This is a genomic window from Alcanivorax sp. (assembly GCF_002733835.1).
Lineage (GTDB): Bacteria > Pseudomonadota > Gammaproteobacteria > Pseudomonadales > Alcanivoracaceae > Alcanivorax.
Map to the genome: position 1 here is coordinate 1 of NZ_NVWY01000040.1, position 43,897 is coordinate 43,897.

The 43,897-nt window shown below is 58.2% G+C and carries 38 protein-coding genes; 18 read left to right on the forward strand and 20 right to left on the reverse strand.

Going from position 1 to position 43,897, the window contains the following annotated elements; genetic code table 11:
• Positions 1–136: 136 nt before the first annotated feature.
• From COA55_RS14345 to COA55_RS14380, 8 genes are all read right to left on the reverse strand, one after another.
• Positions 137–1,774 (reverse strand): hypothetical protein, encoded by a 1,638-nt coding sequence (locus tag COA55_RS14345; RefSeq protein WP_290502692.1) that lies wholly within the window; start codon positions 1,772–1,774, stop codon positions 137–139.
• Positions 1,775–2,226: 452 nt separating this feature from the next.
• Positions 2,227–4,317: a thrombospondin type 3 repeat-containing protein gene (locus COA55_RS14350; protein ID WP_290502693.1), complete on the reverse strand. Its 2,091-nt coding sequence runs from the start codon at positions 4,315–4,317 to the stop codon at positions 2,227–2,229.
• Positions 4,318–4,800: 483 nt separating this feature from the next.
• Positions 4,801–6,834 carry a hypothetical protein gene (locus tag COA55_RS14355; protein ID WP_290502694.1) on the reverse strand — a complete coding sequence of 678 codons (2,034 nt, stop codon included), beginning with the start codon at positions 6,832–6,834 and terminating at the stop codon, positions 4,801–4,803.
• A 207-nt stretch (positions 6,835–7,041) separates the two neighbouring features.
• Positions 7,042–8,214, reverse strand: a complete 1,173-nt coding sequence (locus tag COA55_RS14360) for a helix-turn-helix transcriptional regulator (protein WP_063539392.1) — start codon at positions 8,212–8,214, stop codon at positions 7,042–7,044.
• 64 nt (positions 8,215–8,278) lie between these two features.
• Positions 8,279–9,202: a helix-turn-helix transcriptional regulator gene (locus COA55_RS14365; protein ID WP_290502695.1), complete on the reverse strand. Its 924-nt coding sequence runs from the start codon at positions 9,200–9,202 to the stop codon at positions 8,279–8,281.
• Between the two features lie 209 nt (positions 9,203–9,411).
• Entirely contained in the window at positions 9,412–10,503 is a 1,092-nt protein-coding gene (hemH, locus tag COA55_RS14370; RefSeq protein WP_290502696.1) for a ferrochelatase, read from the reverse strand.
• Positions 10,504–10,635: 132 nt separating this feature from the next.
• On the reverse strand, positions 10,636–11,037 hold the full coding sequence (locus COA55_RS14375; protein WP_063521602.1) for a thioesterase family protein: 402 nt from the start codon (positions 11,035–11,037) through the stop codon (positions 10,636–10,638).
• Between the two features lie 86 nt (positions 11,038–11,123).
• Positions 11,124–11,918 carry a hypothetical protein gene (locus COA55_RS14380; RefSeq protein ID WP_290502697.1) on the reverse strand — a complete coding sequence of 265 codons (795 nt, stop codon included), beginning with the start codon at positions 11,916–11,918 and terminating at the stop codon, positions 11,124–11,126.
• Between the two features lie 199 nt (positions 11,919–12,117).
• On the opposite strand from COA55_RS14380, the gene COA55_RS14385 reads away from it, so the two are divergent.
• Positions 12,118–13,707 (forward strand): ABC-F family ATPase, encoded by a 1,590-nt coding sequence (locus COA55_RS14385; protein WP_290502698.1) that lies wholly within the window; start codon positions 12,118–12,120, stop codon positions 13,705–13,707.
• A 197-nt stretch (positions 13,708–13,904) separates the two neighbouring features.
• The gene (locus tag COA55_RS14390) at positions 13,905–14,219 is read left to right on the forward strand and encodes a DUF1244 domain-containing protein (protein WP_063521213.1); all 315 of its coding nucleotides are present in this window, start codon (positions 13,905–13,907) and stop codon (positions 14,217–14,219) included.
• 120 nt (positions 14,220–14,339) lie between these two features.
• Here the strand turns inward: COA55_RS14390 and COA55_RS14395 are convergent, their stop codons facing one another.
• From COA55_RS14395 to COA55_RS14410, 4 genes are all read right to left on the reverse strand, one after another.
• Complete coding sequence (locus COA55_RS14395; RefSeq protein ID WP_290502699.1) at positions 14,340–16,268, reverse strand: choice-of-anchor I family protein; 1,929 nt, start codon at positions 16,266–16,268, stop codon at positions 14,340–14,342.
• Between the two features lie 178 nt (positions 16,269–16,446).
• On the reverse strand, positions 16,447–18,000 hold the full coding sequence (locus COA55_RS14400; protein ID WP_290502700.1) for an NAD(P)-binding domain-containing protein: 1,554 nt from the start codon (positions 17,998–18,000) through the stop codon (positions 16,447–16,449).
• Between the two features lie 73 nt (positions 18,001–18,073).
• Positions 18,074–19,000, reverse strand: coding sequence for a hypothetical protein (locus COA55_RS14405; protein ID WP_063519654.1), 927 nt, complete (start codon positions 18,998–19,000; stop codon positions 18,074–18,076).
• A gap of 55 nt (positions 19,001–19,055) precedes the next feature.
• Positions 19,056–19,889: an SDR family NAD(P)-dependent oxidoreductase gene (locus tag COA55_RS14410; RefSeq protein ID WP_290502701.1), complete on the reverse strand. Its 834-nt coding sequence runs from the start codon at positions 19,887–19,889 to the stop codon at positions 19,056–19,058.
• Between the two features lie 125 nt (positions 19,890–20,014).
• Here COA55_RS14410 and COA55_RS14415 point away from each other — a divergent pair, with 125 nt between their 5' ends.
• The 3 genes from COA55_RS14415 (at position 20,015) to COA55_RS14425 (ending at position 22,576) form a co-directional block, all read left to right on the forward strand.
• Complete coding sequence (locus COA55_RS14415; protein WP_063519652.1) at positions 20,015–20,629, forward strand: TetR/AcrR family transcriptional regulator; 615 nt, start codon at positions 20,015–20,017, stop codon at positions 20,627–20,629.
• Between the two features lie 126 nt (positions 20,630–20,755).
• A complete protein-coding gene (locus COA55_RS14420) occupies positions 20,756–21,244 on the forward strand; it encodes a DUF4282 domain-containing protein (protein ID WP_063519651.1) in 489 nt (162 codons plus the stop codon).
• A gap of 366 nt (positions 21,245–21,610) precedes the next feature.
• Positions 21,611–22,576 (forward strand): nitronate monooxygenase family protein, encoded by a 966-nt coding sequence (locus tag COA55_RS14425; RefSeq protein ID WP_290502702.1) that lies wholly within the window; start codon positions 21,611–21,613, stop codon positions 22,574–22,576.
• Positions 22,577–22,715: 139 nt separating this feature from the next.
• Here COA55_RS14425 and COA55_RS14430 read toward each other — a convergent pair whose 3' ends face one another.
• On the reverse strand, positions 22,716–24,224 hold the full coding sequence (locus COA55_RS14430) for an NAD(P)/FAD-dependent oxidoreductase (protein WP_290502703.1): 1,509 nt from the start codon (positions 24,222–24,224) through the stop codon (positions 22,716–22,718).
• Positions 24,225–24,457: 233 nt separating this feature from the next.
• Positions 24,458–24,856, reverse strand: a complete 399-nt coding sequence (locus COA55_RS14435) for a hypothetical protein (protein ID WP_290502704.1) — start codon at positions 24,854–24,856, stop codon at positions 24,458–24,460.
• A 178-nt stretch (positions 24,857–25,034) separates the two neighbouring features.
• On the opposite strand from COA55_RS14435, the gene COA55_RS14440 reads away from it, so the two are divergent.
• A complete protein-coding gene (locus COA55_RS14440; RefSeq protein ID WP_063520584.1) occupies positions 25,035–25,277 on the forward strand; it encodes a hypothetical protein in 243 nt (80 codons plus the stop codon).
• Positions 25,278–25,290: 13 nt separating this feature from the next.
• On the opposite strand, the gene COA55_RS14445 is transcribed toward COA55_RS14440, so the two are convergent.
• The 3 genes from COA55_RS14445 to nudE are packed head-to-tail and all read right to left on the reverse strand — an operon-like array spanning position 25,291 to position 27,642.
• The gene (locus COA55_RS14445) at positions 25,291–26,178 is read right to left on the reverse strand and encodes an alpha/beta hydrolase (protein WP_290502705.1); all 888 of its coding nucleotides are present in this window, start codon (positions 26,176–26,178) and stop codon (positions 25,291–25,293) included.
• 44 nt (positions 26,179–26,222) lie between these two features.
• Positions 26,223–27,035 carry a 3'(2'),5'-bisphosphate nucleotidase CysQ gene (gene cysQ / locus COA55_RS14450; protein WP_290502706.1) on the reverse strand — a complete coding sequence of 271 codons (813 nt, stop codon included), beginning with the start codon at positions 27,033–27,035 and terminating at the stop codon, positions 26,223–26,225.
• 58 nt (positions 27,036–27,093) lie between these two features.
• Positions 27,094–27,642: an ADP compounds hydrolase NudE gene (gene nudE / locus COA55_RS14455; RefSeq protein WP_290502707.1), complete on the reverse strand. Its 549-nt coding sequence runs from the start codon at positions 27,640–27,642 to the stop codon at positions 27,094–27,096.
• 56 nt (positions 27,643–27,698) lie between these two features.
• Between nudE and yrfG the strand changes: the two genes are divergently transcribed.
• From yrfG to COA55_RS14490, 7 genes are all read left to right on the forward strand, one after another.
• Entirely contained in the window at positions 27,699–28,352 is a 654-nt protein-coding gene (gene yrfG / locus COA55_RS14460; RefSeq protein WP_290502708.1) for a GMP/IMP nucleotidase, read from the forward strand.
• Between the two features lie 21 nt (positions 28,353–28,373).
• Complete coding sequence (locus tag COA55_RS14465) at positions 28,374–28,760, forward strand: S4 domain-containing protein (RefSeq protein ID WP_063521713.1); 387 nt, start codon at positions 28,374–28,376, stop codon at positions 28,758–28,760.
• A gap of 45 nt (positions 28,761–28,805) precedes the next feature.
• Entirely contained in the window at positions 28,806–29,660 is an 855-nt protein-coding gene (gene hslO / locus COA55_RS14470) for an Hsp33 family molecular chaperone HslO (RefSeq protein ID WP_290502709.1), read from the forward strand.
• Between the two features lie 380 nt (positions 29,661–30,040).
• On the forward strand, positions 30,041–31,585 hold the full coding sequence (locus tag COA55_RS14475) for a phosphoenolpyruvate carboxykinase (RefSeq protein WP_063520278.1): 1,545 nt from the start codon (positions 30,041–30,043) through the stop codon (positions 31,583–31,585).
• 216 nt (positions 31,586–31,801) lie between these two features.
• Complete coding sequence (locus tag COA55_RS14480) at positions 31,802–33,094, forward strand: NAD(P)/FAD-dependent oxidoreductase (protein ID WP_290502710.1); 1,293 nt, start codon at positions 31,802–31,804, stop codon at positions 33,092–33,094.
• A 420-nt stretch (positions 33,095–33,514) separates the two neighbouring features.
• Positions 33,515–33,928, forward strand: a complete 414-nt coding sequence (locus tag COA55_RS14485) for a 3D domain-containing protein (protein ID WP_156497004.1) — start codon at positions 33,515–33,517, stop codon at positions 33,926–33,928.
• Between the two features lie 69 nt (positions 33,929–33,997).
• Positions 33,998–34,909, forward strand: a complete 912-nt coding sequence (locus COA55_RS14490; protein ID WP_290502711.1) for a YihY/virulence factor BrkB family protein — start codon at positions 33,998–34,000, stop codon at positions 34,907–34,909.
• 18 nt (positions 34,910–34,927) lie between these two features.
• Here COA55_RS14490 and COA55_RS14495 read toward each other — a convergent pair whose 3' ends face one another.
• Both COA55_RS14495 and COA55_RS14500 read right to left on the reverse strand, forming a co-directional pair.
• On the reverse strand, positions 34,928–36,193 hold the full coding sequence (locus COA55_RS14495; protein ID WP_290502712.1) for a potassium transporter TrkG: 1,266 nt from the start codon (positions 36,191–36,193) through the stop codon (positions 34,928–34,930).
• A gap of 92 nt (positions 36,194–36,285) precedes the next feature.
• Positions 36,286–36,936 carry a TrkA family potassium uptake protein gene (locus COA55_RS14500; protein ID WP_063520460.1) on the reverse strand — a complete coding sequence of 217 codons (651 nt, stop codon included), beginning with the start codon at positions 36,934–36,936 and terminating at the stop codon, positions 36,286–36,288.
• Positions 36,937–37,122: 186 nt separating this feature from the next.
• Between COA55_RS14500 and COA55_RS14505 the strand changes: the two genes are divergently transcribed.
• Positions 37,123–38,319, forward strand: a complete 1,197-nt coding sequence (locus tag COA55_RS14505; RefSeq protein WP_290502713.1) for a lytic murein transglycosylase — start codon at positions 37,123–37,125, stop codon at positions 38,317–38,319.
• Positions 38,320–38,468: 149 nt separating this feature from the next.
• Here COA55_RS14505 and COA55_RS14510 read toward each other — a convergent pair whose 3' ends face one another.
• Positions 38,469–39,860 carry a PLP-dependent aminotransferase family protein gene (locus tag COA55_RS14510; protein WP_290502714.1) on the reverse strand — a complete coding sequence of 464 codons (1,392 nt, stop codon included), beginning with the start codon at positions 39,858–39,860 and terminating at the stop codon, positions 38,469–38,471.
• A gap of 120 nt (positions 39,861–39,980) precedes the next feature.
• On the opposite strand from COA55_RS14510, the gene COA55_RS14515 reads away from it, so the two are divergent.
• The 4 genes from COA55_RS14515 to COA55_RS14530 form a co-directional block, all read left to right on the forward strand.
• Positions 39,981–40,661: a DJ-1/PfpI family protein gene (locus COA55_RS14515; protein WP_290502715.1), complete on the forward strand. Its 681-nt coding sequence runs from the start codon at positions 39,981–39,983 to the stop codon at positions 40,659–40,661.
• Positions 40,662–40,679: 18 nt separating this feature from the next.
• Positions 40,680–41,117, forward strand: coding sequence for a carboxymuconolactone decarboxylase family protein (locus COA55_RS14520; protein ID WP_063521127.1), 438 nt, complete (start codon positions 40,680–40,682; stop codon positions 41,115–41,117).
• 63 nt (positions 41,118–41,180) lie between these two features.
• Positions 41,181–42,302, forward strand: a complete 1,122-nt coding sequence (locus COA55_RS14525) for a PQQ-dependent sugar dehydrogenase (RefSeq protein WP_290502716.1) — start codon at positions 41,181–41,183, stop codon at positions 42,300–42,302.
• Positions 42,303–42,711: 409 nt separating this feature from the next.
• The coding region (locus COA55_RS14530; RefSeq protein ID WP_290502717.1) for a CocE/NonD family hydrolase at positions 42,712–43,897 on the forward strand (1,186 nt) is incomplete at its 3' end.

Here is a 43,897-nt window from a genome sequence, read left to right on the forward strand (position 1 = left end):
CCTGAAAGACATCCTTCATCCTGAGCCTGACAGGCACAAAAAAAGCGAACCTCAAATGAGGTTCGCTTTATGAGGCTGCCAACTGTGGGACAGCAGTGGGGGCACGCCCCCCTCTTACCTGGATACAAACGAGGTGTTATTGAGGAAGAACCTCACCTTCGCCAACAGGGTTGGCCTCATCGCTGACAAAGAACCCGAGCAAGCTCTCGGTAGAGCCAGCAATATGACGGAAATCGACAATCACAGCATCCGAGCCACTGTTCTTGATCGGCGCAAGCGTCCAACTGCCGGTATTACCCGGAGTGCCTTCAGTGAACCTCAGGGTGCCGCTTGTCGTGGCTTCCCAAGGTGCATTAATCGGGTTTGATTCTCCATCGTCCACGAAGGTCATCGTGCCCGTGCCATCTTCGTTGAGATAAATATTGGCCTTGTCATTTTCGCCAACCAGGTCAATGCTGAAATCAATCTCCATCCCTTCGAAGAAGCCATCTTCTTCACGCTCGACGATAACAGTACTGGCATTCCCGGCCAGGTCTTCCAGCTCCACAGCGAAACGGCCGATACGGCTGAAACTAAAGCTGCCGTCGTCAACATGAGTAAAGGCCAGGTCGCCCCACGGTTGCTGTTCATAGGACTCAAGCGCATTAGGAGAATCTGCATCATACAGCCCCCCCGGCCCGTCCGTTTCAGCCTCAACACTGGAGATAGTGAAAGCGCCACCGCTAGTCGAATAGGTTCCCCACTCGGAAGACACCTCTATCGGAGAGGCGCCCTCATAGGATTCCTCATTGGCATTGTGCGCTATGGTGTAGTTGGAATCGTCCAGAATCGTCAGCACATTGAAAGCGCCGCCCTCTTCTGCCAGATACCAGGCACCGACAAGCGGATTTGTCGAACTTTCAATCGCCGTAAACGTCACCGTATTGTCTACGAATTGATCATCCGACAGCTCTTCCGTGACAGTAAGAACAAACTCACTATCGGCCAACTGTAATGTCACGGTTTCACCTGACAGATCAGACAACCCACCACTATTATCGGATTCACCGGACACCGTCAGGGTTAAGTCGCCAGATACGGGATCCCAGGTATAGGTTCCCCATTCGGCAGTTGCAGCCTCTTGATCACCATCATCAGCATTTGAATGAGCAATGATGTAGCGATCATAATCCAGGAAACTCAATACATTGCGGCCATAGTCGTCTACAAACAGCCAACTGCCGCGTAGATCGGCCTGCTGAGAGGCGGCGAAATGCGCTTCGGCCTCTTCTTCTGTTACCAGGGTTTCACCGATCGCCGTTTGCGCCTCGGTTTCAAAAGCGCCGGCAGGCTGATTCACCTCTACATCCTTGCCAACAAAGCTATCAAGCGTTTGCTGACTAATGGTGATGCCGTTGTCAGGATTGCCGTCATCATCCAGGGTCTGCAGCAACCGCAGTACATTGGTTACCACATCCGCATCGTTACCGTCGGCCATATCCGCCGGCGTGACACGCCCGGTTGCCGTTACGGCTGGCAGTTCGGTATCGCCAATGCTAAAGATGACGGTATCACCCTCAACATAATTGTATTCCCCCAGAGCCGTGGTCGTTCCACTCTTGTTCCCTGGGGACGTCTGATAGCTGATACCCGCGACCGCGCTATCGGTGAATACCCCTGTCTCCGTCTTTGCGGAAGGCTCTGGCGCCTTACCACCACCGGACGAGGAGCCCCCGCCCCCACAGGCAGTGAGCATTACCGCCAGCGCCAATGATCCATACTTGAATGTTTTCATGTTCCCTCCAGTGCGAATAAAACTCTTCGAGGACACTAGAAGACCACTGGCGTCCCCGGCGCGCATCCCCCAAATTGGGGATGAGCAGCAACTAACTGTTAACCCCTTGGTATTCAGGCGGGGGCTGATAGGAAAAGGAGAATCAGCCCGCGCTGGAGAGCAGAAAAGGCGTGCGGGAAGGGGGCATCTGGCGTTGTACAGACTGTACCGAGAAAGGGGGGGAGAGGCGCAGAAAATAACCTCGGCGTGACGGTAAGAGCACCGCGACATAGCAAGCCACCGTCACTCCGGAGTTATTCGCTACGCTCACCCCTTCGGGGCCAGACGTCGTCTGCTCTGCGCTTCACTTGTGCCCCGGAGTCTCCCTCAAAGCATCGTAGCCTTTTCAAACACTCTGCCAACGGAAGGAGATCCCGGGGCGAGCCCGGGATGACGGTGGGTTATTGGTTTGCTTAGTCTGCCGTAAAGTTCAGGGTGAAATGACACACGGATTTCTGGCTGTCGTTATTCCATGTCCAGGTTTCCGTTCCCGTGATCGTTCCCGTTATCTTCGGTGACTCACCCGGGTGATAGGTGGCTTCCCAGTTATAGGATTCCTGTGTATAGAAGTAATAACAGCGTTGCTGCCCGTCTGCATCACAGCCTTCGTTTTCCCAAACCACATCACCAACCTCTGACAGAGAGAGGATTCGGGTATCTTTGTCATAAGAGCCAGAATCACTGTAGCTGCCATCTTCATCGGTTCCTTCCAGCGTAAACTGGTCCAGGTCAGCCTTCAGCTTCCAGGTTTCCGAGAAACTTGAGCTATCACCGACGACCAGATCACCAATCGTGCAGCGCATACTGTCATTGTACGGAGGGTTGTTGGCCTCAATCAGCGCACCGGGTTGATAACTGGCGACGGTTTCCGTGATCGTCAAATCCAGCGTTGTCACAGAGTTGGTCGGCTCTGGATCAATGCCGTCCTCAATCCCGTCATCATCCGAGTCAGGGTCAAAATCATTCGGGTCCTGGCCGTTGGGCAGGCCGTCACCATCGATATCATCATCGGCCACGTCCCCTACGCCATCATTGTCAAAATCTTCCTGGCCAGGATTAGGGATAAGAGGGGCGTTATCCAGATCATCAATCACGCCGTCCTCATCCGTATCCTCTTCACAGGCATCACCAATGCCATTGCTGTTAGCATCGGTCTGACTGGTATTGGGGGTCAGGCGGCAGTTGTCAGAAGTGTCGGCAACGCCGTCCCCATCATCGTCGCTGTCACACACATCACCCTGGCCATCGCTGTCGGTATCCAGCTGGCTGGCATTGGGGATTGCCGGGCAATTATCTTCGGCGTCGATGATCTCATCGTTATCCGCATCCAGATCACAGGCATCGCCGATACCATCATTATCGCCATCCGCCTGGTTAAAATTCGGCGTTTCCGGGCAGTTGTCTTCATGATCCAGGATTTCATCGTTGTCCATGTCCTGGTCACAGGCATCCCCTGTACCATCGGCATCCTCATCCTCCTGGTTCGGGTTGGCGATGCCAGGACAGTTGTCTGCGCTGTCAAGGTGGCCATCCAGGTCGCTATCCGCTTCCAGATCTGGGTTTTCCACGGTTTCATCCAGATCCTCGGGGGGATCCACCTCGACTCCGGTTTGTTCTGTTTCTGATGCCAGCAAATCTTCCATGTCACTGATAAGAGTATCGGTGCCCGGCACCTTAACCACGCTCAGGTCCTGGCTCAGATCATCTACCACATTGGTACCGGAAAACCCGGAGATAGGGGCGCCATCAACTTCCCCGTCTACAATTCCATCGCTGGCGTCTTCTGCCAGCATGGCGATAACCTCATCGGAGGACGCCGGCGTACTTGTTCTACCCCCGATCCCGGTAGCTACGGCAACCAGCGCTTCATTCGCCATGCGATATTTCACGACGGAGGAGAAATCCGCCTCCTCCATGCCTTCCACATAGAGAGGCGGTGTTTCAAACAGATTCAGGGCTGGATCGATACCAAACCCCAGCGTGGTAGCGACTTGCGCCTGCGCCGCAGCAAGCTCGCTATCGAAGTTTTCTGTTGTGAGCGCTTTATTGCTCAACAGCTCTACCACCATTGTGGTCATCGGCGTCGCATAAACCGGCTGATTTCCACTCAATTGCGACTGGGTCACAATGGTTTTCAGCGTCTGCATGGCGGCACTGCCGTCATCGGTGGACAAGTCCGTGGTTTCTCCGTCGACGGTAATCACCAGCAGGAAAGGCCCCTCTACTGGCTTCAATGTCAGGCTTTCAATGGCTGCCTGCTGATTAGTGCGCGTTTCTCCGACACTCGCACCCTGCAAATTTTCCGCAGCCAAATCAATGCGATAAGCCGTGACGGGTGCATTGGCCAACGGCCCCTTCACGGCGGCCCCGGACATTTTCATCCCGGAGTTGTTCCCACCATTGTCGGCGGGCGCACTGCTGCTTCCACCACCGCCACAGGCGGACAACGCCGCCGCCACACCAATTGCCAACGCGCTTCGTATAAACCGGCTCTTTGTCGTCATTTCCCCTACCCTCATTCGAGTTTCACCAACGGCAGCGCCTGTCGCACTGCCATTCATTCACTCAAAGAAAAGTAGCCATACTGAAAAAAATCCACATCCCCCAAATGGGGGATAAGCATTTGCTCACCGGGAAACCACTTCTTGCATCATTGCATGGGAGAAAAAAAGGGAACCAACCTACGCTTGAGAGCAAGAAAAGCCCTAATCCGTGAGGTGCGCAGGCTTGACTGATCAGGGCCTTGATCGATATACCCTTGATCTGACTACGAAAACTCGGCCCACGGGAAACATTGCCTCTAACGGCAGGAGATCCCGGACCAGGTCCGGGATTAGGCGGGATACATTCAAGGAAGTCGAATACGCCTCTTCCTGGTAATTCTCTGTACGACCCCTTCGGGGGCAGTCTCTGGCCGTTCTGCGCAGAGTCTTTACCCCGAAGCCTCTTTCCGGCTATTGGGAAACTGTCAGTTTCCCTGCCAAATCTTATTCCTCAGGACAACCTGACCCTGGCTCCTCCATGATTGAAAGCGTGACCGGAATAGGATCAAAGTTATCGGCAAGGTCTACCTCTGTATCAATATACATATAGTAGGTTTTGCTGCTTTCCAGTTGCTCACTGAAAGGATCGCCATCCCACCCTCCGCTTGCCCCCATGCAACTTTCGTCGTCGCAGAGCCATGCCTGCACGTCAATCTCGCCAGCACTTGCATAACCGCAAAAAAAGCCGCTCGCTGACGGTGAAAAGGAAAAGCGATTACTCTCCCAGGTACTGTCAAAAATATAGCCTGAGACCTCACCGCCGGAGGATGGCACCGGCACGATGCTGTCTTCATCTATCCCCACATCACCAGATCCATCACCCGACCCATAATCGCCTGATGACGTATCACCATCACCACAAGGGAGAAACGCTTCACCACCGATCAAATCCAGATAATCCTGGGTGTAGTAGAAGTAGGTTTTGTCAACCTCTACGGCGCAGGAGTAGGGATAACTGGATTTTGCAGGGCACTCACCGGAACGGTAGGAGTAGCCGAAAGAATCTTCCATAGCCAATAGCTCCTGCCTTGCCGCCTCTGTAGGAAGGGTGGCTTCTGTACAGGATCCATCAACAATAATATGCGCAGGGTAATCCCCCCCGCCGGTATCCAGGATTGCCTCACTTCCCTCAACATATTTGAAGACCTGCTCTCCTCCCACGGAGACCATGACCTCAGCATAATCCAACGGAATGCCCGCCTCCTGTGCCTGGCGCTTGTCCTGGCAGCTGGCAATATTGTCGAAGCCGACCAGGCAATAATCGAAAGGATTCCCCTTGACGACACGTTCCGGGATTTGTTCGCTGCAATCAAAGGTTTCGCTGGTTTCCACGCCGGTAACATTATTGCGATAAGTTCCTTCTACCGTCACATCCCCACCAAACGCCGACAGGGTGTAATTGCCAATGGGCATATATAGCTGATTGTCCGATGAACTGTTCTCGCCACAAACGGCCAGCTCTGTGGAGCCTGGGCCGCGCGTCGCCAATCCGAATTGAAAGGCATACAGCCCTTTACTGCTCGCTCCCTTGGTATTGAACAGCAACCGGAAGGTACAGCCCTGCGCATCGGAGACCTCGATCATGCTGGCAGGGCTGGCAACCAGGCCATCATTGGATTCCACAATTTTTCCTCGGCCATAATCCCCAGTCCGCAAACCCAGTCCGGTAATACCGTTGGCCAGCCTTACGCTTGAGATCAGGTAAGCCTGACCGTTTTCATGCAGTACATCCGCAGGCTTCGTAAATTCGGGGTCTTGCGAACCTATGGCATAGGCACTGCTGTCGATAAGGAAGCTGTCGCCATTATTGAGGGACAGGGTCACGTTGAGGGGATCTGTGCTGGTGACACTCAGGTCAGCATCGGAAAAGCCCGCTGCGCAGCCTTCAAAGTAACCGTAATTGATAATTTCTATGGCATTGAAGTTCCCTGGGGCAATATCGGTGACGCGACTGCCTTGGGAGGTAAGAATCTCCATTTTCTGGAAATCCACTCTGGCAACCTCTGCCTCGGTCAGCATTTCCCCTTCACCCGCTGTATCAGCCAGCAAGCCTTGCACGTCGATCTCATTGGACCAGTCCAGGAAGGCATTGGTCGCCACCTCATTCACTGAACTGTCCAGCTGGATACCGTTATCCAGATTGCCATCGACATCAATGCTGACCAGATATTGGATCTTGAGAGTGCCTTCCGGAGAGAAGGCATCTGGAATCAGATGACTCAGCGGGGTATAGCCTGTGCCCGTCACGGTAGCCAGCAGGGTGTCACCCACAAAAAAATCGACGCTATCGCCCTGTTTGTACTGATAGCCTCCGCCAGCATCCACTTCACCTTGAATGCCAGAGCTGGTGACATAACGCAGGCCGGTTATCGGCCCCTGAATTTTGCCACTCCCCGCACTCTTTGCGGCGGCCGAGCTGCTGCCATCGCCGCCGCCCCCTCCGCCACCACAGGCCGTAATAACCAAAGCCAGCCCCATGGCCAGAATCTGCCTGACCGCTTGCACTCTATTCATGATGTCGCCCCCTTTCGCATGTATTCGATGAAACCCTTTCTTTCTCAATTCATCACAAAGAAGCAGGCTAACGGGGACAAACGATGCACACATCCCCAATATTGGGGATGGGTAATCACTTACCGTTCAGACCAGAAAATACAAAGCGTTTGAAATAAACCTGAATGAAAACTAACCCGCACTGGAAAGCAGGAAAGGAACGCGGGGCTGAGTAACCTGCTGTTGGACAGGAAGGGCTCTGACCAGTTTGGTGAGCTGGGCCTGGCTGGTGACTTCGGTTTTGATAAAAATGCTTTTAATCTGGCTACGCACCGTGTGGAGAGAAACATTGCCACTGGCGGCAATATCCGCCGGCTTTTCGCCCTGCGCAACCAGGGCCGCAACACGCGCTTCCGCCGGGGTGAGATCCAGCAAGGAGGCGAGCTTGCCAAGATCCATCTGCGACTGCTGTTCGCCATCCACCAGATAGATAGCAACGTGCGCGGGGACCGGCATCAGGCTACTGTCTGCATCCGGGTGCAGGGGAATTACCTGCATGAGCAAGGGCGTGCGCCCGCAACGCCATACCGGGACGACACCGCCAGTTACCGGGGCATGGACATTGCTGCCATCGAAGGAAGCGGCGAGCAGTCTATCCAGTAGATCTTGTGCGGCCTTGTTCTTTAGACGCAGTTTTCTGGTATGCATGCGAAGAGAGGGTTCTGCACGCAGCATTTCCCAGGCAGACTCGGAGGCGTACACCACCTCTTTGCGAACATTCAGCAACAACATGGCACCGAACCGGCCTTGTTGCTCCAGATAATCCTGCTGTTGTTTACGCTGGTGGATAATTGCTTCAAGCCGAAGAGCGCGGCGAATATGTGGCGTTAGTGCATTAAAGGCATTGGTCTCGTTACGGGTAAAATGGCCCTGCCCGCCGGTACGCTGCATAAACATCTGTATGGTCTGGCCTTCGTGCTGCCAAACCGTTCCGCTGGCACCATGGTGAATATCCAAACCACGGGCCCAATCATTGAAGAACTCGGACCGGTAGAACGTTTTCTGATCGCAGATACCATCCAGAAATGAGGAATAAAATTTACCCGGCGGCAGCGAAGCCAATCCGGGTCGCCAGGGGCAAAGGTTCACATAGTGCTCTACAAACGCCTTGTGAGCACTGGCATCGGTGTTAACCTGCACGCCGTTGAACACTTGGTCGGCATCCTTGTTCATCACCAGGATACGCGCCGAACGACTGCCAGACAGGCTCACCATCCGGTTCAGGAACTCCTGCCAGCCGGATTTTTCGTAAGGTGCGTAGTAGAGGGCGTCCAGTAAAGCATTCAGCCCTTTGCCAACAAACATAACCCGCCTCTTTCTTCCCCCTGCTCAAACAATACCACAAAGATTATCGTCCCAAGCTCATGTCTTATACCGGCAAATTCAGCACCAGCGCGGTCAGTTGTGACTGGGAATGCGCCCCGGTCTTACGGTAGATATTTTTGATGTGATGGCGGACGGTGTGCACAGAAAGGTTCAGTTGATCCGCGATTTGCCCCGGCTTTTGACCGCGCGCAATTCCATTGGCAATCCGCGACTCCGACTCGGTCAATCCCAGACACTGTCCGATCAACTCTTCTTCACTATTTTCTTCGCTCGGCTCTGCGACGATAAAGACCGCCAGCAAACCATGCGACAGGAACAACGCTTCATCGCGAGGCTGCACCGTACTGACCAGCAATCGCATAGACTCCTTCCCTGCATCGCCAATGTTCACCATCCCGGTGTATTTGCGCGTTAGGCACTCCTGCATGAGCGCATCCAGCTGCACCTGAGACTGTCGAAAGGACAGTCTCAGGCGATTCTCTTCGAGCCTCACCGAGGCTGCTCTCATCAACTGCTTCTCTGCTTCCGCAGACACGAAAACCACGTTCTGCTGACCGTCCAGAAGCAACATGGCTCCCTGTCTTTGCCGGTAGACCGCAATCTGACGATCATCCAATAGTCTGGCGGCTTCCTCCTGACGAAGGGCTCTGGCAATGTGCGGCATTAGCCCTTCAATCAATTCCTTTACAGCAGCCCCAAACTCGCCCTGCTCTGCTGGACGCTGCACAGTCAGCACCAATAGTGCATCGTCCGTATCATGCCGAACATCACACAGGGTGAGCGCGGACGCGCCACGGCTGTCGGACTTTACAAGGGCGCGGCTACTCTGATAACCGCCCAGTCGCTGGTCGTTCTCCCTATTCAGCATCAACAGTTGAGCGGATTGCCCACCGCTCAATACACTGATCCGGTCCAGGCAATCCTGCCATCCATCTCTTTGATGCGCCGCGAAATAAATCGCGTCCATAATCTCTGCCAGATCCTTGTCCCGCGACACCCCGGTTCCTCCCTATCTCTTGAGGTTCAGAGTAATCAGGCAGCGCTATCCGCGCATCCCCCAAATGGGGGACTGACAGCAAAACGCCCGCATAGGCGGGCGTTTGAGGCAAGGAAGGGCGATATGAGCGAGGGAGCCAGCCTGAAAGACTGAGTACGCAAGGAGTTATTCAAGGTTCCCTAACGGTCCGCGCCCTGTTGGCGGGCTCGCTGCTGTCGCTCTCTCAGGCCCACGGCGTCATTTTCCAACAGCTCCCAGCCCTGAAGATTATCTTCGATAAGCTGAGTCAGGGCATCCAGGTGCGCCGGCTCGGCATTCATGGCAGAGATATAGGCAAAAGACTCGCCACCGGCCGCCTCGAAGTAGCCCCGGTTCTCCTCATCGATTTCCTCTACCGTTTCCAGGCAGTCCGCAGAAAAGCCGGGGCAAAAAACCTGCACGGATTTCACGCCCTGCCCGGGCAGGGATTTCAGGGTGGCATCGGTGTAAGGCTGCAGCCATTCTTCCCGCCCGAAACGGGACTGGAACGTCGTCATCCATTGATCATCGGCAAGCCCCAGTGCCTCGGCCAGCAGCCGTGAGGTTTTGTGGCATTCGCAAAAGTACGGATCTCCCTTCAACAGGAAGCGTTTGGGCACACCGTGATAACTGAAGACCAATTTGTCTGCGGCGCCATGCTGCTTCCGGTAGGCCGCAATGTGGCCGGCCATGGCCTGAATATAAGGCGGGTAATCCGGGTAATGGCTGATAAAACGCAGGTCCGGCAACCAGCGCCGCTGCATGAAATCCCGTGCCACCGCATCGAAGGTTGAGGCGTTGGTGGACGCCGAGTACTGCGGGTACAGGGGCAGCACCAACAACTGGCGCACACCATCGTCTTGCATGGCCTGCAGCTGACTGGCGATGGATGGATTACCATAACGCATGGCAAGACGCACCACCACACCGTCACCGTATTTCTGCTGCAGACGCGCCCGGATGCCATCCGCCTGGTCCTGGCTGTGCACCAGCAGCGGCGAGCCCCTTTCCGTCCATACACCTTTATACGCCTGGGCGGAGCGACGCGGGCGAATCACCAGGATCACCATGTTAAGAATGAAGAACCAGATAACCCGGGGAATTTCCACCACCCGGGTATCGGACAAGAACTCGCGCAGGTAACGACGCAGAGCGCCGGCTTCTGGCGCATCCGGGGTGCCCAGATTGGTGATCAGCACACCGATTTTATCGGGTTGCTGATGGTCAAAGTTTTCTTGTCCCTGATAGGCCATGAAGTGATCTCACTTGGTTGCCATTCTGATAGAGGGGGAGCTCGACTCGCCCCCAGGCTACTATGCCCGTTAGTGTAGCGGCATCACGTCAAGACGCCATGGCCGCCAGGCTATCAGCACCACAGGAAAGCATTACTCCGGGAGCACGCCTTCATGGCGCGCCAGTTCCTCACGAAACGCATCCGGAACCGGTGCCGACGCCTGCTTTTCATGATCAAAATACACCTGAACCGCCCGCCCGCGAGCCACCAGGGCACCGTTCTGCCAGGCCTGCTGGGTAACCACAAAGGAGCTGTTGCCAATGCGTTCAATACCGGTACGCAGGGTCACATCACTGCCGTAGTAAATCTGGGCAACGAAATCGACTTCGACACGGGCAAGAATCAACGGCAGCGAGGCCGGATTGCGGCCGCCACCGAAAAGCTGAAACAGTGGCGCCCGGCCCGTTTCGAACCAACCCGTAACAACCGTGTTGTTCACGTGGCCGAAGGCGTCGGTTTCATAAAAGCGGGGAGTGACGGTTTGTTCAAACATGACCGGATCCGATACAGGGAAGGGGCTGCCATAATACCCATGGCGCCCCACAAATCGAACCCTTGCTCCAGACGAAAGCGGCTACCTCAACTGCCCTGCAGGTGATCCAGATCCGCCCGCAGCTTCTTGACGGTTTCCTCCCGGGTGTACTGCTCCACCTGCAACTGCTCTACCCGCGCCATCAACGCCAGGATGCTCTCACTGGCACGCTCCATGGTTTCCCCCATCTCGCTGGATTGCCCCGCGCCACCCTCCAGCGCCTGCAACTCTTGATCCTGGGTCTCCAGCTGCTGGCGCGCCCGGCGTAGCTGGTCAGAGGCGTCGCTTAACGCACGCTGCTCCTCCAGCAGCGCCCGCCGCAGCCGATCCAGCATGGATTGGTACGCATCGCTCCCCACCGCAATCTGCTGCCAGTCAGCAAAGCGCTCCCGTAACAGGGAGGCCGGCAGCCCTGCAGGAAGATCCGTAAGAGGCAGGCTGATCCGTGCCCGCGGCGGCGCCTCCTCGTCAAGCGGCTCGGTTTGCTCCCCCTCGACCCGCGCCATACCCGGCAACACAACCGACTCCCCAGCCCCGGGCCCTGCCGTCACCACCAGCTCCCGGGCATCCGCATCGGCATAGCGCACCAGTTGCAGGTCCTCCTGCAGTACCAGCCCAACCTCGAACTGGTAGGAGGTAACCACATGCCCTTTGTTGCCCTCTTTCTGGCGGTCGGTCACCGCCAGCGACTCCACCTGCCAAACGCTCAGATTGTTATCCTGCAAGGCTTGGCGAACCTGCTGTTCCAGATACTCATGGCCGCTGTCATCACTGCAGCCCGCCACAAAGAGTCCCAGTAGCCCGGCAGCTATTATCCCTATCAGGGTGGGTTTTCTTCTCATGGTCCCCTCGCTTTCCTGACGTGTCCGCCTAATACGCGCCTTTTTGCTCATTTTTTCAACCCCATACTGACCGCCGGGCGGGACTGCCTTTTGCCCGGCAAGCCGGTACAATGCCGCCTCTTTCTTCCCGCCGCCTGCCGACAACCCCCGCAGCCGGCGATGGCGCGCCCCGGCCGCCCTCTCGTTACAGGACAGTCTCTTGATTTCTACCGCGAACATCACCATGCAGTTTGGCGCCAAGCCGCTGTTTGAAAACGTCTCCGTCAAATTCGGTAACGGCAACCGCTACGGCCTGATCGGCGCCAACGGCTGCGGCAAATCCACCTTTATGAAAATCCTCGGTGGCGAACTGCAGCCCAGCAATGGTCAGGTGATGCTGGACCCCAATGATCGCCTTGGCAAACTGCGCCAGGACCAGTTCGCCTTCGAGGAACACACGGTGCTGGACACCGTGATCATGGGGCACAGCGAACTGGCAGCGGTAAAAGCCGAGCGCGACCGGATTTACAGCCTGCCGGAAATGAGCGAAGAAGACGGCATGCGCGTGGCCGAACTGGAAATGCAATTCGCGGAGATGGACGGCTACACCGCCGAAGCCCGGGCCGGTGACCTGCTGCTGGGGCTGGGCATTCCCGAAGAACAACACGCCGGCCCCATGACCGCCGTGGCGCCGGGCTGGAAATTGCGCGTACTGCTTGCCCAGGCCCTGTTCTCCGATCCGGACGTCTTGCTACTGGATGAGCCCACCAACCATCTGGATATCCACACCATCCGCTGGCTGGAAGATATTCTGGTGGCCCGCTCCAGCACCATGATTATCATTTCCCACGACCGGCACTTCCTGAACAGCGTGTGCACCCACATGGCGGATCTGGATTACGGTGAGCTGCGCCTGTTCCCGGGCAACTACGACGAGTACATGACCGCCGCCACCGCCGCCCGTGACCGTCTGTATGCGGACAACGCCAAGAAGAAAAAGGAAATCGCTGACCTGCAGAGCTTTGTCAGCCGCTTCTCGGCCAACGCCTCCAAGGCCAAACAGGCCACCAGCCGGGCAAAGCAGATCGACAAAATCCAGCTGGAAGAGGTGAAACCCTCCAGCCGGATCAGCCCTTATATTCGTTTTGAGCAGACCAAGAAACTGCACCGCCAGGCGGTGACACTGGAAGGGCTGGGCAAGCATTACGATGATCTGACTCTGTTCCAGGACCTGAGCCTGCAAGTAGAAGCTGGCGAACGGGTCGCCATTATCGGACCCAACGGCATTGGCAAAACCACCCTGTTACGCTGCCTGGCCGGTGATCTGGCTGCCGACAATGGCACGGTGAAATGGGCAGAAGCCGCCGAGCTGGGTTACTTCGCCCAGGATCACAGCCACGACTTTGAACAGGACATGATCCTGTTCGACTGGATGGCCCAGTGGACCAGCGATGGCGAACAGGCGGTGCGCGCAGCGTTGGGTCGCATGTTGTTTTCCAATGACGAAGTGCTGAAATCCGTGAAGGTGATTTCCGGTGGCGAACAGGGCCGCATGTTGTTTGGCAAGCTGACCCTGACCAAACCCAATGTGCTGTTGCTGGATGAGCCCACCAACCACCTGGACATGGAATCCATCGAAGCGCTGAACCTGGCGCTGGAGAATTATCCGGGTACGCTGTTCTTTGTCAGCCATGACCGGGAATTCGTCAGCTCGCTGGCCACCCGCATTCTGGAAATCACCCCCGAAGGCGTTCGCGACTTCACCGGCAACTACGATGATTACCTGCGCAGTATTGATGTGGACGGCTGATGTTACTGTAGGAGTTCCCTTCCAGGGGACGAATCGCGCGCAGCGCGACCATCGCCGACAGGCGATTAAAAGGCCCATTACTATTCAGCACACAGGCCAGCCTTAACGATTTCGAATATTAACAACGCCGGATTCGTCCCCTGGAAGGGAACTCTTACAGCGGCTTCGAATCTGGTGACGAGCACAAGGATAACCCCATGACCGACATCGATCAGAGCACCCGTACCGAGATGGAAGCCGCCGCGTTTCGCCGGCTCCTTCAGCATCTGGATGAACACAAGGATGTGCAGAATATCGACCTGATGATCCTGGCGGATTTCTGCCGTAACTGCCTGTCGAAATGGTTGGTGGCCGCCGCTGAAGAGCGCCAGGTAGCGCTGGATTACGAGGCCGCGCGGGAGTGGGTATATGGCATGCCGTTCGCCGACTGGAAAGCCCGTTTCCAGACGCCCGCGTCCCCGGAACAGTTAGCCGCTTTTGAGGCCAGGCAGAAGGCCCGGCAACAAGACTGAAACGCAACGATTTGCGCAAGCTCACCAAGCGCGACCACGGTGCCTATTTTCACTCGTAATGCGGCGCCGGCATAACAAGAGAGGCGGCCCGCAGGCCGCCAGCTGGACATGGATGTCTTGTTATTCTTCGCTGAACACGCTCTCGACCTGATAGACAGCGGTAGTGCCGCTGACTTCATGGCCCACCACCAGCAACGCCTCACCGCTGGGAGAATCCGTCGCAGGAATAAACACCAGCCCTTCCGGCCCCAGATCGCCCGCGATGGTACCAATCTGGCTTTCCGCGATCAGGCCATCATCGATCAGGTCTTCGATATCTTCACTATCTCCACCGCCGCCCCAGTAGTTGCGGCTGTTGAAATAGTCCTGATAGATCGGTGCCGCCGGATCGGTGATGTCATAGACCAACACGCCACCCATGCGCTCCAGCCCCAGGAACAGGAAAGTCTTGTTGCCGATGGCACCGATGGTCAGCCCTTCCGGCTCTGGCCCCTTGGCATCACTGCGGCTATCCATGGCATTGATTTCATCATGCCCGGCATTGAAGAAATCCCGGCAGGCCACATCCCGATTCTGGCTCAGCCAGCAACCATCACTGGCAAGGAACTGTTCGATCATGTCACCACTGTCGAATACCTGCTTGCCATCCTCACCCCAGATGGAGAAAGATCGGCCACCATAGCTGTACAGGGTGTCATACATAAGGCGGTTACCGTCGTCATCCTGGTCGCCCGCGTCGTTGAACAGCAGCGGCTTGCCATTGTCGTCGGTCTTGTAGCCCTGCACCCAGGTGATATTCAGGCGACCCAGCAACTCATCGTCACGGCAATCCCCTGGGTCTCCGGCGGCGGCCCCGCAATAGCCAAATACATCCGGGTCCAGCAGGGCCCCTTCCGCCAGCGCCAGCAGTTGTGGCGGCATGTCATCGCCGCAACGACGCTCAAAGCCATCGGCATGAACCAGATGCTTGACGCGGAGTTCCTCTACAAAGCCAAGAGAGGCATCACCACATTCGGTGCTGTTAACCTTAAGATCTTCATTCCAGTAACCCTCGTTGTCTTCCCCCCAAGCGCGGGCGTCCCCCTCGTTAGCGGTGACCAGATAGGTAGCGCCATTGGCCTGGTAGGCATGAATGGCATCGGGCAGATACAGGCCCATCACGCCGGCGTGGGTGGTGATATTGATAACCCCCCCGTCTTCATCGCTGAAATCCATGGCAACCACACCACGATCAATCTCGCCTAGCGGCAGAATATCCGTGACCTCTCCGGCGAGGATGTCGACCTTGGCCAGGGCGTTGTTTTCCTGCAGGGTCACCCAAGCCGTCTGGCTGTCCGCCGAAATGGCAATGTATTCCGGCTCCAGGTCTTGGGACACGGAGGCATTGGGACCATAAATTCGCACGCCCCTGTCTCGCAGGGTGGCGGCATCAAAAGCGTCAAAGCCCGCCGTGATCACGACCGGGTTGGCCGGATCACTGAAATCCACAATGCTGATGGAGCCGTCCGGGTCCGTCTGGTAATCGTCGCTGGGCTCGCCCTCATTGGCGGTGAGTACACGGGTTCCATCCGGGGTAAACGCCACCATGTCCGGCTGGGCGCCCACTTGCTGGCTACCTAACAAGGTCAGATCACTGGCCTTATAGAGGGCAACAAAACCGTTGTCCGTTTTGGGATCGGCTTCAATCGCCACGGCCACCAGACCATGGCTGGTAGCGACACTATTCACTTCGGCGCCCGCCGCAATGCCTGCGGCACTGATCGCATCAATCTTGACCGGATTCTCAGGATCGCTCAGGTCCAGTACATCCAGCTCACCCTGTTCCGCATTCACCACAAACAGGCGCTGGCTGGCCGCGTCATAGGCCGGGATCTCGGCGGCGGAAGCATCAAAGCTGCCCGTGGAATAACGGCTCACATAGGACAACCGGATACTGTCTGGCGTGCGCACCGCTTCATCGACAGCGGCATCAGACTCATTGTTGTCGCCACCACAGGCGGTCAACGCCGCCGCCAGCACCACGCTGGCCCCCAGATACAAAGTCTTCATTGAATAACCCCTGCTGTTTATTTTCCCCAAACGAATTGCTTTCAGGGTTTTACAGGTCGTTCATGAAAACGAAGAGACGGGGAGGTGAAGAAATTGTGTCTGTTCTGTTCTGGCATAAAAAAACGCGGCACCTGCCAGGCAGGGCCGCGTTCACCGGATGAAACCAGACTGATTCACATCAGGCGGTTTCGTAATCGTTCTCCTCGAAGTCGGCCATCTGCGCCGCGTACTGGGTGGCGAACCCGGGGTACATGGTAGCGTTGAAACCGTCTTCGGTGAGATACCAGCTCTTGCAACCGGAATTCCAGTTGGTTTTGGCCAACCGTTTCTGCATGGTCTTGTTGTGCTTGCGCTGCACATCCTCTTTCACATCCAGCACCTTCAGGTCTTCCTGCAGAATTTTCTGCACCCCTTTCACGGCATAATCGAGCTGGGATTCCATATACACCAGCGCGGAATTATGGCCAGGGCCAGAGTTGGGGCCAAAGGTCATGTAGAGGTTCGGATAGCCCGACACATTAATGCTCTTATAGGCTTGAGCGCCGCCTTGCCATTCATCGCCCAGGACGCGCCCCTTTCGACCCTTCACCGGAAAAGGCGTGCCCGAATGGCTGACATCGAAACCGGTAGCGAAAACAATACAATCCACCTGATGCTCAATACCTTCCACGGTACGAATGCCTTTTTCACTGAGTCGGGCAATCGGCCAGGTAATCAGCTTGGCGTTATCTTTCTGCAGCGCCGGGTAGTAATCGTTGGATACCAGCACCCGCTTGCAACCGATGGTGAAGTCCGGCGTCAGCTGACGACGCAGCCAGCGATCTTTCACTTGCCGGCGCAGATGCAAACGCGCCACGCGTTCAGCCACGCGGGTCAGCGGCGAGTTCCAGATAACGGCCAGCGCCATACTCTCATGGGTCCAGTAGAGCAGGTTGCGCATGGCTTGCTGGCTGGCTGGCAGTTTCTCGAACAGCTTTTTATTCCACTGCGGCGTGGCAAAATCCGGGCGCGGCATGACCCAGCCCGGGGTGCGCTGGAACACTTTTAAATGCTTCGCCTGTTTCACCAGCTCGGGGATGATCTGGATGCCACTGGCGCCGGTACCGATGACCGCCACTTTCTTGCCCGCAAAATCGTAATCGTGATCCCAGCGGGCACTGTGAATCTTGTGGCCCTTGAAATCTTCGATGCCCGTAATCGCCGGGAAGCTACAATTGGATAGGGGCCCCTGGGCCATCACCGCAGCACGGCCGGCAAACTTTTCGCCTTTATCGGTGGTCGCGGTCCAGACGCCCTTCTTTTCATCGAAAGACAGGTCTTCCACGTTTTTCTGGAAACGGATATGTGATTCCAGTTTGAACTCGGCCACCAGGTGATGAATATAACCGAGAATTTCCTCGCTGCCCGAAAAGCTGCGCGACCAGTTGGGGTTGGGCGCAAACGAATAGGAATACAGATTGGACGGAATATCACAGGCCGCACCGGGATATTGATTGTCGCGCCAGGTACCCCCCACCGCATTACTGCGTTCCAGAATCGCGAAATCTTCAATGCCGGCCTGTTTGAGACGGATGGCCATTCCCAGGCCGGCAAAACCCGCCCCAACGATCAACACCGATACCGGCTTTACTGCTGGGCTTTTTTTTGCCGCCGTACGCTTGGCCGAGGCAGAACGCTTACGGGGAGCCGTTTTGCGGGCGGTCTTTTTTGGGGAGGCAGAGGATGTGGTCATAACAATATCTCTTCAGCAAACATGAGAGGCTCATCACGCACACCGGGCACCTGATGAGCCGTCATCGGCAACATCAGGCGGTGGGCTGGTAGGTCAGCTCTTTTACCCAGGAAGGTACAGCAGGCAAAGCCCGGCGCGGGATCAGCCCGGTCAGCTTGACCATGCCATCCACCGGCATGTGGTAAGCACGATTGTTGCGGTCCACCACAAACTTGGCATGTTGACGGATCACCTGGAACCAGGGATTGCGGCGGCCATCTTCCGTGCGCCCACCAATTTTTTCGAACTTGGCCATGGCCGCATACAGCCGCTCTTCCGGCAGCCCCATGGTAATAATGTTGTCGCGCATCTTGTTCAACAGAGGCACGTAGGAGGCGATGCCCAGCATCAGGCGCGGGTCCAGCAGCGGCGCCAGCATTTTGGTGGCACCGATAAAGGTTTTGCCGCGCCCCTGCATCTCCATCACGCTGAAACCGACTCCCAGGTGACGCGATTCATCGTCATTGATTTTCTCAAAGGCCTGGTGACAAACCGGATCTTTCACTGTTTCCAGCAGGAAGGTGCAAAGGGCGCCATCCAGGGCGATCTCCAGCATCGGCACCACGGTGCCCAATACATAGACCGGCATCTCATCGCTATAACGGTCCAGCCATTCGATCACCAACCGCAGGTTGATGTTGGGCTCGGGAATTTCATCGCCCTCAAGCATGCCCCAGCGCTTCATCAGTGCCATCTCGGCATTGGCATGGCGCTGCTCTTCCGCATGAAAATAAGTATAAATTTCACGCAGAGTATCAGTGGGAGCTTTCTTGGCCATGGCGGCAAACGCACGGGCACCCACGTGCTCAATCCACATCAGGTCGGCCATGAAATCTTTCAGTTTCGGCCACTGTTCTTCAGTAATCAGTTCCGCGCCGGGGGCATCCCAGTCGATATCTGACAGAGCCCACTGGGTGGATTTGATTTTGGCCAGCATTTTATCAAGATCGATAGATGCCATGATGCTCTCCTGTTATCGCGATACGATGTTTAAACCGTTTTAACGTGAATGCGTTTTATGCTTTTGCAGACGCCAGGCGGCTAAGCAGCCCGGCGCCACGGGTATACGTGGCGGGCAAATAACGCTTTGCTCGCCAGATCATGCGTGCGTCCAGTTGCGGCAGCACATACAACTGCCCCCGGTCCAGCGCCTTGAGCGTGGTCAGCGCCACCCCCTCGGCAGAAACGCCCGTGAGTTCCACAATCTTGTTCATTAGCGGCGTCACCCCGGCATCAATTCGCCCGGCAGTGAAAATATTGGTGTTCACCACCGTGGGGCACAGCACCGTCACGTTAACGCCGGTGCCGGAGGTTTCCGCCGCCAGGGTTTCCGACAAGGCCAGGACCCCGGCCTTGGTTACGTTGTAGGGGCCCATCAAGGGAGCGGCCGCAAAACTGGCGGTGGAGGCCACGTTGATAATGCCGCCTCGCCCCTGGGCTTTCAGACGGGGGGCAAAAACGTGACAACCATGGATCACACCCCACAGGTTGATGCCCATGGTCCAGTGCCAGTCGTCCAGGGAAATATCGCCCACCGGCTTGCCGCCTACCCCCACGCCGGCATTGTTAATGACCAGATTCACCGGTTCCGGCAATAATGTCTCCGCTTGCTCGGCCAGCGCTTCCACGTCGGCCTGCACGCTGACATCACACTTCACCGCCCAGGCGCGACCGCCTGTACGGGTAATGCAGTCGGCGGTTTCCTGGGCGGTATCCAGATTGATATCTGCACAGACCACCGCGCTGTTGCGCCGGGCCAGCTCTTCAGCAAAGGCACGGCCAATGCCGCTGCCCGCCCCGGTCACCACAGCAGAGGCGGCATGGGTTATTTTGTTATTACTAGCGAACATGGAGCCTCACTCCCTTGCACCGTTTGCCTTGCCTGCCCCCTGTATCGCAACGCAAGGCTTTACTGTTACATTGCTCGGTGTAACAATAAATCGAATGCTTGTTCGGATTCAATTCGGAAATCATCATGGCTCGCAAACCCAAACAACAACGCTCCAAAGCCACCGTCGACGCCATCGTCGAGGCCGCCCTGATTGCCATTGCCCAGCAGGGCCCTTCTGCCACCACGGCGCGGCAAGTTGCCGACATCGCCGGCATCGGCGTGGGCTCCCTGTATGAATATTTCGAGGACAAGGACGCCATCTTCGAGGCTGCGGGTGCACGGTTCGTGGACGACACAGTGGCGATGATCAAGCCACTGATTCCAGAGCTGGTGCGGCTGAACATCCGCGATGCGGTGGCCAAGCTTCTATTTACCTTTCGGGATTTTCTCGAGGAGAACAACCAGCTTTACCTGAAATGCGCCCGTCACGCCTTCAGTTTGGACATGGTGATCTATCAGGAGCCCATCAACCGGGCGTTGATGGATCTGTTCACCCAGTATCTGATGCACCACCCGGACATGCTGCGCCTGCCCAATATCCCCGCGCTGGCCTACTTTTATATCAACGGCGGGGTTTTTACCGTGGTTCGTCACCTTTCGGAGCAACAGCCGACACAGGGATTCGATGAGCTGGTCACCGTATTTGGCGACATCCTGGCCAGTTACGCGGAACACAAACTGGGCCTTCCTGAAGCCTGACCCGTTTTTCAGTACGCGTTACCGAAGTCCAACCGGGACACCACGTTTCATGCATACACAGCCATAGCGACGGCAAGAGACACTAAAAACACAACGCTTGCCGCCAAAATAACAACAGGAGCCAACATGCAAACGCCCAACCCAGGCACGCCGCCGACCGGCGAATCGCGCATCCCCAACCTGGCGGACTGGCGCTTCAACCGCTACCTGACCATGCAGCTGATGCCGCTGTTCTATCTGCTGCTGATTATCGGGGCGCTAGTGGTCGTAGTGAGCGTCGTCGGCCTGAGCTTCTGGTTCTCCACCCTGGCCGGAATCATCGCGGCGGTGATTGCACCACTGGCGTTTTTAGTGATCGTGGCGGTGATTCGAGCCGCACTGGAATACCTGATCATGGCCCACCGCATTATGCGTATCATCGAACGAATGGATGCCCTGCCCGGCCAGGTGGCGGACCTGTCCGTGCGCGTGGACGGCATTACCGATCACGTGGATCTGCTCAATGATCACGTCAACGACATCCATGAAACCCTGATGCATGTGCGCCCCTTCCTGCGCTCGGCCGGCTTGCCCAGCCGCCTCTTGAATGCCTTCCGGGGCCACCCGGACAAGTAAGGCTTATCGCGAATAAGCCGCACTTTGCCAAACGCCCGGCGCAGGATGCCTGACGCAACCCCCCATAGCCTGAGAGGCTGTCGCTATTGCGATCTCCCCTTTTCAGGAATATTCAGGAAATCATCGGGTACTTGTGCGCAAAGAGCATGGCGGCCAGGATTTTCAGGTTTTGAATACCCGCGTCTGCCGCCGGGCATTCGGCGTCCAGCGGTGGTCAGGGCTGTCAGGCCTGTGCAATACGTCCATATCCGCGCCCGGATTGTCGTTCCCGGTACTGACATCGCCGCAGGGATATCGCACTATTGTGCCCCTGAAAGCGCCCCGCCTTTTTCCGGTGGCGCTCACCGTGTGAGTTGAGGAGTTCCCATGGCCCTACCTGCCTCCCTGCAGAACAGCCTGCAGCTGCCCGTTGTGGCATCACCCATGTTCATTGTTTCCAACCCGGACCTGGTGATTGCCCAATGCAAAGCCGGCATCGTCGGCTCTTTCCCGGCCCTGAATGCCCGCCCGGCGGAAGAACTGGAAGTGTGGCTCAAACGCATTACCGAAGAATTGGATGCCTGGAACCAGGCCAACCCGGACAGCCCTGCCGCCCCGTTCGCGGTGAACCAGATTGTGCACAAATCCAATAACCGGCTGGAGCACGATCTGGAAATGTGCGTGAAGTACAAGGTGCCCATCGTGATTACGTCACTGGGCGCCCGGGTGGATGTGAACGAAGCCATCCACAGCTACGGCGGCCTGGTGTTCCACGACATCATCAATAACTTCTTTGCCAAAAAGGCCATCGAAAAAGGCGCTGATGGCCTGATCGCCGTCGCCACCGGCGCAGGCGGCCATGCCGGCACCCTCTCCCCACTGGCCCTGATCCAGGAAATCCGCGAGTGGTTTGACGGCCCACTGTTGCTGTCCGGCGCCATTGCCACCGGCGATTCCATTCTTGCCGCCCAGGCCATGGGGGCCGACCTGGGCTACATCGGCTCCGCCTTCATCGCCACCGATGAAGCCAATGCCGACGAACGCTATAAACAGTCCATCGTAGACGGCAGCGCCAACGACATTATCTATTCCAACCTGTTCACCGGGGTGCACGGTAACTACCTGCGCAACTCCATCGAGGCGGCCGGCCTGGACCCGGACAACCTGCCAGAAAGCGATCCGTCAAAAATGGATTTCGGCGATGGCAGCTCCAAAGCCTGGAAAGACATCTGGGGCAGTGGCCAAGGTATTGGTGCGGTGAAAAAAGTCGGCCCGGCCGCCGATCTGATCGCCCGCCTGAAGCAGGAATACTCCGCCGCCCGCCAGCGCATGGAAGGCCTGCCCTGGAAATGAAATAACCGCTGCCTGCCACAAGCCGCAAAGCAATCAGGTTTGTTCTGGTTGTAAATGAAAAAGCCGCGCCCAGATTCTGGACGCGGCTTTTTCATTTACGCTCAATATCAATTCAAGCGCGCTATCGCGCGTCGCCTGCTCAGCCAGTCACAGAGCCGATCATCGACGCCACCAGCCCTTTCTTTTTGCCCTGCTGGTAATTATCGAACTCCAGAACACCATCATCGATGGCGCCGAAACGTAACTTGGGCAAATCGACCATGTAGTTCTGCACTACCATCCACGGCTGCTTGGAGCCCTGGCGCGGCAAACGGTCATTGGCGCGCTGGATGTAACCGGACTGCATGCCAAGGAAGTTTTCGTCGGTGATGCAGTTCTCCTTGTCACGCGGGATCACCGTCTGGGCACCGGTCTTTTCCATATGATTGAGCAGACGGCAGACATACTCACACACCAGGTCCGCTTTCAGGGTCCAGGATGAGTTGGTGTAACCGAACACCAGCGCCATGTTAGGCACATCGCGCAACATCATGCCTTTGTAGACCAGTGACTCACGCGGTTCCACTGGCTTGCCATCGATGGTGCCTTCTACCCCACCGAGCATCTGAATATTCAGCCCCGTGGCCGTGATAATGATATCGGCTTCCAGCTCCTTGCCGGATTTAAGCAGAATCCCGGTTTCGGTAAACCGCTCGATGTGATCGGTCACCACTTCGGCCTCACCCCGGCGCAAGGTCTTGAACAAGTCACCATTGGGCACCGCGCACAAACGCTCATCCCACGGATTGTAGCTGGGGCGGAAATGGGTCATATCCACATCATCACCCAGCTGACGCTTGGCGGCAGCCAACAGGGCACGACGAACCAGCTTGGGACGCTGCTTGGACAATTTGAAGATCAGACGCTGAAGGCCGATGTTCCGCGCCCTCGCCAACCGGTAAACCATCATCTCCGGCAGGAAACGACGCATGCCCACCGAGATCGGGTCCACTTCCGGCACCGTAGCAATATAGGTCGGCGAACGCTGCAGCATGGTGACCTGGGCGCCCTCTTTGGCCATAGCCGGCACCAGCGTCACAGCGGTAGCGCCGGAACCAATCACCACCACTTTCTTGCCTTTGTAATCCAGATTTTCCGGCCAGTGCTGCGGATGCACCACCTGGCCTTTAAAGTCTTTCTCACCGGGGAAATCCGGCTTGTAGCCTTCGTCGTAGTTATAGTAACCACTACAGGAGAACAGGAAGTTGGCGGTATAGGTTTCCTGTTCGCCGGTTTTTTCGTTGGTGGTTTCCACCGCCCAATGATTGTCAGCACTGGACCAGTTCGCCTTGATTACCTTGCGGCCAAAACGGATATGTTTTTTGACGCCGTACTCTTCCGCCGTGTCTTCCACGTACTGGCGAATAGAGTTGCCATCGGCCAGCACCTTGGGCTCGGTCCAGGGGCGAAAGCTGTAGCCCAGGGTGAACATGTCGGAATCAGAACGAATGCCCGGGTATTTGAAAAGATCCCAGGTCCCGCCGATACGTTCACGGCGTTCGAGAATCGCGTAAGTGCGATTCGGCGCCTTGCGGGTCAAATGGCAAGCGGCACCAATACCGGAAAGGCCGGCGCCAACAATCAGTACATCAACGTGTTTATTGGACATATTCTTTACCTCCAGCCATTCAGGCTGCCAGATCCTCGCAGTGCAAACATTGACATTACTCAATGGCACGGTTCAATGGATGACAGAATAGCCGTACTGGAGGGTATGAGAAAAGGCCAAAACGGGCCGTTAATTGGCTCTGGAGCCCGGAAAAACTGCCGCTACGGACGAAAGCGAGGCGCAACCGGCATAAACACTGGCGTTAGCCGCTCCGCCAAACAAGGCCACCTTGATCAGTAACGGCCAGCGTTCTGCTCCAGGCAGTCCTGTTTGAAGGCTTGAATCATGTAACTCTGGGTCCGACGCTGGGTAGCATACTCCGGGTAGGCCCACAGCCGTCGGTCGTTTTCCACCCGACGCGGCTGGTAACTGATGCCTTTACTGCGCAACAACTTGTCCGTTAGCGCATCGCGCTGATCACTGCCCAGGTTGGCAGCCAACTGGCGAACACAGGACTCATAGCCGGCAATCAAGGCAAACTGCTCGGCGGAGTAATTGAAATCATCCGCCCGTACTGTTGCAACCAGGCTCAGCAACAACGCCACCCGCCCCAACCAGCAGACCACCCCTTCGCGGCCTTGCCGCCCTGTCACTCGCCCAGGTTCATTTATCTGCATATCGACATTACTCATTGATTTTCATAGAAATCTGGTACGTCAGAACCAATGTCAAAGTGCCATTATTTTTTTGTGACCTTTAACACACTGGTTACATAACCGGGTGTGCATACTCGCTTCTGGCCTCGGGGGAGGCCACCCCGGGCACCGCCAATACGGTCCCGCCAATGACTATAATGAAACGGGTACTGGCATGTTAAACCTTGAAAACCTGTGGCATACCGCAGCAGCACACCCCTGGCTCTGGATTCCTCTTTCCTGCGCAGCCCTGATTAGCCTGGTGCTGTGGAGCGGTCGCATTCGGCAACCCAGCGCCGTTAACCTGCTGGCCATTGGCCTGGTGCTGCCCGCCATCAACCTGAGCCTGGTGGCGACCAGTGCGGTGATGGTCTCCAACCAGCTATCGCTGGATTTGGCAGCCCTTCTGCCTTTTTAAGTACCTTGAGCGTTTAGCCTTCCAGGTCCCGCAAAAACGCCAGTTGATCCGCCAGACTGATCTCCCGGGCCTCGCCCTGATAGACATCAAAATGGCCCACCGGGTAGCGCTTCACGCTGGGCCTTGCCATGGCCTCGGCCGCTTTTTCTGCGGCGCTGGCCGGCGCCACCGTATCGGTTTCGCAAATCAGGATCAGCGCCGGGCAGGTGACCCTGCTGGCCTGAGCCACCGGCCGGAATAGCGGCAACGCCAACGCGATCCGTCCCGCCACTTCATTGGGCACATTGTCCGGCATCAGCGCGGTATAGCCGTCATAGGCGTCATGGCTGGACATGGCAGCAAGCTCACCAGGCCGACCGGCTGAAGGCAGCATTTTCGGCCCCAGCCCCAACGCACTGCTGCCCACATCCCACAGACCAATGCCCGTCATTTTCAGCGCCTGCCCAATGCCGGCATAACGAATTACCTCCAGCACCGATGCCATGCCATCCATCATCGGGCACTGGGCAATAATGCCGGCCACCGATTCACGAGCGGCCACCGCTGTGACCAGGCCGCCACCGAAGGAAGTGCCCCACAGCACGATGCGTTGGTTATCCACTTCATCCAGCTTGCGCACACAGGCCAGTGCTGCCTGCCAGTCCGCCACCTCCCGGTTGGGTAGCAGTACCTGGCGCGGCATCCCCTCACTTTCGCCAAAGTGGCGATAATCGAACAGGAACACCGCATAACCGGCTTGCACAAAGGCGTCGCGAAACGGTGCCAACCCGCATTCCTTGGTGAGCCCAAAGCCGTGCCCCATAACCACCGTCAGGAAAGGCCCCTCGCCTTCCGGCAGGTAAAGATCTCCCCGGCAGGACTGCCCCTCGCTGACAAACCGCAGTTCACGCATTGCGCTCATGGAAACTCCTTGGTTTTTTGCGTCTGACGTCTGACGTCCGACATTCACCCAATCGCCGCGGCGATAAAACGCCACTCTTCAATACTCTGCCCCAACACCAGGAAGTGCGGGTTGAGAATATCTTCCTTGTTGTACTGCAGCGGCTCGAAGGCGGTGTTCACCACCACGCCACCGGCGGCGGCTACCACCGCGTGGGCGGCGGCGGTATCCCACTCGCTGGTGGGAGCCAGACGCGGGTAGATGTCCGCACTACCCTCAGCCACCAGGCACAACTTCAGTGAAGACCCCATGGAGGCCCGCTCCACCTCGCCCACTTCCTGGCGGATAAAGGCTTCCAGCTTTTCCACCGCTTCCCCGCCGTGACTCCGGCTGGCCACCATCACCACCGGCGTGGTGCGGGCCCGGCACTGGATCGGCTTGCGCTCGCCCTTTTCCTCTTTAAAGGCACCGACACCGCGGCCGCCCAAATAGGTCACCGCTGTTACCGGCACATGCACCACGCCCAGTACCGGGGTATCGCCTTCCACCAGGGCGATGTTCACGGTGAACTCGCCATTACGCTTGATGAATTCCTTGGTGCCATCCAGCGGGTCCACCAGCCAGAAACGCGGCCAGTCCTTGCGATCCGCATAGGCAATGCCGCCGGACTCTTCGGAAAACACCGGAATCTCCGGTGTCAGCGCCTGCAGGCGGGCTTCAATGATCTTGTGCGCCGCCATATCCGCCTCGGTAATGGGCGACTTGTCATCCTTGGTTTCTACCCCCAGATCATCACGCTCATAGACGTCAAGAATCGCTCGCCCCGCTTCACGGGCAATCTCTGCAAGCGGGTCCAGCAGGGTATTAAAGTCGGTCATTTCATTTTCCTGTGATTCAGATTTTGGCACCTGCAGGAGCGGCGCTCCTACAGCTCAATTATCGACGTTGTTCCAGCAACCGCTTGGTCATTAATAACGCTGCGATCACCCGCGCTTCGGTCACATCGTCCCGTTCGATCAAACGATCCAGGTCGGACAGTTTCCAGGTGAGCACTTCCAGCTCTTCCGGTTCATCCCCGGGCAGGGATTCTTCGTAGAGATCTTCAGCCAGCACTACCTTGATGTGGTGGCCCATATAACCCGGCGACAGGGTCATGTCCTTCATTAGCGTGAGACGGCGAGCGCCGTAACCGGCCTCTTCCTTCAACTCCCGGTTGGCCGCGTCGCGCCAGTCTTCACCGTGTTCGTAAGCTCCCTTGGGCAGGGTCAACTCATAACTCTCTGTCCCCGCGCCATATTCCCGAATCATCACCACGGTGTCGTCATCCAGCAACGGCACCATCATCACCGCCGCAATCGGCGGCGTACGCAGGCGCTCGTAGGTGCGCTCCACGCCGTTGGAAAAGCGCAGGTGAAGTTCTTCGATCCCGAACAGGCGGCTCTTTGCTATCAGCCGGGTGTCGAGAATCTCCGGTTTCTCATCCATAATTACCTCTGAGCCCGCTATTGCAGGCAAGACTAACCCGAACACGCAGGAAATTCATGATTGACTGGCAATCCGTCGACACTGTGCTGCTGGATATGGACGGCACCCTGCTGGACCTGCACTTTGACAACTGGTTCTGGCAACAACACGTGCCCGACTGCTACGCCCGGCAAATGGGTCTGGAGCAGGCCGAGGCCAACCGCATCATCCACGACTGGATCACCAGCCACCAAGGCACGCTGAACTGGTACTGCCTGGATTTCTGGACCGCCGAGCTGGGTCTGGAAATCGCCGGCTTGAAAAGAGCCGCTGGCGACCGCATCTCCGTGCGGCCGGGAGCCGAAGCCTTTCTGCAACATCTGCAAGACTCGGACAAACAAGTGATCATGGTGACCAATGCCCACCGCGATGCGCTGCATTTAAAGATAGAGCGCACCGGCATTGACCAGTATTTTGACGAACTGGTATCCAGCCACGACTACGGCCACCCCAAGGAGGCCCAGGCGTTCTGGCAGCACCTGCAGCGACACCTGCCCTTCGAACCGGGGCGAGCCCTGCTGGTGGACGACTCCTTGCCAGTGCTGCACAGCGCCCGGCAATACGGCATCGGCCAGCCGGTGAGTATTCTGCACCCGGATTCCAGCCTGCCCAAACGGCTTGATACGGACCCGTTCCCGGCCATTGATGATTTCCTGGCCGTGCTGCCCTGACGGCCAGGTGTGGGGAAACCGATGGAAAGCGTACGCATAGATTCCTGGCTCTGGGCCGCCCGGTTCTTCAAGACCCGCACCCTGGCCAAAACCGCCGTGGAAGGCGGCAAGATCCACATCGATGGCAACCGCACCAAGCCCAGCAAGGCGGTGCAACCCGGCCAGACGGTGACCATTACCAAGGGCACCGAACATTTCGAGGTCATCGTCCGCGATCTGAGCAGCAAGCGCGGCCCGGCCAAGGTGGCCCAGACGCTCTATGAAGAAACCCCGCAAAGCGTAGCCAAACGGGAGATGAACAGCGAACAGCGAAAACTGGCCCGGGCCGCCACCGCCGCCCCGGACCACAAACCCAGTAAAAAGGAACGCCGGGATATCCAACGCTTCAAGCGAGACAATCTCGAATAACGATTTTCACGGTGACGTCACCGCGACCAACCTCAGGACATCATCATGCAAGACCACAAGCAGCGTTTCCTTTTCCCCGACTCTGACATTCGTGGCGAACTGGTACAGGTAGAAAGCAGCGTCAGGCGTATCCTTGAAGGCCACAACTACCCGCTGGCCGTACAGGGGCTGATCGGCGAGGCGGTCGCGGCGGTGGCCCTGCTGGCCAGCACCCTCAAGTTCAAGGGTCGGCTGGCCCTGCAGGCCCAGGGCAAAGGCCCGGTATCGCTGCTATTGGCCGAATGCAGCCACGACGGTGACCTGCGCGCTCTGGCCCGCCACAGCGACGGCCAGGACTGGAGCCACGGCGACATTCAGACATTGATCGGCGAAGGCACCATGGTGATCACCATCACCCCGGATCAGGGCCGCCAGTACCAGGGCATCGTCCCGCTCAGCGGGGACACCCTGGCGGCATGCCTGCAAGGCTATTTCCAGCAGTCCGAACAGCTGCCGACCCGCCTGTGGCTGGCCAGCGGCAACAACCGCGCCGCGGGCCTGTTATTGCAACGCCTGCCCAACCAGCTTGCCACCACCGACGGCAACAACCAGATGTGGGAACACCTGGATGCACTGGCCAGCACCCTGCAAATGGAAGAACTGCTGAATCTGGATGACCAAACCATCCTCCACCGGCTGTTCCATGACACCCCGCCCCAGCTACCGGACGCCCAGCCACTGCAATTCGGCTGCACCTGCTCCCGGGATCGTAACCGCAATGCACTGATTTCCCTGGGCAATCAGGAGCTGCAGCAATTACTGGACGAAGACGGCGAGGTGACTCTGACCTGTGACTTCTGTCGTCACCAGGAGCATTTTGACGCGGTGGATCTGACGGAGATGATCCGGGAAGGCAATTAATAGTGAATAATGAATAATTAATAACTCGCGGTTTTGTTCTGTCTGACCAGGAACGCAAGAGGCCGCGCCCATAGCCTGGGTGCGGCCTCTTGCGTTCCGAGACAAGGCCTAGCGGCCCCGCGCAACTATTCATTATTCATTATTCACTATTAATTGCCCCCAGCGCCGTGACCGCACGGTCCGATGGGGAATCGCCACTGATTCTCTTTTCTGGCATAATCGCGCGCCTGTGCTGATCAGTGGCGCCACTACTGGTCCCTTATTGGTCTTGTCCGGGCTGTATCCGGGCACGAGACCGGCACTGTGTATCCGCAATGCGAACTTGAAGGTTGCACGGCCATACCCGCTGCAACCGCACGGCCACAAGCCCAGGACTAACCATGACCGATCCGATTGTTTATAACGACCTCAGCCCGGCCCAGCTGGTAGAGCTGGCTGTTCAGCGCAACGAAGGCCGCCTGGCCGATAACGGCGCCCTGGTAGTGGAAACCGGCCACCGCACCGGCCGCTCGCCCATGGACCGTTACATCGTTGACGAGCCGAGCACCAGCGAGCACATCCATTGGGGCGCCATCAACCGCCCCATCGACAGCGATAAATTTGACGCCCTGTGGGACCGCGTTACTGCGGCCGTTGCCGAAAGCGACGCCTTTATTTCCCACCTGCACGTGGGCGCAGACACCGATCATTACCTGGCCGTGAAAGTGACCGCGCAGACCGCGTGGCACAACCTGTTCGCCAACACCATGTTCATCCGCCCGGAGAAGTACAACCCGCGCAGCAAGGAAGAGTGGCAAATCCTGCATGCCCCGCACTTCCAGTGCGACCCGGAGCGTGACGGCACTAACTCCGACGGCTGCGTGATCCTCAACTTCGCCCAGCGCAAGATCCTCATTGCCGGCATGCGCTACGCCGGTGAAATGAAGAAAGCCATGTTCTCCGTGCAGAACTTCCTGCTGCCGGAAAAAGACGTGCTGCCCATGCACTGCTCCGCCAACGTGGGCGAAGACGGCGACGTGGCCCTGTTCTTCGGCCTGTCCGGCACCGGTAAAACCACCCTGTCCGCCGACCCGAACCGTTACCTGATCGGTGACGACGAGCACGGCTGGGGCAAAGATGTGGTCTTCAACATCGAAGGCGGCTGCTACGCCAAGTGCATCGACCTGAGCCAGAAGAACGAGCCGGTAATCTGGGACGCCATCAAGTTCGGCGCGGTACTGGAAAACGTCATCATCAATGACGAAACCCGCACCGCCGACTACGCCGATGTGTCTCTCACCCAGAACACCCGTGCCGCCTACCCACTGGAAAACATCGACAAAAAAGTCGAAGAAAACCGTGCCGGCGAGCCCAAGCACATCATCTTCCTGACCTGCGACCTGACCGGCGTCCTGCCGCCCGTCTCCAAGCTGTCCAAGGAAGCGGCGGCGTACCACTTCCTGAGCGGCTACACTGCCCTGGTGGGTTCCACCGAAATGGGTTCTGGTGGTGGTATCAAGAGCACCTTCTCTACCTGCTTCGGCGCGCCCTTCTTCCCCCGTCGTGCCGGCGAATACGCCGAGCTGCTGATCAAGCGCATGGAAGAGTTCGGCTCCACCGTTTACCTGGTGAACACCGGCTGGACCGGTGGCCCCTTCGGCGAAGGCGAGCGTTTCAGCATCCCCACCACCCGTGGCGTGGTCAACGCGATCCTGTCCGGCGAGCTGGACACTGCGGAAACCGAGCACCTGGATATCATCAACCTGGACGTGCCGAAAGCCGTTTCCGGTGTGGACAGCAACCTGCTGCAACCCAAGAAGACCTGGGCCAACCCGGAAAACTACGAAGCTCGCGCCCGCGACCTGGCAGAGCAGTTCCAGAAGAACTTCGCTGACAAGTACGCCGATGTGTCCGACGAGATCCGCGCGGCCGGCCCCAAAGCGTAACTGACGCAGCACGCTTCACGCTGCAGGCAACACGCAGAAGGCGCCTCCAAGGCGCCTTCGTTGTTTGTAGGCACGGCAACTCACCTCTCACGCAAAAAAAGCATCGACGCCAGACCGTAAGTACAGCTCTTCCCCCCAACAAGTCGTAATACCATGCGACAATTGGACCTGACATGTCCAAAGGCTAGACTTGCCGTCTTAGATAAAGGACTTCTCATGAGCAAACCCAGAATTGTTGTTGTCGGCGGTGGTGCCGGTGGTCTTCCATTAGTCACCAAACTCGGCGCCAAGCTCGGCAAATATGGCAATGCCGATATCACCCTGGTGGATTCATCCAGCATCCACGTCTGGAAACCCCGCTTCCATGAAGTGGCCACCGGTGCCATCGATGCGGACCTGGACGCGGTGGATTATCGCGCCCATGCCCAGCTCAACCATTACCGGTTTGAGCCCGGCACCATGACCCAGGTCGATACCGCCGGGCAGACCCTGACCCTGGCGCCCCTGCACGATGCCCATGGCAGCGAAGTCCTCCCGGAGCGCAAGCTGAGTTACGACTATCTGGTACTGGCCACCGGCAGCCAGAGTAACGACTTCGGCACCCCCGGGGTACGCGACAACTGCCTGTTTATGGACAGCCGCGCCCAGGCAGAACGCTTCCGTGAGCGTTTCCTCAATGCCTGCCTGCACGCCAACTATGAAAACAAACCGGTTTCCGTGGCCATCGTGGGTGGCGGCGCCACCGGGGTGGAGCTGGCAGCCGAACTGCACCATGCCGTGAGCATGCTCAATTTTTATGGCCACGAGCATCTGGACCGCAAACATCTGCAGGTGGATATCATTGAAGCGGCGCCGCGTATCCTGCCGGTACTCAGCGAGCGGGTGTCCGCCACCGCCACCAAGCGCCTGGAAGGCCTGGGCGTGAAAGTACGCACCGGGGTCATGGTGGCCGAAGCCACCCCCGACGCCCTGGTGCCCAAAGACGGCGATCCCATCAAGGCCGACCTGCTGGTCTGGGCCGCCGGGGTGAAATGCCCGGAATGGCTGAGTCAGATCGACGGGCTGACCACCAACCGTATCAACCAGGTGGAAGTGGAACCGACCCTGCAGGCCAAGGGCCAGAAGAACGTCTTCATCATCGGTGACGCGGCCTTCCTGATTCCGGAAGGGGCAGAACGGCCAATCCCCCCGCGGGCCCAGTCTGCTCAGCAGATGGCCCAGCACACCGCCCGCAGCCTGCAACGGCTGCTGATGAATCGCGACCCGAAACCCTTCGAATACAAGGACCATGGTTCGCTGGTGTCGCTGTCCAACTACAGCTCGGTGGGCATGCTGATGGGCAACCTGAAAGGCGGTAACTTCTTTGTGGAAGGCTGGCTGGCCCGGATGATGTACATCAGCCTGTATCGCATGCACCAGGCGGCGCTCTACGGCTGGCCCCGCACCATCATGCTGCTCATTGCCGGGCGCTTCAACAAGCTGGTACGCCCGCGACTGAAGCTGCATTGACCCTGACAGCTTCCTGAGCACACCAACAGGCCCGGGGCGTTCCGACACCCCGGGCTTTTCTTTGTCTCATCGCGGATTACCCTGCGCGTTGCCGGACGCTCGACGCCGGATGCCTGACGCAAAACCCACAGCCTGAGAGGCTGTCACTATTGCGGCGCCTCTTTTGAGGAATATTCAGGAGCATTGCCAGGGAATAATCGGGTAATGCGTTTTGCGAAGAGGGCATAGCCGCCAAGGTTTTCAGGTTTCGAATGTAAGCGTCCGTTGTCGTGCATCCGGCACCCAGCTGCGACCACGGCAGAATAAGAAGACAACACCTGACATCGGCGCATCACTCAATTACGCGATGAACCTTTTCTTTGATGGCATCTTCACAGTCTCCCTGCCAGGGTGCTCCCATCACACAACACAGGGGGAACCATGCTCAACGCCTTGCCACGCACCATGCAATCCACCCGCTGGATCACCGGTCTGACACTGATAATGGCGATCGCCGGTTGCGACAACAGCACCGAAGTCAGCCGTGAAGTCAGCGCCTCTGCGTACACCCTCTCCGAAGCAGAAACCAAGAAAGGCAACGTGGGCCTGGCCGCCTGGGGCGACCAGCTGGAGCCCGGCATGAAGGCCATTGCCGTATCCCGCGACCTGATCAAGGCGGGGCTCACCCACCAGACCGAAGTCCGCATTGACGGCTTGCCCGGCACCTATCAGGTGCTCGACAAGATGAACAAGCGCTGGACCGATCACATCGACATCCTGATGAAAGACCGGCAGGCAGCACGGGAATGGGGCCGGCAGCCAGTCACCATCCGCTGGGAGGTGCCGGCTGAATAAGCCATCAGCATTCGCCACCTCCGGCGGCAGTCGCTACACTGACAGCAGGACACTGACGCCGGGATAACAATGAAAGCGATCGCACTCTACTGGTTCGGCATTTTCAAAAACACGGTGCGCCTGTGGCTGGAGGGCAACGCGATCAGCTATGCCGGGTCGCTGGCTTTCTTCACCCTGTTCTCTCTTGCCCCGGTGATTATCCTGGCGGTCAAAGTCATCTCCCTGGTGATGACCAGTGAGGCCGCCATGACCGAAATCCTCGGCCAGCTGGAAGCCACCATCGGCCCGGAAGCGGCCAACGAAGTCCGGAACGCCATCGCCAATACCCAGGCACCACGCCAGGGGCTGCTCGCCGGCATGCTCAGCCTGCTGGTCATGATCATTGGCGCCACCACCGTGTTTGCCCAGATGCAACGCTCCATGAATGCCATCTGGGAGGTGATGCCGCGGCCTTCACGCAACACCATCGCCGCGCTGATCAAAAGCCGGCTGCTGTCGCTGACGGTGGTAATTTCACTGGGCTTTGTGCTGCTGGTCTCGCTGCTGCTGAACGTGGTGGTCCAGGCAACCATCGTCTATGCGGAAAGCTGGCTGCCGATTCACGGCGCAGTGGTAGTAGTGATTGAGATGAGCGTATCCCTGCTGGTGATTGCTCTGCTGTTCGGCACCATGTTCCGGGTGCTACCCGATGTGGTACTGAACTGGAAAGCCGTTATGCCCGCAGCACTGGCCACCGCGATCCTGTTTTCGGTCGGCCGCGCACTGATCGGCCTGTACCTGGCGCATACCGCCACGGCATCCACCTACGGCGCCGCCGGCTCCCTGGTGGTCTTGCTGATGTGGGTGTACTACTCGTCCATGATTCTGTTATTCGGCGCCGCCTTCACCCGCGCTCACTGCGAAGCCCGGGGCCTGAAAATTCTGGCCCGCAGCACCGCTATTCGCGTGAAGCGCCAACAGATCGACCTGCCCGCCCAATAAGCCATTCTTCGTTATCCATTAACCGATATAGACCTCGCCTTCCGGATAACGCACCACCGGTTGGCGCGGACGGGTCAGCAGGAATGACAGGGTCAACGGGCCGATGCGCCCCACAAACATGACCAGCATGATCACCCACTGCCCCGCTGACGACAGCTCACCGGTAATGCCCCGCGACAACCCCACGGTGCCAAACGCCGATACCACTTCAAAGGTGAGATCCTCAAACCCCAGCCGGGCATCGGTGACCGACAGCGCCATCAACGCCACAAACACCACCCCGCAGGCAATAAAGGTAATCGCCAGGGATTTGTACACCAGGGTCGAGGAAACCTGCCGCCCGAAGATCACCGGCAGGGGCCGCCCTCGCAGGAAGGCACGAGTGGCCAGCAGCAGCACCATAAAGGTGGTCACCTTGATACCACTGCCGGTGGAATTGGTGCCCGCACCGATAAACATCAGCAGCAGATAAAACAGGCTGGTCGGCAGCGACAAGACACTCATGTCCACCACATTGAACCCGGCCGTACGCGGCGTCACCGCATGAAACCAGGACGCCGCCAGCTTGTCGCTGACACTCATGCCGCCCAGGGTGCCGGGGTTATTCCACTCCGCCAGCATAAAGAACAACAACGTGGCCGCCAGCAACACCCCGGTGCCCACCAGCATCAACTTGCTGTGCAGGGACAACCCGCGCCAGCGCCAGCCTTTTTCGAAATCCGCCAGCACCGTAAAGCCCAGCCCGCCCACGATGACCATGGTGGTAATGATCAGCACAATGCCCCAGTGCCCACCCCAGCCAGTGAGGCTGTCGGCACTGAGTGCAAAGCCTGCGTTATTAAACGCCGACACCGCATAGAACAGGCTGTGAAACGTGCCCTGACCCCAACCCAGTGCGGGCACCCAGACACACATTAACAGCGCCATGCCCACCGCCTGCACCACCACAACCACCACCACAATCCGGCGGATCAGCCAGGCGATATCACTGACCCGGCTGTAGTTCATGCAATCACGAATCAACTGCTGCTCACCGATACCCAGCCGATGCCCGATGGCCAGCAAGGTGGCCGCCGCAAAGGTCATGATGCCAATGCCGCCGGCCTCGATCAGCAGTAGTAACACCCACTGGCCGAACAGGGTGAACTGGCTGCCCACATCCACCACCGACAGGCCCGTCACCGTCACCGCAGAGGTAGCGGTGAACATGGCCTGCAACCAGCTGATTGGCGAATGGGTGGCGATAGGCAACTTGAGCAGCAACGCGCCCAATACGATTAACAAGAAAAAGCTGCCAGCCAGCGCCACAGGCGGAGACACCAGCGGCTTGTGCGTATGGGGACGGGAAACACCAAAACGGCGTGCGAACCAGGGCCTCATTGCGCTTTGGAAAACCGCAACAAGTCGTGCAACGTGCCCATCAGCACCATCTGGTCTTTCTCTTGCAATTCCAGCCCTTCGAACGGTGCTTGCCACACCTGGGTGCCGCGCTTGACCAGCGCCAGGCGCAGCTCTTCATCCTTCAGCGGCAACTCGGATGCGGTCATCCCGGCAAACCGTTTGTCGACCTTCACCTCTACCACCAGCCAGTCATTACCCAGGGAAATATAGTCGAGCATTTCCGGGTGCACGATGGTCTGGGCAACGCGGATGCCCATTTCATGCTCCGGGTGAATAATCCGGTTGGCCCCCAGGCGCGACAGAATCCGGTGATGGGGTTCACTGATCGCCTTGACCCACACCTGTTTCACCTCCGCACTTTTCAGTGCCAGAGTGGTCAGGATGCTGGCTTCCAGGTTTTCACCAATGGCGACCACCACCGCATCAAAGGCCGGGAAATCCAGTTCGGCCACCACCTTGTCACTGGTGCCGTCAGCGATCAGGGTTTGTGACAGCTTGTCAGCGTAATACTCCACCCGCTCACCATCGATATCCACGCCCATCACATCGTGCCCCAGGCGCGTCAATTCCTGCGCAATGGTGGAACCAAAACTGCCCAAACCGATCACAGCATACTGGTGCTTCACAGGCCCTCCTTACTCGAAGCAGTGGCAATAGCAAAAGTCTGCACCTTTTATTTGCCGCTGTCATGGCGGCAATCCGGGCAACCGTAAGAACAGTTTTTTTCGGTTTTTTTGTCGTTATGTGCCGCACCCCGACAACAACGGCGTTATGCTCTGTGTCGCCTTTTTCCGTTTGATGGTGGAGACCCCATGCCCTCGATTCGCGCCGCCCTGTTTGCCAGTGCCACCCTGCTCGCCAGCCCTGCCAGTTATGCCCTGGACAACGCCGAGTTTGAACAATGCATGGCTCAACTACGGGCCCAGGCCGATGAGGCGGGCATCCCGGCCCAGGTGATCAGCCGCAGCCTGAATACCGTCAAACTGAACGAGCGGGTGATCGAACTGGATCGCAGCCAGCCGGAATTCACCAGCAGCTTCTCGGACTATTACACCCGCCGGGTCAGCGAAACCCGCATCGAAACCGGCCGTAAAAAGTATCGCGAACAACAGCCCCTGCTACAGGCACTCACCCGCGAATACGGCATCCCCGGTCACTACCTGGTCGCTTTCTGGGGGCTGGAAACCAATTACGGCGGCTTCCTGGGCAGTATCCCGGTGCTGGATGCACTCAGCACCCTGGCGTGCGAAGGCCGTCGGGGCGATTACTTTTCCGGCGAGTTGATGAACGCGTTGCGCATCATTCAGTCCGGCGATGTGGAAGCCAGCCAGATGGAAGGCTCCTGGGCCGGCGCCATGGGCCAGACCCAATTCATGCCCGCCATCTTTCTCAAGTACGCGATCGATCACGATGGTGACGGCCGCCGCAATCTGTGGGAAAGCGAGGACGACGCTCTGGCCTCCGCGGCCAATTTCCTGCAAGGGCTGGGCTGGCAACGGGAACAGCGCTGGGGAAGGGAAGTCACGCTGCCTGACAATTTCGATTTCCAGCTAACCGGTTTCGCCCATCAACGCAGCCTCAGCGACTGGGCCAAGCTGGGTGTGCGCATGCCCGATGGTCAGCCCCTGCCCCAGGCAGACATGGAAGCGGCACTGGTGGTCCCCTCCGGCCATAACGGCCCGGCCTTTCTCGCCTACCAGAATTTCCGCGTGATCATGGGCTGGAACCGGTCAGAGTCCTATGCCATTGCGGTGGGTCGGCTGGCGGACCGCATTGCCGGCGGCGGCGCGCTCCACCAGGCTCCCGTTCCTGCCCCCAGACTGAACCGCGAGCAGGTCACCAAGCTTCAAAAAACGCTGAATGAACAAGGCCATGATGCGGGCGCGGAAGACGGCCTGCTCGGCCCCGGCACCCGCCAGGCCCTGGCCCGTTACCAGCAGGCCAATGGCATGGTGGCGGACGGCTTCCCGGACCAGGAAGTGCTCACCCACATCGGCGTTCTCCCTTAACCGGTCAGCTCTGCCACATAAACGGCACAGCGAGGACGTGGCCGGCGGCGACACAACAGCCGTCGTGAAAAGCACGTTTCGAAAGGCAAAACCTGAAAGCGCGGAAATGGCAGATTTTCGTAACGCGAAACCCGGCCCCCGAAACGGTTTTATCGGGTCAGTGCCCGGGCCAGGGCACTGACCCCATCCTCGATGGTGTCGTCCGGCAGGGCACCGAACCCCAGTAGCACGCCCGGCATCGCCGGTTCTGCCACATATAAAGCCTCCAGCGACATGGCGGTAACGTCCTCTTTGATCAAGGCGTCAGCCAAGTCCCTCACCGGCGGCGTGCGCACTGCAATATGCAACCCGGCCATCTGCGGCAGAACCGTCAGCGCCGATTGCCCCCGCAATGCAGCAAGCAGTTTTTCACGGCGTGATGCATAGCGGCGCTGCATCCGCTTCAAGTGACGGGCAAAGTCGCCCTCCTGGATCAGATAGCCCAGCGCACGCTGGGTCAGGTCGTTACTGCTCGAGTCGGTCAGCGACTTGGCCTGCAACAACGCAGCCTGCAAACCGCCCGGCATCACTATGTACCCCATACGAAAACTGGCATGGAGCACTTTTGAAAAGCTGCCCAGATACGCCACCTGCTGATGATGATCCAACCGCTTTAACGCCTCCAGTGGCCGCCCTTCAAAACGAAACTCGCCGTCGTAGTCATCCTCCACTATCAGCATCTCGGTAGCACGGGCCCGCTCCAGCAATGCCAAACGCCGGGAAAGGCTCATCGGCATGCCCAACGGAAACTGGTGCGATGGGGTTACATAAACCAGGCTTGCCTGATCTGGAATGCGATCAACACACAGCCCTTCCTCATCCACCGGCACAGGGATCACTGTTGCCCCAACCGCCTCGAACACTGCCCGGGCAGGCGGGTAGCCCGGCTCTTCCATTGCCACGCAATCCCCGGGAGCCAGGCGCACCCGCGCCAACAGATCCAGCCCCTGCTGCGCGCCTTGCGTAATCAGCAATTGATCCGCGCTGCATGGCAGCCCACGGCTGTAGCCCAGATAATCGACCAGCCCCAGGCGCAGACGCAGATCCCCCTGCACCTCACCATAAAGCAACGTCTCCGCCTGCTGATCCCGTACCGCCCGGTGCAGACAGCGCCGCCACGCCTGCCACGGCAGCTGCTCCCGCTCGGTCACCCCACCGGCAAAATTGAAACGCCGGGCGGGCCCGTTCCCCCACACTGGCTGCGTCATCCAGTGGGGCCCGGGGCTAACACCTGCCGGCAATAACGCCACCGGCTCACTGGCAGGCAAACGGGCCACAAAGGTACCGCTGCCCGGCCGGGCACAAAGAAACCCTTCCGCAATCAGCCGCTCATACGCCTGCACCACCAGCTGCCGCGATAATCCCAGTTCACGGCACAACACCCGGCTTGGTGGCATCCGCTCCCCCTCCTGCAGGCGACCATCCTGCATGGCCTGACGTAGCTCACGGTAAAGCTGGGCCTGCAACGCCCCTTCGCCATTCAGCACCAGATGCAACTGCAAATTGGTCTCCTTAATAATAGAAAACTGGTCCTTTTTACCAAACCGGACAGCGGTAGATTAGCACTCGGATGAACTGTTTCCATCAAAAGGCAAACCCCAATGATCAGCAAAAAACGAATAGTGAGAATCACGATACTGGTTGCCGTGGTGCTGTATTCATTACCTTCCATTGCCGCAGACCAGCGCATTGGGATTCTGGTTTATGACAAGGTGCTAACCAGTGATGTCACGGCACCAGCTGAAGTGTTTGGCGTCGCGACAAGAGAGTCGTGGTTTTCAGACTATGAAGTGCTGTTGATCGGCGTAGACAAAGACGCCGCCGTTGTCACCACCGAAGAAGGCATACGCTTGACGGTCGACAACACCATTTACGACAGCCCCAAACTGGATGCACTGATCGTCACCAGCTCCTATGTCATGGACTCGCTGTTTAAAAACGCTGACCTGACAGCATTCCTTACCGAACAGGCAAAAACCGCGTCATGGCTGGCCAGCAATTGCTCCGGGGCGTTTTTGTACGCCCACGCAGGTTTGCTTGATGGCTACACCGCTACCACCTGGGCAGGTGGCGAACCCCGGTTACAGCGAGAGTTCCCCAGCATCAATGTGATCGAAGACCGCAATGTTGTCGTTGATCGCAACCGGATATCCAGCAACGGAGGCATCCCGTCCTACCAGGGCGCACTGGTCTTGCTGGCGCAGATGAGCAGCAAGAGAAAGGCCAGGGAAGTGTTTGAAACCATCCAGCTAAACCGCCTGATCCCCTGGACCGAGATCACCCGTTATTTACCTGAAAAGTGACAAAAGGACGGCACCATCATGAAAGCCCGATTCAATTACTACACCGCCTCACCGGACACCATGAAAGCCATGTTCAACACCCAGGCCGTCATCGACGCCACCGGGCTGGACAAGCGACTGATTGCCCTGGTGGAACTGCGGGCATCACAGATCAACGGCTGCGCCTTTTGCATGCACATGCACGCCGCCCAGGCACGTAAACTGGGGGAGGACAACGCACGCATTGATACTGTCGCTGGCTGGCGCGATACCGACTGGTTCAGCGAACGAGAGCAAGCAGCCCTGGGCTGGACCGAATACCTGACCCGCCTCAGCCAGGGCGGCGATGGCGACGCCGCCTATGCAGCTCTGGCGGAACACTTCAGCGAAAAAGAACGCAGTGACCTGAGCTACGTCATCGGCGTTATCAATATGTGGAACCGTTTCAGCGTCGGCTTTCAGACGCACCCGGAGTAACAACGGTTTTCACTGCCACAGGCCCATGGCATGCTTCGAATCATATTCGATCCGGAGCCTGCCATGCGCACTGTCATTATCACCATGCTATCTAGCCTTGCCCTCAGCGCCTGCGCGGACACCGCCGCCACCCTGGAGCCACAAACCAACGACAGCATTACCGCCACCGAAATCACCGGTGGCCTGCATCACCCCTGGTCACTGGCGTTTGTCTCAGACAACGAATGGCTGATTACGGAACGGCGTGGCACCCTGCGACGGGTTGTGGATGGCGAACTGCAAGACGCCAATGTGGAGGGCGTACCGAACGTGGTGGCCTCCGGACAGGGCGGGTTGTTCGATGTGCTGCCGCACCCGGACTTTGCCGATAACCGGCGCCTGTACCTGAGCTACGCCAAACCCTGTGGCGATGGCGGCGGCACCACGGCGGTGGGCTACGGCACCTATAAAGCCGGCACCCTGAGCGACTTCCGTACCATTTATACGGCGGAGAAATCCTGCACCAATACCGGCAAGCATTTTGGTGGTCGCATCCTGTTCGATAATGACGGCTACCTGTTTCTGACCATTGGCGACCGCGGGCAACGCGAGCGCGCCCAGAATACGCAAGACCCCGCTGGCAGCGTTCTGCGCCTGCACGACGATGGCCGCATCCCGGAAGACAATCCACTGGTGGGTCAGGCCGACCAGGCCACCGAGATCTGGAGCTGGGGCCACCGCAATCCCCAGGGCCTGGCCCTGCACCCGCAGACCGGCAAACCCTGGCTCAATGAACATGGCCCCCGCGGTGGCGACGAGATCAATTTGGTAAAACCCGGCGTCAATTATGGCTGGCCGGTGATTACCTATGGCCGGGAATATTACGGCCCCGGCATTGGCGACACCGAGAAAAAAGGCTACGCCCAGCCCTTGCTGCACTGGACCCCCTCCATCGCGCCCGCCGGCATGGCCTTCATTACCAGCGACCGTTACCCCGGCTGGCAAGGCCACACCGCTAACGGTGCACTCAAGTTGCAGCATCTGAACATGGTGGCGTTTGACGGGCAGCAGCCAATCAGTGAAACCCGACTGCTGGGAGACCGTGAACAGCGAATCCGCGATGTCCGTCAGGGGCCGGACGGCTACCTGTACCTGCTCACCGACAGCAACAAGGGTCAGCTGCTGAAACTGAACCCGGCAGAGTAGTGACGAAGCGCTGATTAGCGCGACTGTCTCGCACTCAACGCAGGATGCCTGACGCTCAAAGCCCCCCTGGTGACCACAACGCCACCCCTTCTTCAGCGCAGAGCCTCACCCCCGGGGGAACCGGGGGCCGGCTTCCCCCCAACAGCAAACTGGCCAGGCAAAACGCAAATCCCCCCCAAAAAAGCCACTGAGCTACGCCGCACCCGGTGACCCCGCCATCAGCCTTGCCACCACAAACGTCTCCGACCAGAGGCAGATTACAGTCCGTCACAAAAGCCCCTGCATCTTTCACGCTTGGGCACCAAGGTACCCACAGATTTGCACTGCCATCTCACCTATGCTGATACATCTATAAAAAAATGTCTCGCTCCACGGCGAGCCGCCACCATAACAACACAGGGACCGCACCATGCCCGCTTCATCCTCAGCGCGCCTGAATGGCCGCACTCTGATCGTCATTCTCCTTGGCCTGGCACTGCAACTGACCGCCTGCGGCGGAGGTAGCGGCAGCGCCCCGACCGTTGTCAATGCATCCAACACCCCCAACGCCAACACCGGCGGCGACAGCGATGACGATACCGATAACGATGCTGGCGAGGATGTGAGTACACCGGTGAACCTGTCCTGGAACGAGCCCTACCAGCGCGACGAGGAATACCCGAACACGGTCAACCTGCCCCAGCAGCTGATCACCATGCGCGACGGCATTCGTCTGGCGGCCACCGTCACCCTGCCAGCGGACGAAAACGGCAATGCCATCGACGGCCCCTTCCCGGTGATCGCCACCTTCACCGGTTACAACCAGGCGCTCGGCGCCATCGGCGCCGCCGACCCGGCGCTGGTGAAAAGGGGTTACGCCTACATCATTGTGGATCTGCGCGGCACCGGGGCGGCAGAAGGCAGCTGGCAGGCATTCAGCCAGGTTGACCAGGACGATATCGGTGAGTTGCTGGAGTACATCAAGGTACAGCCCTGGAGCAACGGCAGCATCGGCATGAACGGCGCGTCTTACATGGGTATCACCGGCCTGCTTGCCGGCGCCCGGGAAGACCCGGCGGTGAAAGCCATTTTTGCCATCGTGCCCATGGGCGATGCCTACCGGGATATCGTCTTCACTGGCGGGCAGATCAACGCAGGCTTTATTCCCCTGTGGGTCACCCTGGTCACCGGGCTGGGCATCATCCCCACCCCCGCCGGGCTGGATAACGGCGAACCGGGCTATTACCTGACCACCCTGTTGCAACATTTGCAGGGCGCCCTCACCGAATTTCAGGTGCCCGTGGTGGCCGGTGCGCTGATTGGCGATGAAAACAAATACGACACCGAATTCTGGCGCATCCGCTCACCGCTGGAACAGATCGACAAGATCACCGCGCCGACCTTTGTGGTGGGCGGGTTGAATGATATTTTCCAGCGCGGCGAGCCACTGATTTATGAAGGCCTGAAAGACCACACCACCGCCAAGCTGCTGATCGGCCCCTGGGAACATCTGGACGGCTCCTCCGGGGCCGGCCTGCCCGCCGATGGTGTGCCGGCCCTGGGCCCCATCCGCCTGGCCTGGTTCGACCAGTACCTGAAAGGCATGGACACCGGCG

What these genes read in the sequence shown, in the direction of transcription:
- COA55_RS14345 (WP_290502692.1), bottom strand. Translation starts at nt 1,774, where the DNA reads ATGAAAACATTCAAGTATGGATCATTGGCGCTGGCGGTAATGCTCACT.
- COA55_RS14350 (WP_290502693.1), bottom strand. Translation starts at nt 4,317, where the DNA reads ATGACGACAAAGAGCCGGTTTATACGAAGCGCGTTGGCAATTGGTGTG.
- COA55_RS14355 (WP_290502694.1), bottom strand. Translation starts at nt 6,834, where the DNA reads ATGGGGCTGGCTTTGGTTATTACGGCCTGTGGTGGCGGAGGGGGCGGC.
- COA55_RS14360 (WP_063539392.1), bottom strand. Translation starts at nt 8,214, where the DNA reads ATGTTTGTTGGCAAAGGGCTGAATGCTTTACTGGACGCCCTCTACTAC.
- COA55_RS14365 (WP_290502695.1), bottom strand. Translation starts at nt 9,202, where the DNA reads ATGGACGCGATTTATTTCGCGGCGCATCAAAGAGATGGATGGCAGGAT.
- hemH (WP_290502696.1), bottom strand. Translation starts at nt 10,503, where the DNA reads ATGGCCTATCAGGGACAAGAAAACTTTGACCATCAGCAACCCGATAAA.
- COA55_RS14375 (WP_063521602.1), bottom strand. Translation starts at nt 11,037, where the DNA reads ATGTTTGAACAAACCGTCACTCCCCGCTTTTATGAAACCGACGCCTTC.
- COA55_RS14380 (WP_290502697.1), bottom strand. Translation starts at nt 11,918, where the DNA reads ATGAGAAGAAAACCCACCCTGATAGGGATAATAGCTGCCGGGCTACTG.
- COA55_RS14390 (WP_063521213.1), top strand. Translation starts at nt 13,905, where the DNA reads ATGACCGACATCGATCAGAGCACCCGTACCGAGATGGAAGCCGCCGCG.
- COA55_RS14395 (WP_290502699.1), bottom strand. Translation starts at nt 16,268, where the DNA reads ATGAAGACTTTGTATCTGGGGGCCAGCGTGGTGCTGGCGGCGGCGTTG.
- COA55_RS14400 (WP_290502700.1), bottom strand. Translation starts at nt 18,000, where the DNA reads ATGACCACATCCTCTGCCTCCCCAAAAAAGACCGCCCGCAAAACGGCT.
- COA55_RS14405 (WP_063519654.1), bottom strand. Translation starts at nt 19,000, where the DNA reads ATGGCATCTATCGATCTTGATAAAATGCTGGCCAAAATCAAATCCACC.
- COA55_RS14410 (WP_290502701.1), bottom strand. Translation starts at nt 19,889, where the DNA reads ATGTTCGCTAGTAATAACAAAATAACCCATGCCGCCTCTGCTGTGGTG.
- COA55_RS14415 (WP_063519652.1), top strand. Translation starts at nt 20,015, where the DNA reads ATGGCTCGCAAACCCAAACAACAACGCTCCAAAGCCACCGTCGACGCC.
- COA55_RS14420 (WP_063519651.1), top strand. Translation starts at nt 20,756, where the DNA reads ATGCAAACGCCCAACCCAGGCACGCCGCCGACCGGCGAATCGCGCATC.
- COA55_RS14425 (WP_290502702.1), top strand. Translation starts at nt 21,611, where the DNA reads ATGGCCCTACCTGCCTCCCTGCAGAACAGCCTGCAGCTGCCCGTTGTG.
- COA55_RS14430 (WP_290502703.1), bottom strand. Translation starts at nt 24,224, where the DNA reads ATGTCCAATAAACACGTTGATGTACTGATTGTTGGCGCCGGCCTTTCC.
- COA55_RS14435 (WP_290502704.1), bottom strand. Translation starts at nt 24,856, where the DNA reads ATGAGTAATGTCGATATGCAGATAAATGAACCTGGGCGAGTGACAGGG.
- COA55_RS14440 (WP_063520584.1), top strand. Translation starts at nt 25,035, where the DNA reads ATGTTAAACCTTGAAAACCTGTGGCATACCGCAGCAGCACACCCCTGG.
- COA55_RS14445 (WP_290502705.1), bottom strand. Translation starts at nt 26,178, where the DNA reads ATGAGCGCAATGCGTGAACTGCGGTTTGTCAGCGAGGGGCAGTCCTGC.
- cysQ (WP_290502706.1), bottom strand. Translation starts at nt 27,035, where the DNA reads ATGACCGACTTTAATACCCTGCTGGACCCGCTTGCAGAGATTGCCCGT.
- nudE (WP_290502707.1), bottom strand. Translation starts at nt 27,642, where the DNA reads ATGGATGAGAAACCGGAGATTCTCGACACCCGGCTGATAGCAAAGAGC.
- yrfG (WP_290502708.1), top strand. Translation starts at nt 27,699, where the DNA reads ATGATTGACTGGCAATCCGTCGACACTGTGCTGCTGGATATGGACGGC.
- COA55_RS14465 (WP_063521713.1), top strand. Translation starts at nt 28,374, where the DNA reads ATGGAAAGCGTACGCATAGATTCCTGGCTCTGGGCCGCCCGGTTCTTC.
- hslO (WP_290502709.1), top strand. Translation starts at nt 28,806, where the DNA reads ATGCAAGACCACAAGCAGCGTTTCCTTTTCCCCGACTCTGACATTCGT.
- COA55_RS14475 (WP_063520278.1), top strand. Translation starts at nt 30,041, where the DNA reads ATGACCGATCCGATTGTTTATAACGACCTCAGCCCGGCCCAGCTGGTA.
- COA55_RS14480 (WP_290502710.1), top strand. Translation starts at nt 31,802, where the DNA reads ATGAGCAAACCCAGAATTGTTGTTGTCGGCGGTGGTGCCGGTGGTCTT.
- COA55_RS14485 (WP_156497004.1), top strand. Translation starts at nt 33,515, where the DNA reads ATGCTCAACGCCTTGCCACGCACCATGCAATCCACCCGCTGGATCACC.
- COA55_RS14490 (WP_290502711.1), top strand. Translation starts at nt 33,998, where the DNA reads ATGAAAGCGATCGCACTCTACTGGTTCGGCATTTTCAAAAACACGGTG.
- COA55_RS14505 (WP_290502713.1), top strand. Translation starts at nt 37,123, where the DNA reads ATGCCCTCGATTCGCGCCGCCCTGTTTGCCAGTGCCACCCTGCTCGCC.
- COA55_RS14520 (WP_063521127.1), top strand. Translation starts at nt 40,680, where the DNA reads ATGAAAGCCCGATTCAATTACTACACCGCCTCACCGGACACCATGAAA.
- COA55_RS14525 (WP_290502716.1), top strand. Translation starts at nt 41,181, where the DNA reads ATGCGCACTGTCATTATCACCATGCTATCTAGCCTTGCCCTCAGCGCC.